Consider the following 56,057-nt stretch of genomic DNA (forward strand, 5'->3'; position numbering starts at 1 on the left):
CGGGATCATATCGGGGTGAGCAACGTCAACGAACGGATCGAGCTCGCCTTCGGCTCCGACTACGGCGTCTCCATCGAGAGCGAGCCGGGCGAAGGCACGACCGTCGCGATCAAGATTCCGCAAGTGCGCTGAGGAGGAGGCAATCATGAGAACCAAACGGCTGTGGCTGCCGCTTCTGCTGCTCGGATTCGTCGTCCTGGTCGTCTGGACGGGGCTGGGCCGGGGCGAGGCGTCTCCGCAGGACAACCGGATTGCAATCATTATGAAGACGACCGACGCCAACTCCCATTATTGGCAGACGGTGCGCTCGGGAGCTTTGGCCGCAGCCAAGGAGCTGGAGGTTGCGCTGGAGCTGTCCGGACCGCTGCGCAGCATCGACTCCGACGAGCAGGCGCGGCTGCTGGAAAAAGCGATTGAGCAGCGGCCGCGGGCCATTGTGCTCGCTCCGATCGACGAGGATGCGCTGGCGCCTCAGCTGGAGGAGATCTCCCGTCTGGGCATCAGGCTCATCATCATGGATACGCCTCTCCTGCATCACCGGGCGGACAGCTATGTATCCAGCGACCATGTCGAGGAGGGCAGGGAAGCGGCGGGCATCCTCGCTCCCGGACGCAAAACAAGGCCGGTCTACGCCTTTTTGACCAGCGACGAGAAGTCTCCGGTAGCCATGCAGCGCAGGAACGGGGTTCTGGAAGCACTTCCGGCCGGCTCGGCCTACAACCTCGGCATGATCAATGTCGGCAAATCCGAGGAACAGGCGTACCGGACCGTGAAGTCGCTGACGGCCGCCTATCCGGGGATGAACGGCATTATCGCGCTTACCGACATCGGCGTGGCCGGCGCGGCCAAGGCATTGAAGGAAACCGGTCTCAGCGGCAGCGTCAAGCTTATCGGGTTCGACAGCTCCGTTCCCGAGATCCAGCTGCTCGAGCAGGGAGCCATGCATGCCCTGATCGTACAGAATCCATTCAACATGGGGTTTCTCGGCGTGCAGGCGGCGCTTGATTCTTCCGGCGGAAGCGCGACAGTCGACATTCCTTCCGCCACGATTACCCGAGCCAACATGTATGCGCCGGAAAACCAGAAGCTGTTGTTTCCTTTCGTCTATTAAGAATAGTCCGAAACGAGTTGAACCGAGATGAAGACGCCCCAATGGCGCCGCAGCTGCTTCCGGGCAGCCGCGGCCTGCGCGGCCTCCGCGCTGCTTCTCGCTTCCGGCTGCTCCGGAAAGCAGAATGCGTCCGAGGTGAAGGAGCCTGAAGAGAAGCGGGCTTTGATCAAATTCGTCACCTCCGAATACAGCACGTCGACCAAGCCGATTCTCGACGGCATCGTCAGCCGCTTCGAATCGGAGCATCCCGATATCGACGTCGAGCTCCAGGTCGTCAATTGGGACATCCTGGACGGGGTCTACACAAATATGCTGGCCCAGAACGAGCCTCCGGACCTGTTGAATACGAATTTCTACTCGCACTTCGCCAAGCGGGGCTTGCTCAATGACATGGCCGATATTCTGCCGGAATCCTTCCGGTCGAATCTGTATCCCTTCCTGCTGGAGAAGGACCGCTACAACGGCGTTCAATACGCGATTCCTTATGTCGCTTCCGTGAGAAGCCTATATTACAACAAGGCTTTGTTCTCGCAGGCCGGCATTTCGGGGCCGCCGCATACGTGGGAGCAGCTTGCGGATGACGCCCGGAAGATCCGCCAATATACTCCGGCCCGAGGATTCGGGATCGACATGACCGACAACGAGATCCATGCCAATCTGTCCTATTTTTTCATAGGCGCGGGAGGCGGCTGGCTGAAGGACGGCAAGTGGGCGATCAATCAGCCGGCCAACGTGGAGGGGCTGGAATTCCTCAAGAAGATCTATGACGAAGGCTTGACGGACGAGGAGCCGACGGTGACGACCCGCGACGAGAAGCAGCGCATTCTCGGGGACGACGGACTCGCCATGATGATATCGGGCAACTACTTCAGCTCCGTCGTGCCCAAGGAGTTCCCCGGACTGCAGTGGGGATCGGGTCCGATTCCGGTCAAGGAGGGACAGCCTCCGATGACCTTCGGCGTCCACGACGTGCTGATCTCCTTCAAGACCGCCCATACGGACAAGCAGGCGCTCTCTCAATTCATCCAATTCCTCTACGGCGACGAGCAGTACGTCAGCATGGTGGAGCAGGAGGGCTTCGTTCCGGTCACACGCTCGGCCGGCGATGCGATGTCGGCAGCCGATGCCGCCATGAGAGCGGATCTGCATGCTCTGGCCAGCGCGCAGTTCATCCCGATCGAAAAGCCGGCTTGGGCGAGGGTGATGGATACGGCGCGCAAGCTCGGCAGCGCCGTCCTGTCGGGCCGTTATACGCCCAAAGCCGCTCTCGACGAGCTGCAGAGAGTCGCGCTGGAAGCGGATCGGGAAACCGGATAGCGATTCGGTCGATAATTTCAATGTTAGCTGGATCAAGCTCCAACCATACCTGGAATCAAGCCCCTCAAAAGGGGCTTTTTTTCGTTTTCAGAATCAATATTCATTTTTCCATCAAAATTTTGAATAAAAAAATCATAAAATACTAATGGATTTACGGAAGATATTCAATGGAGAGGAAGCCCTGTTCCCGTTAGTATACAGATAAGCACCTGAAGCAAAGGAAGATGGCACCGAGATCCGGGTGCGGGGAACGTTCCAATTTGGGAGGGGTTATGCTAGATGACTTTCACGGTAAAGAAAACGGCGGCAACCGCAATGGCTGTCGCGATGTCCCTGGCCGTACTGGCCGGCTGCGGCAGCAACAACACTAACGGCAACACGGCGTCAAGCGCTTCTCCTGAGCCGACGGCAAGCGCGCCGGCCGACAATTCGGCCGCCAATGCAGCGGGCAACACAGGCGGCGACGCCCCCGCGACGACCGGTCTGAAGGGCACGTTCGAGATCCAGTACTTCGTCGGCGGTTACGGCGACAAGTGGTGGAAGCAAGTCATCGCCGATTTCCAGAAAGCGAACCCGGACCTGAAAATCGTCGAAGACGCAGGCCCGCAAATCAATACGCAGAACAAGCCGAAGTGGATCGCGGGCACGCCTCCGGACTTCGTCTACATCGACGGACCTGAGCTCAACGACCGCCAGCTGGCGGAAGACGGGCAGCTCGAGGATCTCACCGACTGGATCAAGGACGCCAAAAACGTCGACGGCGTCAAAATCCTCGACCTGCTCGCGCAGCAGCCTCCTTCCTACGACGGCAAGACGTACAACATTCCGCTCGTCCTGAACTCATGGGGCGTGTTCTACAACAAAGCCCTGTTCGAGAAGAACAGCTGGACGGAGCCTACGGACTGGGATTCCTTCATCGCCACTTCCGAGAAGATCAAGGCTGCCGGCACGACGCCGTTTATCCATACGGGCAAATACCCTTACTACATCAACGGCGCCATCCTGTACCCGGCCATCGTATCGGCGAACAACGACGACTACAAGCTGCTCCAGGATATGGGCGACAGCAAGGTCGAAGCGTTCAAGAGCCCGGCCGTCCTGGAAGCTCTGAACAAAATCGTCGAGCTGCGCGACAAGGGCTTCATCGACAAAACGTCCATCTCCATCAACCATACGGATTCGCAAATGCTGTTCCTGCAAAACAAGGACGCCTTCATTCCGAACGGCCTCTGGCTGCCTAACGAAATGTCCAAGGACGTTCCGGCCGACTTCAAATTCGGCTTCATTCCTTCCGTAACGCAAAAAGCCGGCGGAAAAGTCGTGGCCAACACGTCCACGTCCACCGTCGCCATCTCCAAAAACGGCAAAAACAAGGAAGCGGCGAAAGCGTTCCTGCAGTTCATCTTCTCGCAATCCCAAGCATCCAAGTTCGCCGAGCTGAGCGGCGCTCCTTCCAACATCAAGGGCGACATCAGCGCTTCCAACGCTCCTGACTTCGTCAAGCAAGCGGCGGCTTACCTGACGAGCGACAACACGGTCGTCGTGCCGACGGTCACGTTCAACGCCGACGTCGACAAGGCGATGCAGGATGCGACCGACGCCCTCACGATCGGCAAGATCGATCCTCAAGGCTGGGTCGGCCGCGTTGTGAAAGTCGTGGAAAAAGTAAAAAAATAACCGAGCAAAACAAGGACGGACTTGCCCAAGCTTGCGGAATAATCGTGAAGAAACGATAGTGTTCGCCTTTGAAGACGGGTTTCCTTCCGATGAGTCCAGTTCAGGGAAACCCGGCTTCAACAGCGATCGGAACGATTATCCGCCGGCAGAGGCGACATTCCACGTCCATCATTTGCGAGGTCAAGGCAAGTCAGATTGAGGACCATCCTCGGGACAGCTGTCTCGGGGATGCTCCGATTTAAGGGGCGGTGAGTTTGAGATGAATATCGGAAAAGCCAAGCTGCAGAGAAACCTCTTTATCGCGGCGTTCATCATCCCGACATTTCTGTTCTTCTGCGTGTTTACGATTTATCCGCTGATCCAGGCGCTCTACAATTCTTTCTTTGACTGGTCCGGAATGTCGCAGCACAAGGATTACGTCGGGCTGCAAAATTTCAAAGACATTTTCGACGATCCCATTATGCTTACGGCGATCGGCAACGACTATTTCCTCGTCATCGGCAAAATCATCGGCATCATGGCGATCGCAACCTTCTTCGCCGTGGCGCTGACCCGCCTGCGCCTGAAGGGAACCGCCTTTTTCCGCTCCATCTTCTTCATTCCGAACGTGTTGTCCGCCGTCGTCGTCGGCATTTTGTGGAACTTCATCTACAATCCTCAAATCGGCTTTTTGAACGGCTTCCTGTCCCTGTTCACCAGCAGCAAGGTGGAGATCAACTGGCTCGGCTTCGAAAGCCACACGATCTGGATGCTGCTGCCGCCTGCCGTATGGGCGGGCATCGGGTTCTACATGATCCTGCTGATTGCCGCGATCACGAGCATTCCGGCTTCTCTGTACGAGGCTGCTGATATAGAAGGTGCCGGGCAGTGGCATCAGTTCCGGCATATTACGCTTCCCCTCATCTGGGAGCAGATGAAAATCTCCGTCATCAACATCATGATGACGACGCTCAACGGCTCCTTCGTCATCGTGACGATCATGACGGCCGGCGGTCCCGACAACTCGACCCAGGTCATGGGCTCCTACCTGTATCAGCAGGCTTTCAAGCAGGCCCATTTCGGATACGGAGCCGCGATCGGCACGGTCATCCTCATCACATCGCTCATCACGACCCTTCTCCTGCAATGGCTTCTGCGCAAGGAACAGGTGGAAGTCAGCTAGCATCCGATCATATGGAAGGAGAGGGACTACATGCTGCAAAGAACCGTTCATCCGGTGTTCAAATCAATCTTTTATGCTTTCCTCGTCCTGTGGGGAATATCGGTCATCTATCCGCTGTTCTGGACCTTCACCGACTCCCTCAAGAACAACCAGCAGTTCTACTTCAACATGCCATGGTCGCTGCCGAAGTTCCCGCTGCTGTGGTCGAACTTCGAGTATGTATGGACCAATTACAACTTCGGCAAATACTTCATCAATTCCATTGCCGTCACCGCCGGGGCGACCGTGCTCGGACTCGTCCTTGCGGCCATGACCGCTTACACGCTTGCCCGCTACAAGTTTTTCGGCAGCAAGGTGCTGTATACCGTCTATATCTCCTCCATGATGGTGCCGTTTGCGCTTGCCTTGATTCCGCTGTTCTTCCTGGTGAACGATCTGGGCCTTGCCAACAACCGTTTCGGACTGATTCTCGTCTATGCGTCCAATACGCTCGCCTTCGGCATCTTCGTCCTGATCGGCTTCTTCCGGACGCTCCCCAAGGAGCTGGAGGAGGCGGGAGCCATCGACGGAGCCGGCTATTTCGGAACGTTCTTCCGCATCATGCTGCCGCTGTCGCGATCGGGCATCATCAGCGTCGGCATCATCAATGTGCTTGAAATCTGGAACGAGTATATCGTCGGCACGATTCTCGTCATCGATCCGACGAAGTACACGCTGCCGATCGGCCTCGCCGCCATGCAGGTCGAAATGCAGTACAAAACCGAATGGGGACCGTTGTTCGCGGGGCTGCTGTTCACGATCGTGCCCGTCCTGGTCGTATATATCATGGCGCAGCGCCATATCGTCTCGGGCCTTGTGGCTGGCGCGGTGAAATAAAGCTTCATTAAAGAAGGTGAAGGACGATAAGACTTTAAAGAACGGAAAGACCTTGAATCATGCCGCAGTCGGCGAAGCGCCGGGGCGGAGGGTTCAAGGTCGTTTTTTTGGCCGGTTTTCACAGCCGGTTTATATGATAGATTAATTGACATAAAAGAAAGGTGGGAGTATAATCAACTATATCGTGTAAGGTAAGTTTACATAATCAATGGGAGGGTTCCTTATGCTGGATCTGCTGATTCGCCGATTCAACCATCCCGATTTCCCTTCACCGATGGATATGGGACTGTTGAATGGAAAAATCGTTTATTTGCATCCTTCGGACGGAAGTCCGCCGGAAGCGGCCAAGACGATCATGAAGGACGCCGTCATCATCCCTCCGGCCCGGCTTCATCCCGGCATCCCAGCCACATCCTAGTTGCCCCCGACCGAAAGGTCTTCTTGCGGCCGCTTCCGCATTCCTGCGGAGCTGCCGCCTTTTTTTGCTGCCGACATCCCAGGAGACTTGAAGGGCTTGCCGACAAACTCGAAGCGAAGGGGTTCTCCTGCACTTAAAAAACCTTCCCGCCGAATGCGAAAACGCATTCGGCATGGAAGGTTCGTCAAGAGAACTCTCCGGCCTGACGAAGGTCAGATCGTAAGTTCCCCAAGCTTGATCAACTCGACAACCGCTTGCGAACGGCCTTTCACGTTCAGCTTCTGCATCACGTTCATGATATGCTTTCAATCACACATAAATAAAACCGTTGATTGATCATAGAATGTGAACGAGGAGCGAGGAGAAGATGGCTGAAATCAAAGATCGCATAATGGCCACATACCAAGTCGGCGTTCGATGGGAGCAAGAACGCATCCAGATCGAGGCCATGAACAGCACGGACGCGAAGCGCAAGTTTTGCCGGCTGAAGGGCCGCAGCTACAACGATCCATGGTCCGGAGGCACCGTTCTGACGGCTGAACTCATGAAATTCAGTGAACCCAACTTAATTCAAACACAACTCGGGTGAAACTCGCACCCAAACGGGACTCCATTTGCTTTCGGACATGGTATATTTGTATTGTGAGATATCGAGAGAGACACCGACGGAGCGTGAACGCTCTAACCCGACAGCCGGCCCAAGTGGTCGGCTTTTTATATTCCGGTGCAAAGCTCCTCTCGTGATCGCTGCTTCAACGCCGATGTAGGTCTAGCATCAGGCGCAATGCTTTCTCAGGCGCTCAGAATGGCCCCAAATTCGCGTTCCAGCCCGTTCTTCCTCTCCTTGGAAGGGGTCAAACTAAGAACGCCTGTTTGGAGCCATTCTCGGGCGTCTGCTTTTTATCGGTGACAAGCGCCGCGCTCCCGCCGAACATGTGCCGGGTTCCATTCCCGGACCTATAGCGATACGCGGTGCATCACATATACGGCATGCTGCTTCCGCAGCCTCTGCGGTCTGCCCCAGCGCTTTAACGGTCGAGTTCCACTCGGTTCAGTTGGGGTGGGCATATCAATGCGGTATGGCTTCGGCCATGCGACGTGCGAACGGCAGGAGGAAAGCATGTCCACAGACCGCTGCAACCCATAGCGCGGGAGGCACGGCCCCGCACCGCAAAGGCTTCGGCCGCTGAGCCCCCCATTCAGCGGCCACTTATATGCGGGATATTGGATGCTGCGCCTTGCAGCCCCGGATCATGCCCGGGCTCCCGCTCATTCGCTATCCCTATTCGCTATCACTCCGGACCTGCCTATGACCCCCACACAGCCGAGACTGCATCGGCAAAGGCTCGGATCGCAGGCGCTAGCGACGAGCGTCAGTAATCGTCGCACTCTTATCCAAGCTGCTGAGCGGATCAGCTGCTTGGCTGAGGGTGACCGTCAATATTTTCAACTGGAATAAGAACGGGTGTTCGTCATATAATACTCTCCATGAGGTGATACATATGGGGATGAAATGGCCGGACCCAGCGCCGACGGAAAAAGAGCTGGAAATGATCGAAGAGGTCGCGATCTTGGAGATGATGCCGGCGAGGTACGATGAGGCATACGAGCAGCTGGACGCACGAAGGAATATCCTTAACAGACTCTTTGGCTACTGCGTCGGTGGTATGTCGCTCTGGACGCGCAAGAGGCTGGTAGACACACGAAAGGAACTTGGGGTGCTCAGCATCCATGTCCAGCGTCCAAAGGCCGAGAGAGGGGTCATCATCGTGCCCTATAGGTGCAGATCAATTTCAAGCAGCCTGATGCTTGAGCAAGAGGACGCAGAGCGCAAAATCAGAGCGCTGATTGCCGAGTACGGTGATAGCCTCAAGGAGCTACTTGCCGACAAATAGGGGCCCGATTCCGGGCTTTTTTCTTTGCCTATATTTGCTTGCAGGCATCCCATCGGCCGAGTGGTAGAATCGGCATAACAGACCAATGAAGGGAGGTGCAGACGTGAAGGCGCCGCAGGCAATGCTGCTGAGTAAGCGAGAAGAACCATGGGACGATGATCATTATATATTTGAGCCAAAAATCGACGGACACCGCTTGCTCCTGACGCTCTCAAGCGGCGCTGTACGGCTGCACACCCGACATGGTAACGATGTGACAGACCGATACCCCGAGCTGCACAGCGTGCCCGTCAGCGTGGATGACATCGTCCTGGACGGCGAAGTTGCTTACCTCAACCCGGCGACCGGACAGATCGAGTTCGAAACGGTCATGGAGCGATTCAGGTTGACCCGGCCGGAACGGATCCAGGAGGGCATGGCGCGGCTGCCGGTTCACTTCTACGTGTTCGACATCCTGCAGCTCAACGGCCAGGACGTCCGGAGCCGGCCGCTGATGGAGCGCAAGCAACTGCTGGACCAGGTGCTGACCAATACGTCGTTCTTCAGTAAAGTGATGTCGGTCGACGGCAAAGGAACTAACCTCTTCCGGCATATCGAAGCGATGAAGCTCGAAGGGATCGTCGGCAAGCTCAAAAGCAGCCGGTACGTCGGCGAGCGCAGCAAAGACTGGATCAAGGTGATCAACTACGAATACGCCGAGGTCGCCATCACCGGATACCGCCGCGATGAGTTCGGCTGGCTGGTTGCTCATGAGGGCCGTCCGGTCGGAGTCGTGGAGCTGGCGGTGCCGCCTGACCATCGCAAGGCGTTTTATCGGATCGCTCAGCAACTGGTGACCGGGGAGCGTAAGGGGATCGTTTACTTGGAGCCGATGATTAAGGCGAGGGTGCGGTTCCGAAACTGGTACAAGTCCGGCATGCTACGGTCGCCGGAGTTTGTGAGCTTCGTCATATGAGCAAGAGCCCGGGGAGATGATCCCACGGGCTCTTATCGTATCCGGAATTCGCACACGCCGCGCATGTAGTACATGTCGTCGATCTTTACCCGGACCGGATCAACCATCTGGATAATGCCGCCGTAGTCCAGCAACTCGCCGTGCATCCAGACGGACACGGGCGTCTGCGACAACATCGCGACGAAGAAGTGCTTGTTTTGTCTGAGTATCTTGTTCTTTGGGGCGTTCAAGTTGATCCCTCCTGCAGACATCATTCTACAGAATAGATCGACATCCCTCTACCTTTTGACAACATTTGTAGCGGGGAAGGGTTTTTATGGGAGAAAGAGAATTATTATGACTTAATAAAGAAGGAGGGGTACTGTGGTCGGCACAATTAGCTTGGTAACTGCTTTGGAACAATGTGAAAAGATGGATTTACTTATCCAAGAAGTAACCAAGGCAACGGATACTGTTTATCAAGAACTAAAAAGAATTTACATCCAAGAATTAACCGGATCTGGCGAGTTCTATCATGATAAAGTTCAATTTTCAGATCAAGGAAATAATCTTCTATTTGTAGTTTCAGGAGTGGAATTCAACCTAATTAGACTAGATGGAGCAGCTCTCTGCAAAGATTTAACTGAAGGGGATACGGATAAGTTACTTAGTCATGGATCAGTCCGCGCATTAATACTTGATGACCCTCGAGTTAATACAAATTTCGCGGGGTGCATTGTGCTGACCGCTAAACATTCAGAAGGGTACCAAACTTTAATGCGAGTTTTTGTAAACAAAAGCGGACTAATCGCCTTTCAGCAGACTGTTGGATGGATAAATTCTCAAATCATATTTCGTGATGAAAAAATTGAAAGCCTTAAAGATCAATTGTTTCATGGTCCAATAGGTTCGAGATTAACAAATCAATTCGATTTTTGGCACCCAATAGAAAACAAAAAATTCATTGATCATTTATCCGAACTTGGAAGAAATCCTTCTAAAATCGGCTTTTTATAGTAGCTCGCCTTACAAAGCACCTCATTAGGGTGCTTTTTTTATGCCAAAAACGGAAGGAGATCGCCATGAAGAAGTTCTGTAACTGGTTCCTGCGGCATGCTGGCCATGCGCATAATCTGCCGCCGAGGAATCGCAAGGAGCGCAGGCAGGCTTTTTTTGACATACTGTAAGTAAGTCTGCTGGAAGGTTTCGGTGCAACGTTTTCACGGGTATTTTGACCTTTAGAATATCTAATCCCTCAATTGCATAAACTCCGGCATCTCGCATTAAAACCAAGCGGTACATATCTACCCTGGGGGTGATGTAAGTCATATGGCAACAAAGAAAACGGTCAACATGAAGCTTAACGACTGGAACACTCTAGATGTTGCCACTACGAACGATTTGTCTGGAAACTTTGTGGCTATCGATTCAGAGTTCGCTGTCCGAGGCATTAACGCAAACTGGCAGGGAGCGAAAGGCGACAATATGGCAGATGATACGAATGCCTTGATTGCGCTATTCAATACGGTAAAAACCGGGGACACACTGATATTCCCTCCTCGGAGTTACTACAAAACAAACCGGGCGGGCTTTCTCTACACCTTCACCGGCAAGCATGACCTTCAAATAGAGGGAAACGGTGCAACGATTGAAGTTGCGGATCAGGGTTTCAGTTTTACATTCACGAATGGAATTTCGGTATCTAACCTTAAATTGGTACGCGCTAATCAGGCAGTGTGGGGTAGCGGAAAGACGGGGATGTACTTTGGATCTTGCACAAAGGTCGATGTTTCTCGGGTTGAAATATCTAAATTTACAGACGGTATCGCGCTTAGCGAATGCCAGATGGCAAAGATTTATAAGAACACGCTGCATCATCTGGGGGAGGAGCCGATCGTCTCTCGAACGAGCCTACAGGTAACTGTTGAGGCTAATGAAGCCTATGCCTATCTCGGAGATGGCATACTTAATAAAGGCACGCAAGATATGACCATTGAAAGGAACTATTTGCATGACCCTGTGAACAAGGACATCGACTCGTCCCTCTGGTCTTCAATCTCTGGTAGTAGTGAAGCTCCCCTGCAAGGCGGAGGGATTACCTGTAACGCTGAATCCGGCACGTATCCAAATGACAATATGACCATCGTTGACAACCGCATCATCGGAACCATATACGGCGTCATTCTTTCAGGAATTAGCATTGCAAAAGTTACGAAAAACCGGATTACAAACACGACTACAACAGGCATCACGGTATCGGATTCAACTGGATTTAACCCCAACTCAATTCCGGCATATGACATTGATATCTCATACAATTATATCCGAAACGTCAATCCTAGTACCCCGCGAGCCGTCATTCAATTTAAGGCTGGCGCCATACCTGTCAACTATGCCGCGGTGTCCTATAACCGCGTGTACCCAAATGGCCCTCATAAAGCCATCAGTGTAGGCGGTGAAGTAGAAGTCATTGGCAATACGATAAAGGGAGCTGAACAGGGAATTGAACTATTGGATGGTGCTAGTGCCTCTAATAATATTATTCTTGAAGCCTTTCAGACCGACATTGGTCGTGCCATCTCGATGTATAACAACACCAGCGCCATCGATAATACGATTAAGAGCAGCGCGCCAGTCATTCTTTGGGGGAATAACGCGATTGTTTCGCAGAACACAATCATCAACAACTCCAGCATCAATGTGGCTGTTTTGGTCCAGACAAATGCCCGAGGTAACCAAATCATTAATAACACGATTTCCTCGACCGCTTTAAAAGAGATCAGTGCGATCAATTCTGACTGGAGGGACAAAAACACTTATTATGGCTGGATAAGCCGCGGCGGATCTTCTACATACATTCCGCCAGCTTTGTCACGTGTCTCCATAAGACCCACTTCAGTCGATTTAGGGAGGGTTCCAGGGGCTGTTTTCTTTGACACTAACCTAAACAATAGCATCGTATGGTCCGGTGCTAAATGGATTGAAAGCAATTCGGGCCGCGCCGTGCTTAGTGGAGACGGAGTTACCGTGACACTATCCCTCCCGCATGGATTATCAACCAGACCGACAGCTTTCTTTGCAATTCCAGCATCAACGGATGCCGGCATTGCTAAGATCAGAAATATTGACGTCAATGATAGCAGCATTTTAATTCGCTTTGAAACGGCTCCTGCAGCTGGGACGAATAATGTCGTCGTTACATGGTATGCAGAGTCCAAATAAAGAAAAAAGCACTCTCGAGGAGTGCTTTTTCTTATTCCTTTTGGGCTTTCCATTCTTTATAAGCGAAGACGATGAATGATGTTATGACTGCAGAGAATAGCAATTCCATGAAAAGGGAGTGATCCATTTGTTAGTTCCTCCTAAGCAAATTGGTGTTTAAGGCTAGGACAAACGAAAGCAAGAAAGCAATGCTGGTCCAGTAAGCACCCTCATAAAATACGATGTTTACCATAATGGCGACGAAAGCCGCTAGCGTGAATCGCAGCAGGGGCGAGTGATCAATTTGACGATTCATAAATGTCTTGCGAAGAATGGATACAATTCCGGCGAAGAGAACGATGATTCCGAGTATGCCAAACTCATAAAAGAATGTGAAGTATTGATTGTCGATGATGAAGAATTCTGAAAGGAAAATGGATGTGTTATTCTCTCTCATGTCCCAGGACAGCATGCCGTACCCGTGCCCGATTAAGAAATTCAGCAGATTGGAGTGGAGCATCATATCGAGGACATACTTAATGCCACCTGATCTTTGAGCAACTGAGGCTGTACCGCTAGCACCTGAAAATCGCTCAGCGATAGAAGCAATTAGTGATTTTCCATCCATCTGAACAAGGCTCATAACAAGGATTAATGCTACAGCGATAAAAATAAATGCGATGACTTTTGGCATTGAGATTCTTGGAACCCTGATGTTTCTTTTTTGGCCGAAGGAGAAGGCTAAGAATGCAATTGCACCTGCAGCAAGAGCGATGTAACTACTTCGAGAGAAGGTGACGAAAAGGGCTGCGGCGTTGAGGAGAGCAAATACAACATAGATATTTTTTTTCAGGTGGCTGAACAAGGCGAAATTCAGGAAGGTTCCGACCACAAGGAAGTTCCCCATCACAATGGGATGCTGCATCGGGCCGGATACGCGATACAACTCATAACCGCGATTGATACTGTAATACCTCTGGTAGTCGGCATTGAACATCCAGTTAAAGAGTGGATTGAATTTTAGTGCATATTCGATTAGGCAGTAAAAAGCAATGACGTTGAACATGACGGCAATAAACTTGAGAAGCCGATCCCTCACCAAGGTTGTGTTTTTCAATAAAAACGATTTGACGAGGATGTAATTCAGAACAAAGGTGCCAATGAACATCGCTACGGTAGCCATCCGCTTGAGCATATCTTTGTCAAGTGAAAGGGTGGAGCGAAGTCCGAAGTAAAGAAGAAAGCTTGAGAAAATCAACAGGGAAAGCAGCAAGCTGCGCGTGAAAAGGTTACGATGGCTTTGCGTAATGACGAAAAAGAACAACAGCATTCCAAAAGCATAATAGACATATTGGTTTAGAACCAATGGAGAAAAGAACATCATGAAGAAAAAGAAAAACGGGACCACGAGATTAATTAAGATATTGGAGTTGGTCAAGTCAACTTTTTTTCGTTTTCTTCTTGAGCTTGTTTAGCTCTGAAATTCGGTTACCTAATGCTACTGACATCGAGCACACTCCTTAAATGCTACATTATGTATCAAACAGCTAATGTGAATATAGCATCACTTCTAAGCCAGAGGCAACATAAATTTGGAAACTCAGCACCTCTACCCAGGAGGTGCTTTTCTATATATACATCATCTTTGAAGGAGGCGGTATTCATGCCATCTTACGTCTACGTCGGCCCAACCATTCAGGGGCTGAATCAAAATGCGGTATTCAGCAATGGTATTCCTGCATCAATTCAAAGCCTACAAACTCAGCGTCCTGAAATCACATGGCTGATGGTTCCGCTGGACCAGGCCTCTGCAGTCAAGGCAGCGTCCCAAACCGCTGGAACTCCAGAGTACGAGGCGTACAAGCTGCTGGGCGGAGTTGACGTAGCAGGGGCTAGCGATTCGGTAACTCAAAGCCCCACAAAATCGCTTAGCGGCCCTGTAGATGTTTTGTTCCAAGACCGAACTACTTCTCCACAAGCAGGGCAGAGCTATTCTCCAACAGCCGGAAATGCGACCTTGACCTTCGCAATACGAGGGAGTTCGTCGTCACGGACTATCATCTTTGAAATGGCTGATTTCAGTGGAGTGTTTCAAGAAGCCATCTGCTTCAATGCTCTGGATCCGACTAAGTCCCCTGCTTCTCAAACGGTCAACGGAAGCAATGTGGCTCCGGAGAGTTGGCAAGTAGACGTGCCAGCTGGATTTTCTTTCCGAGCAAGAATCGGGGCTGTAACAGGCGGGAATGTAACCATTACAGGCAAAGCGGTGGTTAAATCATGAACCAATATTACGAAACACCCATTCCGAGCAATCAATTTCGATCAGACGGTTCTGTAGCCAAACCGGCTGATGGAATCAACTCAGACGGAAGTCAACGCATTCAAATCGTTGGCACAATGGTTGTGGAAATTTTCTCGGGCAGCAACATTGCGGTTGGGCCAGCCGGTAACGTAACAATCGTGGACAATATCGACTTGAGCAAGTACCGGCACATTGTTGCGGCAGTCATCCTTGATGCTAACCAAGACAGCAGTACGTTCGATATCAAGTATGTACCTAAGGACTCGACATCCAAAGAATATGGTGGATCGCCTGGCGTCCTCTCTTCGGTTCCGACTGCATCCAAGTCCTTCTGGGGAAGTAGGATCGATGTCAGAAGCACTTTGGGACGCATATTCGCTCAAAATAACGGAGCCCAGTCTAGAACCATTCAATCCCTAGTCATTACTGGGTTTACCTCGTAGGAAGGTTGGTGAGCAAGAATGGACTATGGGAAAATTGCATTAGCCCTTGCTGCACCACAGGCAAGTGCTCGTAAAGCAAGAGAGCTGGGGAGTGTATACGTCGGCTGGTTCATAAAAGGAGATGGGACAAGCGACGATGCAAACAACCTGAGGGCAGCTTTTGCATTCGCTCTCTCGATTGGAGCCAGAAAATTAACCTTTCCAGACCTTCCGATGCGGCTTGCATCTACAGTCGAGTTCAACTTTGGGGGACTCTCCGGATTTACGATCGACGCAAGCAACTGCAGGATCATGTTGGATGTCGGCATTACCCAAGGAATTCGCTTGGTCAATGGCCGTAATATCAAAGCAGAGTTTCAGTTTGAAGGTGGCGGTCAATTCACTAAAACTAATCCGGACAATTTCTACAACTTCGCAGGAGAGAATGGGGTAACGGGTGTTGATGCTGCCGTTCATATTCGAGGCATCTCTTCAATGGAATTAGACGTTAGAGCAAACAACTTTGCGGGACGGGTAATTGAAATTAAGACGGCCAATGCTGGCGAACCTAAGACGGAGCTGATGAACTTCGGCAAGCTCTTTCTAAACAACGTTGGCCAATCCTTTTTTGTGAAGGCTGGCAGCGGTCTTGGAAATTTGGGTGAAATGTTTGTTATCGAACGGAATGGCTTTTACATCAGAGCTGACGATGTATCGCTGCCATACTATGAGAACTACATGTATGCAGACCTGAACGGTTGCCGAATTGATACCAGCACGAGTGTTCACCTCGGGACGATTCTGATTGGCGACCGAGGCGTAGACATGATCAGAATTCATAACTGCAAGCGGGTTACCTGGGATGAAATATTTGTGCGTGGCCGTGCGCTCAAGGACATTCCAAATCAAAAAGGAGTGGTTGTTACAAACTCCAGGTATGTATCGGGCCGCATTACATCCATGGATCTTTTGAGCTCAGTACTATACATTGTCGACTCCAAGGATGTGGTCATTACTGGCAGTGATGAGAACAGCAGCGCCGCCTTTAAAGTGGAGAACACTTCCGCAGACAACGACGATATTTCAATCGATTTTCACTGTGAAACCGGAGCAGGAACAATCAACTCTGTGGGGACGTTCAAGAACAACAATTTGAAAGTCGGAGGCAAGCTGCTCAGACTGCTTATACAGGGGAAAAACAATAGTGTCTTCATGAATAGACTGAAAACAATCCAAGATACGAATATGACCAGTGCGTCGGATAGCCAGAATAATGTCACTGCCTTTGTTTGCAACACGACCTTTTCTGATGGTCAGCCAAACAAAGTTATTTAAGAGCAAGCTGGAGATGGAGGAAACGACTATGATCAAAAGCATTGGAGTCAAAATACTGACGTGTCTCGTCGTGCTCTGTTTTGGATGATGACACCATGGAACGACGTCGAGCGTACAGCTTCATTCGCAAATACGGTTGAGCCACTCACTTGCGGGGTGGCTTTTTTCATGCCCAAAAAGAGGGAGGATGTGAGGACTTGACTCACGCAATCTTCTGGGGAGTATTCATTGTATTCATAACGATGTCTTTCCAAGTTGCTCATCGAATGGACAGAGCAAAGCAAGAAGAACTAAGACGAGCCCAGAGAGGCGAGCACCGGAAATAAAAGGCGTCCGCAAGTGTCTGGAAAGAGGAGGGTTAGAATGAACGGTTCAGCGAAAGGCGTATATCCTGGCTTTGTTTATAGTGATTACGACCTCAGGAATGTCAAAGACATCGGAATGACAGAAGAGGAAATCTACGCTGCGATACGCATCTTCAGCAATAGAGAGGAGGCAAAACATGAAGGCCGCAATCAACGGCGTCACGATCGAGGGCACACCGCAGGAGATTGCTGAGTACCAGATGCTGATGGAGAAGCAGAGCAAGCCGTTTACCGGAGTGGCGATCTGCAAGGGGTGCGCAAACACCGGGTTTGGAATCGGAGGAGCATATTGCAGATGCCCAGTTGGAAAGGAGCTGGAACGTGCTGCTGCAAGGCAGGCGGACACACCACGCACTGCTTACCTCCATCAGCAAGGGGAAATCGTTGCTCTAAACGGACCGAATTGATGTCGAAAAGGTGAACGAATGTGTCGAATCCGTGTCGAATCTTCCGTAAATTTTGTCGAATGATGACGAAAAAATAGCCGAGCGGGTCCTTCTGGGGACCTTTTCGACATGCGGGTGCGCGCGACCCCGAAATCCGGCTAGTCACAAATTCAAAAAATCACTTCCGCTTCCTCTTCAGTTGGACCTGAGAGGGGCGGTTTTTTATTATCGCTTCATCTAATGCGATAAAACCGATTTATCACGAAAACAGCCCAAAAGCGGAAGTGAGGTGCTTATTGATGGCGAAAGCAAAGGCGGAAGTTGAATCGTTGCCCAATCGAGAGATTTCCACCGCTGAACTGGCTGCCATCGTGGGCAAATCGACTCGATGGATTCGGCAGCTGACGGGTGAAGGGACCTTGAAACAGGTCGGCCGCGGCAAATATATCCTCACCGATGCTGTCCAGGCGTACATCGAGCATGCTTCCGGCGGCAAAGAAGAGGACAACAAGCCCCGGTATATTGACCACAGGACAGAGCATGAGCGGATCAAGACAGAAAAAGCATCCTTGGAGCTGGCAGAAATGCAGGGTAAATTGCATGCGGCAGAGGACGTGGAGGCGGTCATGAACGACATGCTCGGCTCTTTCCGGCAGCGAATGCGTGCGATTCCGATGCGAATGGCCCCGGAACTGGTGGCTCAGCCTGATCTGAACATCATCAAGGGGCGGCTGGCAGCGGCGATCGATGAAGCATTGGCGGAGCTGGCCGATTACGATCCGGAACGCTTTGCTGAGGAGCGGGCAAGGACTGATCCTGATGTCGGCGAGTAAGAAGCGGACTCAAGCACTCTTCCGACGCATTGCCCGGGTCGTGGCGCCGCCGCCAAAGCTGACCGTCTCCGAATGGGCAGACGAATACCGCAAGCTGTCCTCCGAGGCCTCTGCGGAGCCTGGACAATGGCGGACTGACCGGGCGCCGTATCAGCGCGAAATCATGGATGCCCTGAACGATGACGAGACGGAAACGATCGTTGTCATGTCTTCGGCTCAGGTCGGCAAGACGGAGATTATCCTGAATTCGGTCGGTTACTACATGCACCAGGACCCGTCACCGATCATGGCGGTGCAGCCGACGCTTGAGATGGCTCAGGCCTTTTCGAAGGATCGCCTCTCCCCGATGTGCCGGGATAGTCCGGAGCTCAAGAAGCGCATGGCCGGCTCTAAGGCTCGCGACAGCGGGAATACCGTGCTGCACAAGACGTTTCCAGGCGGACATATCACAATGGCAGGCGCGAACTCCCCGGCATCCCTCGCCAGTCGTCCTATACGCATCGTCGTTCTCGATGAGGTCGACAGGTATCCGGTATCTGCCGGAACCGAAGGCGACCCCGTCACGCTCGTCACGAAGCGCTCCACGACCTTTCACAACCGGAAACGGCTTATGGTCAGCACGCCGACAATTAAAGGCGCATCCCGTATCGAGAGCGCCTACGACAGCAGCAGTATGGAGCAGTGGTGCCTGCCCTGCCCGAGCTGCGGAGAGCATCAACCCTTGGCATGGTCTCAGATCGTCTTTGATGGGGCTCAGATGGCTTGCCGGGAGTGCGGTTGTATCCACGGTGAGCAGGAATGGAAGGCCGGTTCCGGCCGTTGGATTGCCCGCAAAGAGAATCGCAAGGTCCGCGGCTTCCATCTGAACGAGCTCGCGTCACCCTGGAAGCGCTGGGAGACGATCATCGAAGAGTTCAAAGAGGCGAATGCTGGCGGACCTGAGACACTCAAAGCGTGGGTCAATACCTCGATGGGCGAGAGTTGGGAGGAGAAGGGCGAGCAGCTCGATGAGAACTCCCTGTACAATCGCCGCGAGATGTACCACGCTGACGTGCCGGACGGCGTGAAAGTGCTGACGGCTGCCGTCGATACGCAGGACAACCGCTTTGAGGTAGAGGTCCAAGGCTGGGGCGCTGGCCATGAGTCCTGGCGCATCGAGTACCGGGTCATCTATGGGGATCTCAAGCAGCCGCAAGTCTGGAAAGACCTTGACGAGTATCTGCAGCGGACGTGGACGGATGCTGAGGGCCGGCGCTTTCGGATCGCTACGACTTGCATGGACTCCGGCGGTCACTTCACCAATGAGGTGTACAAGTTCTGCAAGGCAAGAGAAGGGCGGAGAATCTTCGCGATTCGAGGCGACAGCCCAGGGGACGGCACATACCTTCCCCTTATCGCCGGCACCTCAGACAACAACCGTTACCGAGCGACGGTTATCCGGCTTGGGGTCGACGAAGGAAAGTCGAAGGTCACTAGCGCGCTTACCTTACCTCTAGCGGACGAGGATGGGAACCGGGTGCCGGGCTGCTGTCACTTCCCGCTGACGACGCCGGAGCGGAACCGGGGCTATGAGAAACAATATTTCGAGGGACTCACCGCAGAGCGCAAAGAAAAGCGCGTTCGCAAGGGGGTCCCTTATTACGTTTGGGTGAAGGTCAAGGTCAGGAATGAGCCGTTTGACCTTGCGGTATACAACCGGGCGGCCATCGAAATTCTGCAGCCGAACCTAGACGCGCCGCTGCCGCCTATTATCCCGGTCGGTACAGCGCCGGCCCCGGCGATGCCACAGCAACGCCAACGCCGCAGAGGCACGACAAGCAGCATATGAGAGGGGAGGTGAAAGGGAAATGCCATTGTACACGCTGGAAACAGCACAAACGCACCTTAGCAGCTGGCTTGCCGCGGAGCTCGCCATCTCCACAGGCCAATCTTACACGATCGGCACGCGGTCGCTGACCCGGGCTAACCTTAAGGATGTGCGGGAAGCTGTTCGTTATTGGCAGGGTCAAGTGCTTGCTTGTCAGCGCGCGGCAGCAGGGCTGCGGCCGGCCAGTCGAGTGAGGCGGTATGTCCCGACTGATCTATGAGCAGGCTCGACAACCTGATAGGGGTTGTTAACCCGAAGTGGCAGCAGCGCCGAGAAGAAGCCCGCCTGAGAACCGCTGGAGCCCGCCTGGGACGGCAAATCCTGAACCAAGGGTACGGGGACCACGGGGCGAGTAGGCGAAAGAAGGCTTTGCAGGAATGGAATCCGGGCACCGGTGACGCCGACGCAGATATACACGAGCAGCTTGAGACGCTCCGGCCACGAACCCGTGATCTTTTCATGGGTGGGCCGATCGCCAATGGCGCCATCAAGGCAATGCGCACGAACGTAGTCGGTACCGGGCTCAAGCTTAAGCCAACACTGGATGCTGATCTCCTTAAGCTCACTCCTGAGCAGGCGGACGAGCTCAAAACCAAGATCGAGCGGGAATTTGCGCTGTGGGCCGATTCCAAGTATTGCGATGCACAAGGGCTCCACAACTTCTATGAGCTCCAGCAGCTTGCCTTCCTGTCCTGGATGATCTCCGGCGACGTCTTCGCTCTACTGCCTTTGCTCAAGGAGAAGCACAGCCTCTACGACCTCAGGATCAAGCTCATCGAGGCAGACCGCTGCAGCACCCCGACAACTGGCGAAGCACAGGGCAAGGACATCCGGTATGGTGTGGAGCTAACGCCAATGGTCGCGTCGTAGCCTACTGGTTCAGCTCGACTCATCCAGGGGGCATGAATCACCTGAATGTCACGCCGCTGAAATGGACCAGGGTGCAGGCCATCGGTGATCGTTCCGGCCGCCGTAACATCCTGCACCTAATGGAGTCCGAGCGACCGGAGCAGCGCCGCGGCGTGCCGGTCCTTGCACCAGTCATCGAGGCGCTGAAGCAGGTTGCCCGGTATACAGAAGCGGAGCTCATGGCTGCTGTCATCTCCGGTATGTTCACGGTCTTCATCGAGACGGAGAATACAGATCCGGAAGGGCAGGACGCCTATGGACTCGCCATACCGGCTCCTCCTGAGTTCTTGGCCGCAGAGATGCCGCCGGTGAGCGGTGAGCCGCTGCCGCCGGATCCAGGTTACTCGCAGGACCTTAAGCTCGGAAACGGAGCGGTCCAGTTCCTCGAGAAGGGCGAAAAGGCCAACATCGCCAACCCGGGCCGGCCGAACGCACAGTTTGATCCGTTCGTGATTGCCATCCTGCGGCAGGTCGGCGCTTCGCTGGAGATTCCATACGAGCTGCTCGTGAAGCACTTCGACTCCTCGTATTCAGCCAGCCGGGCAGCGCTACTGGAAGCCTGGAAGATGTTCCGCATGCGCCGGGCTTGGCTCTCGGCGGACTTTTGCCAGCCGGTCTACGAGGAATGGTTTGTCGACGCCGTCGTGAAGGGCCGGATCAACGCTCCTGGCCTCTTTGACGATCCGCTTATCTTCCGCGCCTACACCAAGGCAGAGTGGCACGGGCCGTCTCAAGGCCAACTCGACCCAGTGAAGGAGGTGAACGCTGCCGTCACGCGGGTAGAGCAGGGCTTCTCGACAGCCGAGCGCGAAGCTGCGGAGTTGACGGGTACAGACTACGCCCAAAACGTCCGGACTCGGGCGCGAGAAATCGAGCTTGCCCGGAAGCACGGACTTTATGAAGGAGGTGAACAACCAATTGACGCAAGCAAAAAAAATTCTGGTCGATGACCAAGAACGAGACGAAGAATAGCGGCGAGCTCATGCTGTACGGCACAATCAGCCAGTACTCCTGGTGGGATGACGAAGTCACGCCGCAGCAATTTGCCGACGACCTTGGAGCTCTTGGAGACATAGACGAGCTTACGGTGCGAGTTAACAGCGGCGGCGGCGACGTGTTCGCCGGCTTGGCAATCCACAACATGATCAAGCGTCATAAAGCGACGGTAACGGCTCACGTCGATGGTCTCGCGGCCTCTATCGCCTCCATCATTATCATGGCTGCAGACAAGATCGTCATGCCGCGGGGATCAATGATCATGATTCATAACCCATGGTCGTCTGTCTGGGGCGGTGAGGCCTCGGACTTCCGGCAGGCTGCTGATGTCCTGGATAAGATTCGGGATGCGCTCATCGAGGTCTATCAGGGACGAACGTCTTTGGATACCGAAGAGCTCAAGACGCTCATGGATGCCGAGACCTGGATGACGGCGACCGAAGCTGTCGAAAAGGGTTTTGCAGACGAGACAGACGCTGCGGTTCCGGTATCGGCATCCATGTCGGGCGGGAAGATGGCCGTATTTAACGGCCTCAAGATCGACTTCTCGCGCTTCCAGAATGCACCGAAGCTTCAGCAAGCCCCCGTCGTACCCGTGGCGGCCGCCGTTCCGACACCTGCACCGAAACCAATCAAAGGAGATGAGATCTTGAACCTCGCAGAGTTGAAAGAAAAGCATCCTGATCTGTTCGCCGCGGCTGTAGCCGAAGGCGTCCAAAACGAACGCTCCCGCATCACGGAACTGAACGCCCTGGCCGGCGCGCCAGGCGCCGCTGACATCGTCGCAAAAGCCATCACGGACGGCAAGACAGCCGCACAAGCAGCGGTGGAGATTGTGCAGGCCTCCATGCAGCGCCTGAGCACTGAGGCTGCAGCTCGCGCCGCCGACTCCCATTCAAGCAACGCCGCCGTCGTGCCGGCCGAAGGGCCTACGCCACAAGTCTCTGCCGAAGCAGCAGCACAAGCCGAAGCTGACGCCATCGTGGCTGAAATGAAGAAACTCAGAGGAGGTAAGTAATCATGCCAGCATATACGGTAGATGGCTTCGACAATCTGATTGCCGGAATGGTCCAGCCGATTGTGACGCAATCGGTCATCATCACCTCGGGAGCCCCCGCTGTACTCCAGCGCGGCGCTGTCCTGGCCCGCACAGGCTTCGCCGCTGACGGCACCTGGCAATGCGTCATCGTCAACTCCGGCGCTGCCGGCGCCCCGGATAAGGTTCCGGTGGCTGTCCTGGCTGACGCTGAGGTCGACGCCCGCACGGTTTCTGTTCGCGCTACAGCCTATGTCCAAGGCGAGTTCAACCGCGCTGCCCTGACCTTCGGCGGCACGGACACGATCGCCACGCATGAAGCGGCCCTCAACGCCGCCAAAATCTACACTAAACGAGTAGTAGGATAAGGGAGGAATATAACCAGTGGCATACAAAGATATCTACGCGACTCCGACGCTGCTCAAGGTCATCGAGATGGCCCCGGCTTCCAGCACGTACATCCTGGACACGTTCTTCCAAGCGGGCGAAAGCTTCGACACCGAATGGGTCGAGATTCAAACGCGCAAGGGCAAGCACCCGATTGCGCCGTACGTCTCCGAGCTGCAGCCCGGCAAGGTCGTCCTGCGGTCCGGCTACCAAGCGAAGCAGTACAAACCGGCTCTCATCAAACCGGCTCGCCCGATCACGGTAAACGACCTGAAGGTGCGCCAAGCGGGCGAGAGCCTGATCAATCCGGAGTCCCCGGATGCCCGTGCCCGCAAGCTCATTGCTAAGGACCTGATGGAGCTGCAGGACACGATTACTCGCCGGCTGGTCGAGCAGGCAGCGACGCTGATGTTCACGGGCAAGATCACCCAAACCGGCGAAGGCGTGAGTCAGATCATCGACTACGACTTCACGAACAAAGTCACGCTGTCCGGCACCGACCTCTGGAGCAACGCCGCGGCGGATCCGATCAAGTTCCTGTCCGGCCTGCGCCGATCCATCCTGGCCAACAACGGCTCCACTCCGGACATCCTGCTCTGTGACTACGACGCTGCCGTCGCGCTTGTGCGCCATCCGTCCATCCTCAACCTGCAGGATAAGGGCGTCGACATCGGCAACGTCGACACAACCCTGCTCGCTGACGGCGTAACGTACCACGGCCGCCTGCGGGATGTCGGCCTGGAGGTCTACTCCTACACTGGCACGTACACCGACGACACCGGAACGGAGCAGCCGTTCATCCCGGCCGGATATGTCGCGCTCCTCAGCTCGCGTGACAAGTTCTCGTTCCACTACGGTGCCAACATCATCATGGATCGCCAGTCGGAGCAGTTCGTTCTGGCTCGCGGTCAAGTCATACCGCAGTCCTGGGTGACTGTCGAGCCTGCCCAGCGCTGGCTACAGCTGTTGTCGCGTCCGCTGGCCGTTCCGGGGAACGTGTCTGGCTGGTACGTCGCCAAGGTCCTTTAAGGAGGGATAGATATGACTATCAAAAGCGAATGGCACATCCGGCATGACGGCAAAGAGTACCCGGCCGGGGAGGTTGTGAGCCTCCCTGCCGATGCGGAAAAACGGCTTGTAGACGGCGGCACCGCCGAGTATGTTGAGGAGCCGGCGGCTGAGGGCGGCAAGCACATCTTTCCACCGCCCGAGGAGTTCGCAAAGCTGAGCGCCGGAGAGCAGAAGGACCATCTCGTGCTGGCTGGCATTGATCCGGCCGGGAAAGCTCCCGAACGTCTGGAGCAGTACACTACTTTCTTCGAAGAGCAGGTGACTGCTCTTGGGCGGACAGACGTTTAAGGATTTCGCCGCGGCGGACGTCGTAGCAACCTTCCTGAATCCGAATGAATTCGCCACGCTGCACAACGTCGACGGCATAGACATGCTGGTTGTAGTCGATGAGGATGTCAGCAACGCCCGCACGCTGAATATGGGACTCGAAAATGCCCTTGCCTACGGTGAGGGCCTTTCTGTTTCCGTCATTAGGGTCTACATCGATCCTCTTGTCTATGGCGAGCGGCCGGTGCAGGGGCAACGCATGGTCTTTGACGGCGTTAAGCGCGAGGTGTTGAGGGTTTCGGACCAAGACGGACTCTATGCCGTCACGCTTGAGGCTCACATCCCATGATGCGGGTTGATACGACCGAGTTGAAGTTGGCCGGGAAAACGCTCAAGGCGATCACCAAAGAGGTGCCGCGGGCATTTTATTCCGCACTCAACAGGACGGCTCAGCGTGTCAAGACGGAGGCCCATAGGGAGGTCCGAAAGCGGTACTACATCAAGCAAAAGGACGTCGCTGCGATTGTCTCCGTGAGCAAGAGCGGCAAATACCAAGCGTATGCAGAGGTCCGGGCAAAGGGGCGGAACATCCCGCTTTCCAAGTTCAACGTCCGGCCGACTGCATCGCGGATCCCATATCCCCCGCCGAAGGTCCTTAAGGCTCGCGTGAAGAAGGGCGGCGGGCTCAAAGCAGTTCCCGGCGCCTTTATCACCCGGGTAGGACGTGGCGGTCATATGGGGGTGTTCGAGCGACTCAGTAAGCGGCGGCTGCCGATCCGTGAGCTATACGGACCAGGCGTCCCGCAGATGCTCGGCAATCGCGAGATTATTGATCATCTGGAGCGGACAGCAGAAACCGAAATGGAAAAGCGGCTTGCGCATGAATTGAAGCGCCGGCTCCCGAAAGGTGATTGACCATGACACCCAACCTACTGTTAATCGCAATCAAGACTTTCTTGGATGCGGAGCTTGCCGGAGACATCACTATACCGGCCATCCACCTCTACGATCTCCCAGCAAAGACCAAAGGCAATCAAGCAGCAGACGATCCGCCTTATATTGTCATGCGAGCGACATCCGGGACGGATGAAGGCGATTCCTCAATGGTTAAGGTCGTTCTGGTCTTCGGAGTCAAGGACAACGAGGACGGCAAGGGCATCATGACGCTCTCCAACCTCATGGAGAAGGTGAGGATATCCCTGCTTCGCACGCGGCTCCTAGAGAGCAGATTTGCACTGCAGGAGCCTTATCAGTGGGAGATATTCGACGAGCAGCCACAGCCCATCTATGAGGGCATAGCAACAACGACATGGATGCTCCCGACCATAAGACAGGAGGTTCCTTATCTATGACCCGCAAAAAACCCGTGGTCGAGCCGCCCAAGCCGCCAGAGCAGCAGATGATCTATCTCGGTCCGACGCTCAGCGGCGGAAGGTTGGCGCAAAACGCTGTCTACCGTGGCGGGGTGCCACCGCAGTACAGCTATCTCTTCGAGGTCGAGCCGGAGCTCGGCCTGTTGATCGTACCGGTGGAGTCGCTGGTTGAGACCCGGCGGAAGATCGAAGAGCTCGGCACACCAGAAAACGCCGTCTATGAGCGGCTCATGAAAGGGGTTTAGCCCGTGGAAAGACATGGCATTTACACGTCCGAGATCAAGACGACGGTTCTCGGAAACTCTTCCCAGACTATTCCGGTCATCTGGGGCACGGCGCCGGTGCATCTGGCGACGCGCACACCGGCCGCTGTTAACGTGCCGGTACTCTGCCGGACCTACGAGGAGGCCGTCGCCGCCTTCGGCTACAGCGAGGATTGGGCGGCTTATACGCTGTCCGAATACATCTACGCTCACTTCAAGCTCTACAAGCTGGCCGAAGTCATTATCATCAACGTGCTGGATCCGGCCGTGCATAAAGCCACGACTGCACCCGCAAACGTGACCTTTTCGAACGGATCGGCGACGTTGCCGGACGCTGGTGTACTCAAGGCAGGCTTGCTCGTAAAGTCCGTCGATGGCGCCACCACCTATGTTCTCGGCACCGACTACACGCTCGGCTACAACAGCGCGGGCAAGCTGGTCATTACGATTCGGTCCGGCGGTGCTATCGCACCGAACACGACGACGCTCAAAGTCGGTTTCGACAAGCTGGCGCCGGCGTCTGTAACAGCTGCAGAGATCATCGGGGGAGCGGACAGCACAACGGGCACCGCAACGGGCCTTGAGCTGGTCAACCAAATCTTCCCGCGCTTCGGCATCGTGCCGGGCATTCTCGGTGCGCCTGGGTTTTCGAAAGACCCGACGGTCGCGGCTCTCATTGCCGCCAAGGGAGAGAGCATCAACGGTCTGTTCAAGGCCATGGCGGCCGTGGATCTGCCTGTTCATTCTATTGCTCAATACCTCGACGCGCCTACCTGGGCAGCGACCAACAACTATACGTCAGCTCGGCAAATCGTTGGATTCCCGAACTTGACCAAGGAAGGCAAGACCTATCGCTTTTCGACGCATCTCATCTGCGTAGCGGCCAGGACGGATACAGCTTACAACGGTATCCCGTACAAGAGTCCCTCGAACGAGCAGCTCGAGGTCGATGGCGCCTCTGGCAAAGACGGGGTAGCTTTCTTTCTGGGGACTGATCAAGCCGAATACCTCAATGCCCAGGGCATCGTAACGGCGATCAACTTCATCGGCGGATGGCGTGCTTGGGGCAACCGGACCGCAGCCTTCCCAGGCAATACGGATCCCAAGGATGCCTTCATTCCGATTCGCCGGATGTTCGATTGGCTTCAAAACCAAGTCATCCTTCGGTACTGGTCCCGGATCGACAGCCCGCTCACGCTGCGCCTCATCGAAACGCTGACCGACGACATCAACATCTGGCTCAACGGCCTGCAGGGTATGGGCGCACTGCTTGGCGGTCGGGTGGAGTTCCTGGCCGCGGAGAACCCGTTGGAGAGCTTGCTGAACGGCAAATTCGCCTTCCACCTGTACGCCACTCCTCCGGGTCCGGCGCAGGAGATGAACGTCAAGATCGAATACGACACGCAATATCTCGCCGCGATTGCCGGCTAAGGAGGAATAAAGCATGCCCCAACCTCAAATCCCGCAGCGGCTTACGGATTACGCTGTCTGGCGGAACGGCATTCAGTTCCTCGGAACTGCCGATGTTACACTGCCTAACCTCACTGCATTGTCTGACACTTTCAGCGGCGCCGGTATTCAAGGTGAAATTGACAGCCCGTCGATCGGTCAATATGGCAGCCTTGTAGTTGCTATGACGTGGCGGACTCTGGAAGCAGCTGCCTTCGATGTTCATGCTCCGGTTGTACAGTCCCTTGATTTCCGTGGAAACATCCAGTCTCTGAATAGGATTAACGGTACCCAGGATCAACAAGGCATCCGGGTATCCGTTCGCGGTTTACCAAAGGGCTTGGATCTTGGCCGGCTGGCACAGAACTCCACAATGGATAGCTCTAATGAAATCGAGGTCCATTACATCAAAGTCGTCATTGATGGCTTTATCGTCCTGGAACACGACAAGCTCAACAATATCCATAAAATCAACGGCATTGATTACCGCGCTCAGGTGCGGAAGAATCTAGGCCTCTAAGGGAGCATTCATATGAGCGAGCAAAACGCGGTCGCAGAGAACAAGTACGTTCTCTTGCGGCCTATTGTGTTTGAGGAAAACGAGATCAAGGAACTGATCATTGACTTCGAATCTTTGGACGGAGATGACCTTATTGCCGCAGATCGTGTTGCGGCAGTTACATTCCAAGGCTCATATGTTCCTGGTGCTTTTCGCCAAGGCAATCCCATCTTCCAAGCTTGTGTTGTGGCCCGAGCGGCGAACGTTCATGTCGACGTCATCCGAAAGCTGAAGGTGCAAGATTTCACGGAGCTCACACTTAAGGCACAAAATTTTTTGCTCGGTTTGGGCTGAGTGGAGAAACGGGATTGCGGCCGCTGAAGGAGTTCTGCGCAAGGCTGGCGCAGGCCGGGTATGGCCCGATCCCGTATTGGCTCAGCATGCCGCTTGAGGAGCTCTACGACTGGATCAATCTCATCTATGACATGCAGCCGGAAGGAGGTGGTCAGTAGTGCCGCGTGAGTATGAAACGATATTCCGACTGGGAGCTGAGCTGGATTCAAAATTCGGATCGGTCCTGGGCCTTGCAAATACCAAGATTACCGATTTGGACCGAAAGCTAAAAAATGTCGATGGCCAAGGGAAGAACGGTGGCTTTGGCAAGGGAATAGCAGACGGATTCCTGAAAATCAGCAGAGCGGCTTCTCTAGCCGCCGCTGGGTTGGCCGCTGGCGGAATCGTTGCAGCCGGGGTTGTCCTCAAGAATTCCTTATCTAAAGCGATGGATTTCGAATCGGAGTTGTTTACAATCCAGGCACTCACTGGCGCCACTTCCAAGGAAATGAGCCAGATGTCTGCCCTTGCATTGAAGATGGGGGCGGATACCAAGTACAACGCCATGGAGGCGGCTCAAGGTATCGAGGAGTTGCTGAAGGCTGGATTGACTCCGGCAGCGGTGCAGGCTGGGGGGCTTGAATCAGCGCTTAACCTGGCGACAGCGGGCGGCCTTGACCTCGCCTCTGCTGCTGAGATCATGTCGACTGCACTCAACGCTTACAAGGATGATGGAATGTCGGCTGCCCATGCAGCTGACGTGCTTGCCGGGACAGCAAATGCGTCCGCAACGAGCGTCGAAGAACTCCGCTTATCTCTGGCTGCGGTCAGCGCCGTAGCGTCTGGGGTTGGTATGAACTTTGACGATACAAACGTTGCACTAGGCTTGTTTGCCAATAACGGCCTCAAAAGCTCTGACGCCGGTACATCTCTCAAGACGATGCTCATGCGCCTGCAGCCGACAACTGATGCTGCTTATAATGCATTTGATGATCTAGGCCTGATGACAACGGACGTGCAGAAGAGCATGGCTTTTCTTAGCAAAAAAGGAGTCAAGCCCGCGTCCGATTCGATTGTCGATGTCACTAAGGCTCTTAAAGGTTATGCGGCACAAGAAGCCAAAGTAAAACCTGGTACAGCTAGGGCGGAAAAAGCCTTTAAGAATTTGGCCAGTGCCAATAATCTTGTCCAGAGCGCTTTTTATGACAGCAAGGGAAATCTCAAGGACCTGGGCAAGATCGCGGATCTCCTGAAAACGAAGATGGCCAAGCTAACGAATGCACAGCGAGCGCAATACATGCAGACCATGTTCGGGACCGATGCAATACGGGCGTCGAACATCCTCTTTAAAGAGGGTGGAGAAGGCGTAAAGGAATTTTACAAGGAAATGTCCAAGGTCACAGCCTTAGACGTTGCTCGCAAGAAAATGGACAATGCTGCAGGTGCAATGGAGCAACTGAGCGGAGCATTCGAGACGATCCAAATCAGCGCGCTCCTCCCAACCATGCCGCTGATCAAGAGGGCTGCAAATGCTCTTGCCGACTATGTCACCAAGTACACGCCACAGATTACCGGAGCAATGGAATCTATGGTCAATAGTGCCGAGCGGTATCTTAATGACCATTTTCTTGCCAATGATAAATTTAAAAAGCTCGATCTGAATGGGAAAATATCATGGGTCATTGAGGATTTTGGCAAAGTAGCTCAAGCCTGGCTTAATAGCGAGCAAGCCTCAAAGATTGGTCAGGTTGGTGCAAGCATTGGCACTACAATCATTACTTCAGCGGCCAAAGCTGCGACGAACGCTATTATGTCTAGCCCAACCCTTTCACTGCTTCTCGGTGCAGCTATTGGGATGATGGCACCTACCCCGATAGGGGTGTCCGTTGCTCTTTCTGTCGTAGTAGCTCCATGGGTGTTGAAACTTGTTGATTGGCTCCAAGAGCATTCGTCCAGTTCAATCGCAATCGAAAAAGTCGGAGAAAGGAATGAATTCCGCCGATCGGTTGAGGAGCACGGGAAAAGTAACCCTGATACCCCGTATTATTCGAACAAGTCGGAAATTAAAGCAGCACCCAAAAAAGTGCCAACAACTGGCGCGGCATTGGCCGACCTCTTTTCCTCTGCTTGGAAGGGGCTCAAAAATTGGGCATATGCGGATGGAGGCTTCGCAAGCCAGGCTTCTATATTCGGGGAAGCCGGTCTCGAGGCAGCTATCCCGATCAATAACAAGCCACGGTCTCATGCACTGCTGGAGCGGACTAATCGGCTGATGGGGCACTCCTCAGGCAATACCACGTTTGTCTACAGTCCGACAATCAACGTTCCGCCTGGGGCAGATGAAGCGGCTGTTAAACGGGTGGTTAAGGCTGGGAATGATGACTTCCGAGTTCAAGCTGAGGCGTTTGTGGCACAACGAAGGAGGGTTAGTATGATATGACCTATCGCACAATCCAAGGCGACACATGGGACGGCATTGCCTACAAACTCTATGGCGACGAGACGGCCATGTCGAATCTGCTGGCTGCCAACTCCTCATATGTTGAGACGGTCGTCTTCGGTGCCGGCGTGCTGCTGAAAGTGCCTGTCGTTGTAGAAAAGGTCGTTTCTGATCTTCCTCCATGGAAGCGGGAGGCGTGACGATGGAAAACCAAATGGCCCGGCAGGCGGCCTTGCAGGTCGTTTATCAAGGCAAGGATATCTCTTCCGAGCTCGGCAAGTATCTCATCAGTCTATCCTACTCGGACAACCCGTCTGGCGAGTACGATGACTTGCAGCTTACCCTTGCAGACCGTGACCGGCTTTGGCAGCATTCATGGGCACCGGCAGAGGGGGACAAGATCAGTGCGACGATTAAAACGATCAACTGGACTGGCCCGAACGAATTTGTCAAGCTGCCGTGCGGATCGTTTGAGGTAGATAGCTGCGGCGTGACCGGACCGCCGGACCAAGTGCAGATCGGCGCGCTCTCCATACCGGCCGGTAGCACCTCTCGGAGGCAACGCAATACGAGGGCGTGGGAAAAGGCTACTCTTCGAACTATCGCAGCGGACATCTCCAAAAATGCGGGACTGAAGCTGCTGTTTGAGGTGCCGTACAACCCCACTTACGATCGGATAGAGCAGACCAATCAGACCGACATGGCTTTCCTGATGGAAACCTGTGCAAGGGAAGGTGTCGCCTTGAAGGTCTCGGGTGGCTCCGTAGTCTTGTTCGACGAGGCAGAGTACGAGCGCAAAGCCCCGGTCTGCACGATTACCCGTGGCAAGGATGCCGTCCTCTCGTACTCCTTTAGCTGGAGCGTTGCCGATGCGATTTACCGCGCATGCGTGCTGACCTACACCGACAATAAGGGCAAAACCCTGAGTGTCACGTACACGCCTCCAGGGGCACCTAAAACTGGCCCTGTCCTGAAGGTGAACGAGAGTGCGGCATCTCCTGCGGAGGCGCTCAGGACGGCACAGAAGCGGCTGCGGGAGCAGAATAAACAATACGGCCTGGCCACTCTGCTGCTTGCAGGCGATCCGCGGATGGCAGCGAGCCTTACGATCATGATTGCCGGCTGGGGTCGATATGACGGGAAGTATATCATCGAGCGCGCCACCCATACGGTAGACGGCGGCGGTGGGTACAAAACAAACATTGAAATCAGGAAGGTACTGGGGTGGTGAGCATGCAGCAGATCAGGATCGGTGTGGTGTCGACGGTAAACGCGGCGGCCGGGACGGTCAGGGTCGCCTTTCCGGATCTCGACAATATGGTATCAGGAGAGCTGCCCGTGCTGAGCATTGGGCGGCTTTTTGCTATGCCGGAGCCTAATGACAATGCTGTCTGTCTACTGCTCGGAGACGGGCTCGGGGCCGGCTTCTTCCTCGGTAGCTTTTACGCTGGAACTGCCCCGGACACTACCGCGGGAGCAGTACTTACTGGTAGCCTGACGGTGACCGGCACTCTTTACGGGGGTGGCCGCCAATGATCTTCGGGACGCTTGGCAAAAACAACGTCGTCTTCCAGGTAGATGAAAAGACCATACGGACCTTCACAGGATTTAGCCGCAAAGTAGCCGGCCGCTGGGGTTCTCACGATCGTTACCTCCAAAAGCCGCTGACTCAATGGCTTGGACCGGGTCTGGATGAAATCAGCTTTCAGATGCGCTTCGACGCCCAGTACGGCGTGAACCCACGCAAAGAGATCGACAACCTGACGATGATGGCGAGCGGTGGCAAGGCCTATCAACTAGTTCTGGGCGGCAAGCCGTTCGGAGCGTCCGGCATGTGGGTCATTACCTCGCTCGATGCAGGCCTATCTCAGATCGACAATAAAGGGGCAGTGCTGGTTGCAACGGCCAATATTTCGCTCCAAGAATACGTGGTGAAGCCATGACAACGACATTGAGGGTAGATGGTCAAATGCCGGTGGACTTCGGCGCGAGCGGAGAGGCGGAGATCCTTCAAAATATAGCGACCATCGTCTCTACTTTTCAAGGCACGGTGCCACTCGGCCGCGCTTTTGGTGTTGACGGCAGCGCAATCGATCAGCCTCCAGAGATCGCAAAGGCGCTTTTAGCTGCTTCAATCATCGGCGCCATCACCGACTACGAGCCGCGGGCACGTGTCCTGCAGGTAGACTTCGAACCACAAGAGGAGCCGCAGAAGCTGGTGCCGCTCATCCGGTTACAATTCATCCAAGAAGGCGAGGTGATGGAATAATGGCGCTTGTCGATTTGCCAGAGGTTACCTTTGTGGACGACTCGGTTACCGCGTATCTCAACCAATCAGTTACGGTCATGGAGGGCCTTCTAAACCGAAAGCTGTATCCGGGTGATCCGGTCCGCCTCTTCTTGCAGACGCAAGCGGTACTTGTGGTTCAACTGCTTGCTCTGATTAATAAGACAGCCCGCATGAATCTCCTCCGTTATGCCAGCGGACCGGTACTGGACAACATCGGCGCTTTTACGGAGACGCCACGCCTGCCGGCTGCTGCTGCCATAACGGCACTCCGGTTCACGCTCTCGGCTGTTCAGCCAACGGCAGTAGTTATCCCGGCAGGAACCCGAGTGAGCACGCAGAGCGACCCCAAGGTCTACTTTGCTACGACGGAGACGCAAAGCATTCCGGCTGGCACGCTCTACTTGGACATTCTCGCACGCTGTACGGAGACAGGGGCGGCCGGAAATGGATACCTTGCAGGACAGATCAATCAGGTTGTTGACCCGTTGCCTTTTGTAGCCAGTGCCAGCAATACCATGACCACTACAGGCGGAGCGGACTTGGAATCTGATGAGGCTTATCGAGAGCGGATCCACAACGCTCCGGAGTCGTTTTCGGTGGCTGGGCCGACCGGAGCCTATGAATTTTGGGCCAAGTCGGCTAACCCCTCCATCATTGACGTCGCCGTTACATCGCCATCGCCGAGCCAAGTCTTGATCGTTCCGCTGCTTGCCGGCGGAGCCATCCCGAATCAGGCTGTATTAGATGCTGTCGCGGCGGTATGCAATGACAGTCGTGTCCGGCCGCTGACCGACAAGGTGACCGTAGCGGCACCCACCACCGTGGCCTACAACATCAACTTGACCTATTACATCAGGCAAGCGGACAGCCCGTCAGCCTCGGAGATCCAGACGCGTGTAAATGCAGCCGTTGATGCCTTTGTTATTTGGCAAAAAGGCAAGCTCGGCCGGGATATTAACCCCTCTGAGCTTTACCGAGTGGTCATGCAGGCCGGGGCATATCGAGTCGATGTGGCAGCGCCAGCGTATGCAGCTGTCGACACAAACAAGGTGGCTGTAATTGGTACCCGGACAGTTACTTATGGAGGGTTGGTCAGTGATTAATTTGTCGCAAGTCTCCCTCCTCGATATGCTGCCGCCAAATCTCCGAGCTGACCCGACGTTTGCGGCGGCTGCCGTGGCTGCTGATGCACAGCGATCCGACATCTTGGCGGCGATCAACAAGCTACCGTATTTCAGCCGGCTTGACTCCTTGACAGACGAAGAGGCAGACGAGCTTGCTTATCAGTTCCACGTCGACTTTTACGATACGGACTTGCCCCTCCAGCAAAAGCGGGCACTCGTGGCAAATAGCTACGCCTGGCATCGGCGCAAGGGCACCAAGTCGGCTGTCGAGGAACTGATCCGCACGGTGTTCGGCGACGGCAGTGTACAGGAGTGGTTCGAATATGGCGGCGATCCTGGCACTTACCGAGTGATCACGACCAACGCCGACACGGCCAATGAAAAGGCTGATCAGTTCCTCGCAGCTTTGGCAACGGTAGATCGTGCGAGCGCGCATCTAGACAGAATCCAAGTTGATGTTTCGGACGAGTCGACCCTTTATTTAGGAACCGTCGTGCATATCGGCGACACAATAACAGTCAAGTAGGTGATGTGGTATGGGCCAATTCAATGGCATGAAGCTCACGAATAAGGGACAGACACTACAGGCCAAGGCGCAAGCGGGGACGATGCTGCAGTTTACACGCCTGGCGATAGGTGACGGTAATCTTGGCTCTACCGATCCCCTTACGCTCAATGCGCTGATTTCACAAAAGAAATCCCTTCAGGTTAAGAAGTTGGAATCGCTGACAGGTGGAAAGGCAGTGGTCGGCTCCTCCTTCACAAATGCGGATGTCACGACAGGCTTTGATATGCGGGAGCTCGGAGTGTTTGCTCAGGACCCGGACGTCGGAGAAATCTTGTATATGTATGGCAATGCCGGGAACACAGCCGACTTCATTCCACCCGGCTCCGGCGGGGGCTCCGACGTACTCGAGCGGGCGCTGAACGTCGTGACCATCGTCGGCACAGCGGCTAACGTAACGGCCGTCATTGATCAATCTCTTGTGTTCGCCACTGCTGCTCAGTTGGGTGATCTCTCTACCTCAAGACGACGGCAAAGGGCTCTACGGTGGCTGCGATCAATGAGCTTTTTCAATCTGCCAGTGACGGGAAGAGCGCGGTCGCTGCCGCAGTTACTGGCAAGGGTGTGGCGGCGTCCAGCAGCGACACTTTCGCGACGCTCTCAACCAAGATCGGTAACATCTCCAAGGATGCTACCGCAGCGCCAGGAGACGTCCTTGCGGGCAAGACGTACTACAAGGACCTCAAGCAGACAGGAACCATGCCAAACCGGGGTACCGCTTACGTGTCACCTTCATCGTCACAGCAAACCCTCCCGGCAGGATACTATTCGAGCATCGTTACGTATGCAGTAAGCTTTGATCCGACGCGCGTGCTTGCCGGGACAACGATTGCGGGAACAGCGGGGGCGATGCCAAGTCGAGGGACTGACATGGCATCTCTTGGTCATGGTCAGAACTACCGAGGCAATGTATTTGCCATACCTCCCGTTGGTTACTATCAAGCAACGCCAACTCGTCTGTTGAAATTCCTTGGGTATGGCGACCGTCTGTTACTTCTGCAACCAGTCAGGGCATTTATGGGAATAACCTGTATTTCCGATTCCCTCAAGGGGTTTATCAGCAAGAATCTGGAGCTTCTGGGATGTCTGAAGTGTACGCGACATCGAATGACTGGACAGAAGGCAACATAGTTTCAGGGGCGAACGTATTCGGGAAAATTGGAAATAGGCGGCCGTGGAATGGTGAGCACAGATACGGATCAGGAGTAGTAAATTCCAGCGGCGATAGTCAATCGTTCCCGATCAAACGTTATACGGGTGATAGCAATGGGAATTTCCCGTACGTTTCAATTTCGGGCCTAGGATTCTTGCCAAGCTTGGTTCTTATTAAGGCAGTGAGCACAGATGACAACGCTGGGTTCACCTTGTTTAGCGCTGATTATTTCAATCAGGTGAACTACACCGGTGGGAACATGGTGATGACGCTCAACAACTCTGGGTCCAGTGTAGAGATTTATGTCGGCCCGTCCTACGCATCACCGGGTAGTATGACGGATCAGTTGATTCGTATGCCGGTTAGATTTGCGAATAAGCAGTATAGATGGTTCGCGGTGGAATAAGAGAGAGAAGGTGAGCCGGGGTGGATGAAACCCAACTGGATGCCACAGAGAGGATTGCACAGATGGCTGAGAAATATGGCCTCTCGTTGATTCTCATGCTTATTTTGCTAGGTGTTGTCCTTACCTTCTTGTGGATGTTGACAAGCGGCCGCCTAGTTCCGCGCTCTTTGCTCGATAAAGCAGAGGAGGATCGGGACCGTCTGCAGGATATTTTGGACAACGAACGCGCCGGCATGATGGGCCCTCTCCTTGATGTGGTTAAATCATATAAAAAGGACGAGGGCAAAGGAGGATAACCGACATGCTCAAAAAGCTGCTGGAGCTCCTCCCCACATTCCGGGCGATGTCGAGCAATCTCGATGAAGCGTCTGAAAGAGTCAGCCTAAGTATTAAAAGTTACCGGAATGCTTCGAGGGAGCTGCAAGAAGAAATCGCGAAGAATGGATTTGCACGATATCTTATTCACGACAAGGGAGAGTGAGCCATGCTCCTCCATATCATTGATGTGGCTTTGTTGATCGTTTACACGGTCATAATCACCTTGGCAACCTACATCATCGCCGCACATCGAAAATATTTCCATGAGCGGTTCCGCACAGGCGTGGTCAGCGCATTTATGCTGGCGATGCTCTTTTTTTTTGGCCGCCTATGACATCAAGATGCTCGTCGCCATCTGGATCCGCGCCAGCCAAGTCTTCGGCTTTCGCACGCCAGGCGTTGAGCTGGCGCAACTGCTCTGCTGGCTGATTGCTACATCCGGAACGGCTGTCGGCTTGCTGCTGCTCGCCTATCAGACCAAGACCAAAAAATATGACCTGTACCTGTTCCTTCGGAGGATGGGGAGAAAGGATGATTCGAAATGAGTATTCAACCTGCAATCGATGCAGTCGTCCAGTCCATTATCGGCCTTCTGGCCGCCGCTGTGGTCGCATGGGTAGCAATGACGCGTAAGCGCGTGGAGGCGTGGCTGGATGCCCGCACGACCGAGCAGCAGCGCGCTGTGCTGCACAAAATGGCCGCCGAGGCCGTTGCTTATGTCGAGGCAACGGCTGACAGCCCTGGAGCACGAAACAAGTTGCTGGAAGCGCGACAATACCTACAGGATAACCTGCCGGCTCCAATCGTCGATGCGCTCAAGGACAAGGAGATTCAGGCGGCGATCGAAAAGGCATTGTACGAGCTCAAGGCGGGCATCATCACCCCGCAGGTTGGGGTGCAGCATGGACAGTAATAAATATCAGATCGAGCGGCGTTACATCAATAAGCGCCCCAACGTCAGGCCAGGCATCCGGCTAGTAACCGGCAGCCCGGCCTTTTTTGTTGCCCACGATACCGGGAACCCCGGAGCTTCCGCCGAAAACCATTTCTCCTATTTCAATACGCAGACGGACAGGACGGCTTCCGCACAGGTCTTCATCGACGACAAACACATCCTCGAGATTATCCCGGCCGGTACCGGTCCCGATTCGGCTGAGCAGGCTTACCATGTCATCCGAAACGTGACGACGGACAACGCCCTCTTTGGCTATGATGCTAACGCCGCGGCGCTCGGCATCGAGCTTTGTTACGGCGGCAGGATCGACTTCGCGGCGGCTTATGCCCGGCTCGTCTGGTACCTTGCGATGTGCTGCACTAAATGGGGTAAGACGCCATCGACTCACATCGTTAGTCATAAGCAATTGGACCCGGCCCGCAAGTCGGACATCGACCAAGCACTGGCGACCGGCGGGAAAACACTCGGCGACCTGATCCGGGATGTGACGGCCGAAATGGCAACTCAGGTCCGTCCGGTTCCGGCGGTGGCCAAACTACCGGCAGACGTATGCGATCACGTCATCATCTCTTATATCCAGCCGGCGCGGCACGGGGCGCTGCAGCAGGGGCTGCGCGAGGAAGCTGGACACTTCGAGCGTCTGGCGGCCAACGCCGTCCTGAGCAAGGACCCGCATGCGGTTCTCGTTCCGGTGCTGGATCTGTTCCAGCTGCATGGCTCCGGCTATTTGTCCTCCGACCATTTTCATCCCAATCACGAAGGCTATGAGAGAATCTCGGACCGCATCATCCAGTCGCTGAGCTGAATGAAGAGAATCGCCGGATGATTCGGAAACAGGGAACGGACCCAGATATAGAGGATCAGGACAGGAGGCGGCCATCGTGACGATAGAGTACAAAATCAGGAAGCTTGATCAGGAAAAGGAGGTCTTGCCGCAGAAGCTGGAGCTGGAGCCGGAACCGGACGGAAGGGACAAGCGCCTGTCCGAAGCGGCGACCGTGCTGTCCGTGCGCGGACTGAAGAAGAAAATCCGGGGAACATGGATTATCCATCAAGTGGATTTCGACGTGAAGGCCGGCGAGATTTTCGGATTTCTCGGGCCGAACGGCTCCGGCAAGACGACGACGATCCGCATGCTCGTCGATCTCATCAAGCCGACGGAAGGGGAAGTGCTGATCGGAGGGCACAGCGTGCAGCGGAATCCCGAGCGGGCGCTCGCCGAGGTCGGCTCCATCGTCGAAAATCCGGAGATGTATCCGTTCATGAGCGGATGGGAGAATTTGGAGCATTTTGCCCGCATGCAGAGAGGGATCGACAAAAACCGCATCCGCGAGGTGGCGGAGATCGTCCGGCTCGACGACCGCATCCATGACAAGGTCAAAACCTACTCGCTCGGCATGCGCCAAAGGCTCGGCATCGCGCAGGCGCTGCTGGGGCGTCCCAAGCTTCTCATTCTCGACGAGCCTACGAACGGCTTGGATCCGAAGGGAATCAAGGAGCTGCGCGAATTCATCCGGATGCTGGCGGACAGCGGCATCAGCCTGTTCATCTCCAGCCATCTGCTGAGCGAGATCCAGCTGATGTGCGACCGGGTCGCGATCATCGCCGGCGGGCGCGTGCTGTCGGTTGGACGAGTGGACGAGCTGGTGGCGCAAGCCGGCTCCTATGTGCTGTGGAAGACCGACCGGCCTGCGGAGGCGGAGAGCCTCCTGCTCCAGGAGCCGCAGCTGCGTATTCTGAGGGAAGGCGAATACCGGATGGACGAGAGCGCGCTCGCTCATCTGGAGGGAGCTGTCGTCACGACCGTCCCCGAGGCTGTGCTGCCCGGACTTGTCGCCCGCCTCGCGGGAGCGGGCATCGCCATCCATGCGGTGCAGCGCGTCGCGCCAACGCTCGAAGAGATGTTCCTGACGCTGACGGAGGAGAATGAATCGTGAGAGACCTGCTGCCGCTGATCCAGAATGAAACCTTGAAAATTTGGAAAAAGAAACGGTTCTATGTTATCCTTCTTATTCTACTGGTGCTGATTCCGATCTTTACTTATGCGCAGATGAGGGTGTCGCAGACCAACGCCGTCCACTTCAAGGATTGGCGCAACCAGATCCAGCAGCAGATTACGGATCTGCAGAATACGCTGGCCAGCGACAGGGTGCCCGAGGAGTGGAAGAAATACGACCGCATCGAGATTCTCCGCCTGCAGTATTATCTCGATCACGACGTGAATCCAAGCAGTCCGGACGCCGTTTCGTTCACCAGGCAGTTCATGGCGAGCTCCGTCTCGCTCTTCTTCCCTCTAATGATTTTGGCGATCGCCTCCGATCTAGTATCGGGAGAGCGCTCGAGCGGCACGATCAAGATGCTGCTGACGCGGCCGGTGAAGCGCTGGAAGATCCTCATGAGCAAGCTTGTCGCCCTGACGCTGTACGTATCGCTCGCGATCGTAGCGACAGGAGCGGTCTCCTACCTCATATCGGGCGCCGTATTCGGCTACGGAGGCTGGACGATGCCGGTGTTCACGGGCTTCGGCGTCCAGGGCGGCACGATCGACGCCAGCGGCGTGCATGCGGTGCCGCAGTGGCTGTACCTGTTCATGCAGAGCGGGCTGATCTGGGTGTCCTGCATGACCGTCGCCGTCTTGTCGCTCATGGTTTCCGTGCTGCTGAGAAGCACCGCTGCCAGCATCGTGACGATGATGGCAGCCGTCATTTCCGGCACGATCCTTTCCGGCATGACATCCTCCTGGGAGAGCGCGAAATATTTGTTTTCGGTGAACATCGACCTGACCGATTACCTCGAAGGGGTGCCGGCGCCGATCGACGGCATGAATCTCGTTTTTTCGCTAGGCGTGCTCGCGGCATGGTCCGCGGCGGCTTTGGCCGTATCTTTCGGCATCTTTACGAAACAGGACATCTTGAATTAAAATAGCTAAGATTCTCGGAAGCGCATCGATTCCCGCCCGGCGGGACGCTCCGGGCACAGGCTTCACAACGAAAAGGGGGACGCGTATGGCCGAACAACTGGACCTCTACGCAACCGAAGCGGCGAATACGGCGACAGGCAGCCCTTCCTATGGCGCGGACGACATTCAGATCCTGGAGGGGCTGACCGCGGTGCGCAAGCGCCCCGGCATGTACATCGGCAGCACGACCAATTCAGGTCTGCATCATCTCGTCTGGGAGATCGTGGACAACGCCGTCGACGAGCATTTGGCCAAATACTGCACGGATATCAACGTCACGCTGCACAAGAACGGCTCGGTGACGGTTCACGATAACGGCCGGGGAATTCCGACCGGCATGCACAAGACGGGCATTCCTACGCCTCAGGTCGTCTTTACGATCCTCCACGCCGGAGGCAAGTTCGGCGGCGGCGGCTACAAGAAGTCAGGCGGCCTTCACGGCGTCGGAGCCTCGGTTACGAACGCGCTTTCGGAATGGCTCGAGGTGGAGATCTTCCGCGACGGCAAGATACATAAACAGCGCTTCGAGTACTGGGTGGACAAGGACGGCAAGGAGCATGTCGGCGAGCCGGTCACGGGTCTCGAGGTGACGGGGACGACGCGCCAGACGGGCACGAAGGTCACGTTCAAGCCGGATTCCCGAGTGTTTCACGGCCATACGTCGCTGAGCTTCGACACCCTTTCGGACCGGCTGCAGGAGATCGCATTCCTCAACTCCGGCCTCAAGGTCGTGCTCAAGGACGAGCGCACGGGCAGCGAGAACGTCTTCCACTACGAAGGCGGCGCCAAGCAGTTCGTCGAGTTCCTGAACGAGGAGAAGTCGGTGCTTCACGAAACGGTGCATTTCAGCGCGGAGAAGGACGACATCGAGGTCGAAGTCGCGCTGCAGTACAACGACGGCTACACGGAGACGATCGTCAGCTTCGTGAACTCGATCCCTACCCGCGGCGGCGGCACGCACGAGACCGGCTTCAAGACCGCGTATACCCGCGTCTTGAACGATTATGCCCGGCGCACGGCGATGATCAAGGAGAAGGACAAGAATCTCGAGGGCGGCGACCTGCGCGAAGGCATGATGGCCGTCATCAACATCAAGATGTCCGAGGTCGAGTTCGTCGGCCAGACGAAGGACCAGCTCGGCAGCTCCTCCGCGAGAAGCGCCGTCGACGCGGTCGTCGCGGACAAGATGGCTGTCTTCCTGGAGGAGAACCCGCAGGTCGGCCAGATGCTCCTGAAAAAGGCGATCCAGGCTTCGAAGGCCCGCGAGGCGGCGCGCAAGGCGAGGGACGAGATCCGCAGCGGCAAGAAGCGCAGCGAAAGCTCCAACCTCGGCGGCAAGCTGACGCCGGCCCAGTCCAAGGATTCCACGCGCAACGAGCTGTTCATCGTCGAGGGCGATTCCGCCGGCGGCTCCGCCAAGCAAGGACGCGATTCCAAGATCCAGGCGATTCTGCCGCTCAAGGGCAAGCCGATGAATCCGGAGAAGGCCCGCCTGGCCGACATCCTCAAGAACGACGAGTACAAGGCGATCATCGCGGCGATCGGCGCAGGGGTCGGACCTGAGTTCGAAGCATCCGAATGCAATTACAGCAAAATCATCATCATGACGGATGCCGATACCGACGGCGCCCACATCCAGGTGCTGCTGCTGACGTTCTTCTACCGCTACATGAAGCCGCTCATCGACGCCGGCAAGATCTACATCGCGCAGCCGCCGCTCTACAAGATGAGCCGCAAATCCGGCAAGCTGGAGACGGTCCGGTACGCCTGGACCGACGAGCAGCTGCAGAATTACAGCAAGGAAATGGGCAAGAACTACGAGCTGCAGCGGTACAAGGGACTCGGCGAGATGAACCCCGACCAGCTGTGGGAAACGACGATGAACCCGGATTCGCGCACGCTGCTGCAGGTGCGGATCGAGGACGCGGCCAAGGCCGAAAGGCGCGTATCGACGCTTATGGGCGACAAGGTCGACCCGCGCAAGCGCTGGATCATCGACAATGTGGACTTCAGGGAATACGAGGAATAGGGGGATACACCCATGAGCACGAGCGAGCAGTTTTTGCCGGCTTTCCTCGAGGAAGTCGTCGGCGACCGATTCGGTCGCTATTCCAAATATATTATCCAGGACCGCGCCATTCCGGATGTCAGGGACGGCCTGAAGCCGGTCCAGAGGCGCATCCTGTATGCGATGTACGATTCCGGCAATACGCCGGACAAGCCTTACCGCAAATCCGCCAAAACCGTCGGCGACGTGATGGGCAACTATCATCCGCATGGCGACTCCTCGATCTACGAGGGCATGGTGCGGATGGCACAGCCTTGGAAGATGGGGCATACGCTCGTCGACGGCCACGGCAACTGGGGCTCGATCGACGACGATCCCGCGGCGGCGATGCGTTATACGGAAGCGCGCCTGTCGAACATCGCGATGGAGCTGCTGCGCGATATCGAGAAGCGCACCGTCCTCTTCAAGGACAACTTCGACAATACCGCCAAGGAGCCGGTCGTGCTTCCCGCCCGCTACCCGAATCTGCTGGTCAATGGAGTCAGCGGGATCAGCTCGGGCTTTGCGACGGAAATTCCGCCTCATAACCTCCGCGAGGTGATCGATGCCTGCATCGCGCTCATGCTGGACGGCAGCCTTGAGGTCTCCGACCTGATGGGCATCATGAAAGGGCCGGATTTCCCGACAGGCGGCATCATCATGGGCGAGGACGGCATCCGCGAGGCGTATACGAACGGCAAGGGCCGCATCCATCTGCGCTCCCGCACCGAAGTGGAGGAGCTGCGGGGCGGCAAGAAGCAGATCGTCGTCACGGAAATTCCTTACCAGGTCGTCAAGTCGCGTCTTGTGACAGCGATGGAGAACATCCGCCTGGAGAAGAAGGTCGACGGCATCGCCGAGGTGCGGGACGAGAGCGGCCGCGAAGGCATGCGCATCGTCATCGAGCTGAAGAAAGACGCCGACGCCGAAGGCATCCTGGCTTATCTGCTCAAAAAGACCGACCTGCAGGTGACCTACAACTTCAACATGGTCGCGATCGTCAACAAGGCTCCGCGCCAAATGGGGATCAAGGAGATTCTGTCGGCCTATATCAGCCACCAGAAGGAAGTCGTCACTTTCCGGACGCGCTTCGAGCTGGAGAAGGCAGAAGACCGCGCCCATGTGCTGGAAGGGCTCGTCAAGGCGCTCAACATCCTCGACGAAGTCATCGCCAGCATCAAAGCTTCCAAAAACCGTTCGGATGCCCAGAACAACCTGATGCTGCAGTTCGGCTTCAGCGAGCGCCAGGCGGACGCGATCCTGACGCTCCAGCTGTACCGGCTGACGAATCTGGAGATTACTTCGCTGGAGAAGGAGCTGCGCGAGCTGGCCAAAAAGATCCAGTATCTTCGCTCCATTCTGGACAGCGAGCGCAAGCTGATCAAGGTCATTCAGGACGAGCTGACGGAGATCAGGGAGAAATACGGCATCGACCGCCGCTCGGAGCTGCGCGGCGAGGTGGAGGAGCTCAAGGTCGGACTTGAAGTGCTCGTGAGCGCGGAGGACGTGCTCGTGGCGATCAGCCGCGAGGGTTATGTGAAGCGCACCGGCATGCTCAGCTTCACCCGCTCCGGTGGCGAGATCGATGCCTCCGGCGTCAAGGACGGGGATTCCATCCGTTATCTGCTGGAGGCGAGCACGATCGACAGCCTGCTCGTCTTCACCCGCAAGGGAAGCTACTACATGCTTCCTGTCCATGCGATTCCGGAATTCAAATGGAAGGATGCGGGCACCGCGATCGTCAACGTCATCCCGATTCCGAAGGATGACGGCATCGTCGCCGTCATTCCGGTGAAGGACATCCAGAAGCCGGGCGAATCGCTGTTCTTCTTCACCCGCAAAGGACAGGTGAAGCGTACGGAGCTCAAGGAGTACGCGACCAACCGTTCCACGGCAGTCGCAGCGTGCAAGGTCGCGGACGGAGATGAAATCGTGGCCGTCATGCAATCGCGCGGCGCCAGCCATCTGCTGCTCGTGAGCAAGCTGGGCTCGGCCATCCGCTTCCCGGCGGAAGAGGTCAGTCCGATGGGACGCGTCTCCGGAGGCGTGCGCGGCATGCAGTTCAAGGAAGGCGACGAGCTGGCCGCGGCGCTTGAGGTCAGCCGGGAAGACGAAGGCGAGATTCTCGTCATCAGCGACCTCGGCTACGGCAAGCGCAGCCTGCTTGCCGACTACCCGGTGCAAGGGCGCGGAGGCAAGGGCGTGCAGTCGTTTGAATTCAAGGAAGGCAAGCGGGTCAAGCCCAACGGCAGCCGGCTTGCAGGCGCCTGGTACTGCCGTCAGCCTCGCGAGCTGAACGTGCAGCTCTCCAGCGGAAGCGTACAGCGCTTCCTGACGGAGAAGACGCCGATCGAGGACCGCAGATCGATCGGGCGGCAGCTCGCTCAGGTCGAGAAGAACGACTCCGTGCAGCAGCTGTATGCCCGTCCAGAGCTTGGACAAGGCTGATTCAGCCGCAGAAAATCAAGCAACAAACGAAGCCCGACCGGCTTAAGCAAGCCGGTCGGGCTTTTCGTATTCGAAAGCAGGCATCGCTCTTTTTGGATGAAAGCGCCGTCCCAGCTCTGCCAGTTCTGTCAGCTCTGCCAGCTCTGTCTGCGCTCAGTCGAACGGCCGGTCCTCGGAAGGCTCAAGTCGGTCGATAACCTGTAAAAGCGCATCCAGCAAAACCCACATCGGAACCGGCTCATCCGGCTTCTCCAGCCAGACCGAGTCTTTGATGATTCCGTATGCGCGTATTTTGCGGATCACGGATTCCTTATGCTCTTCCACGGTTACCACCCTTTCGCCTTCGCTCGAAGTTCTTCTCTGCAGTCTATGTCAGAGTGTGTCTAATGGTTCGGAATGGTATCGATTAAGGTCTGCAATTATTAATCCGATTAACCTTTCTTTCGACATTTTCAGATGGTATAATTTAGGATAGGAATCAGCAATAGGACTTGCCCGGGCTTCCTGCGGACGAGCCTGGCCAACTGAACAGATTGGGGTTGAAGTCGTTGTCGGTTATGATTACGGAGGATTTCGCCAAATTGTGGATGAAGCTTTCAAGGGAGTGGAAAACCCATCTGGAAGACAGCCTGCTGCCGAACTTGACGGAAGGCCAGCTCAACGCGCTCGAGCTGCTGATCAAGCATCAGCCGATGAAGCCGTCCGAGCTGCTGCAGCATCTCCATACGACGCCGGCTGCCATCACGACGCTGCTCGACCGGATGGAGCGCGGCGGCCTGATCGAGCGTGGCCGGGATCTGGCCGACCGCCGGATCGTCTGGGTGACGGTTACCGAGCATGGGGAGAAGGAAGCCGCGCGCGGCATGGAAGTCAGGGAAGCCTTCATCCGCGGTGCTCTGGACCGGATCTCTTCCCACAACCAGCAGCTGCTGGTCTATCTGCTTGGCAAAGTAGCGAACGCCGGTTAAAGCCGGCGTTCGCTTTTCAATTCGGAAGCCTCGCTGCCTGCTTCAGGAAGATGATTTCGGCGGCAGCAGCTCGACCAGATACGGACGCGAGCCGTTCTCTGCTTTCATGGTGAAATAACCTTTGCCCGGCTCCAGCTTCACTTTCGTTCCATCCGGCTTGGTTCCATAAGCAGGCATGGCGAAGCGGACATCAAAGGATCCGAAAGCAAGCTTTCCCTTGAAGATCGTCAGATTGACGTTTGTAGATTTCACGGCGAGAGACGTCCAGCAGACGATCAAATCGCCGGAAGGTTCGTCGCCGCCGTTGTTTCCTTTCAAATGGACCGTCTGACCGATGACAATGGGATGGGGGGAAATGTCCATGAAAGGAAGCACCTTCAAAGCATTGAAGTCCTTGACGGCCGCAGAATCGTTCAGGACGAGGCTGTCCTTTCCTCCGGTCGCTCCGTATACGAGCTTGCTGCCGGAAGCGGCATACAGCGACGTGCCGTCCCCTTGGTTGAACGAGATGGTCATGCCGTGGAAAAACTGATCGTCGGGCACTTTGGCAACGGTCTCCCGGACTCCTTTTGCGGCGAATTTCTTCAGAATGCCGCAGACAGTGGCGATAGAGGCCTTATCGTTCGGGTTGGCTCCGTTGAGAGAGATGTAGACGGTATCGGCATCCTGCATGGAGACGGATTTGACCGTCTTGCTGGAGCAATCGGCCGCGAGCTCATCGACAGTACGCGGCTTCGGCAGGCTCTGCCGTTCCTTTTCGTAGGAAGGACGGAGGTAGGTAAGCCGTTCATAGTTGCCGTCCTTCCCGTCGAGAGAGCTGTCGTAAAAGAAGTCCAGCTGGCCGGCGCCCATATCGGCGGCCACCACCAGCCCGTCTCCCTTGGAAGGAATGCGGTAGGCATCTTCCAGGTCCTTGCCCGAAAGAAGCTTGTCGGCCAGCACCGTAACGGTATGATCCTTGAAATCGATCAAGGTCAGCAGTCCGGTCGACATTGGCCGAACAATCATATAATCCTGCCCGATGCCATGGAGGAAATAGCGGTCTTCTTTGCCGGCAAGCTCGGCCATGTCGTATGTCTTGGCGGGGAGAGCCTTTTCATCGTACAAGGCAGCGGTTCGTCCGTCCGTCAAGATGGTATAGGAGGTCAAGCCGTCCGGACCTTCAATCTGTGTGAAGCTTGCATTGTGGTCCATGAGTCCTTCATAGCCTGCTTTGGTCTGGACGGCGATCTTGCCGTCATGGAGAAGGAGGCTGTAGACGTCATAGCGGCTGCGGTCGGCTCCATAACGGTCCACAACGGTAATGACGCTGCCGTTCAGAAAAAATCCATTCCCCTCGAGGGAAACGGTGCCTTGGAAATCAGCCTCGACGCGGCCGGCGAGCGCGGCTGGGGAGCTTTCATCCTTGGACAGGTACAGATCCCCGCTGTCGCGGCTCAGCCACATCCGGTCATTGGGGATAGAGCGCTTGATATACTCATCGTTTCCCTTCAAGTGCAAGGACCGGCTGGGAGCATCCCACCAGATTTTGCTGCCGACGGCTTCCGACAGGAAGCGAAGCGGCACATAGATCTGGCTGTCGACCATCCGCAGCGGCCCGCTCAAAGGAACGGATTGTCCGTTCACCGTTGCAGCGGCCGCGCCGTAGGTCATTTTGACCGTTCTCTTCGGGTACTGCAGCGTGAAGGTTTTGGACGGAGAGTCCCAGGATACGAGGCAGCCCAGCAGCTCCCCGGATAACCGGAGAGGGAGATAAGCCGTCCCATTGTCCAGAAAGGGAGCGGTATTCGTTTTGACTATCTGTTCATTTACAATCAGCTTGATCGGCGCCGGGTCCGGGGCAGAGCCGGCAGCGTCAGCAGGGGACGGAAGCAAAGCAAAGCCCAGCAATGAAGCGGTCAGCAGCAGGCGGCTTCGGAAGCGGAACGGCATGTTATCGGATCAACTCGCTCTCGTTGGAACAGAATGGAAACAATCTTATCCTCTTCGACGCTGTCAGCTCTAAAAAGTTGCATGGCTGCTCATGCCGGCTGCGTACAAGTCCGGCTGCGGAAAAGGATAGAAGCGTTCCGGAAACGAACAACAGCGGCAGCCTTGGAGAGCTTGCTCTCCTCAGGCTGCCGCTGTTGTTGTACTATCGTCTCCGTATTTAGCGGGGTTCTGCGTTTCCTGCTTCCGCTCCGAATTCCGTTTCCAGATGCCGGGCGGCTCCGTCGAGCAGGCTGTCCTCCCAAAGGTTCCAGGGAAAGGAGCTTGGCGGACGGGAGGCGAAGGACATCCACTCCTTGCTGACGGGATGCGGAATGCCTGCTTCCGCCGACCAGAGCGCGATGTCCGCATGGCCGCTTCTGGACTTGTCTCCGCGAGGGACGGGGGCTCCGTATTTCAGGTCGGCATGGAGCGGACAGCCGATGGCAGCCATCTGCACTCGGATCTGATGAGGCCGGCCGGTATGAAGGCGGACGGCCGCCAACGCCAAGCCATCCGCCTCGCAGAGCACGGCATAGGAAAGCTTGGCTTCCTTGGCGTCTCCCCGGGGCTTGTCATAAGCCGTGACGACGTTGCGCTTCGAGTCCTTGGCCAGATAATGCTTCAGCTGTCCCTTGGACTGTGGAGGCCTTCCGTTCAGAACGGCCAAATACGTCTTGCTGAAGGTTCTCGTCCGCACGGAATCGGACAGCCGCCCGGCAGCCTTGGACGTCTTGGCGAACAGCATGACGCCTCCTACCGGCCGGTCCAAGCGGTGGACGAGCCCGAGAAACACGTTGCCGGGCTTGTCATGCCGTATTTTCAAGTCCTGCTTGAGAAGCGTGAGCATATCCTCGTCGCCGCTCTCATCCGCCTGTGACGGAATGCCAGGCGGCTTCACGACCGCGAGCAGATGGTTGTCCTCGTAAAGCACGGGAATGCCCGTAGAGGCCGCCATGCTCTCAGGCCTCCCAGCGGCCCAGGATGCCGCATGGCAGCACGAGACCGGACGCGCTGATCGGAAGGCCGATCTCGCCGCAGTTGATGCTGCCGCCGAAGCGCTTGCCTGCGGTCATATGGAGCAGGTTGTGGAGCACCTGCGGCGACAAGCCCGTCGTATAGGAGTTGATCAGCAGGAAGAGCGGGTTGTCGGTCAGTATTTCCATGCAGGATTCCAGGAAGGGGAACAAGCTGGACTCCAGCTTCCACATTTCTCCGCCCGGACCTCGTCCGTAGGACGGAGGATCCATGATGATGGCATCGTATTTGCTGCCGCGGCGCTGCTCGCGCTGCACGAATTTGAACACATCATCCGTAATGTAGCGGATGGGCCGGTCGGCCAGGCCGGACAGCTGAGCATTTTCCTTGGCCCATTGGACCATGCCCTTGGCCGCGTCGACATGGCAGACGTCGGCTCCGGCCGCTCCGGCTGCAACGGTGGCTCCGCCGGTATACGCGAACAGATTGAGCACGCGGACAGGGCGCCCTGCGCCGCGGATCTTGTCCATCATCCAGCTCCAGTTGACCGCCTGCTCCGGAAACAGTCCCGTATGCTTGAAGTTGGTCGGCTTGATGTTGAACTTCAGTTCACCGTAGGATACGGTCCATTTGTCCGGAAGCTGCTTGCGGAAATCCCATTGCCCGCCGCCGGCCGAGCTGCGGTGGTAATGGCCGTCTGCGCTCGACCAGCTGCGGCGGTCGCCCCGGTAAGGCCATATGATTTGCGGATCCGGCCGGCGCAGGGTGACATCCCCCCAGCGCTCCAGCTTGTCTCCGTCGCCAGTATCGATAAGTTCGTAGTCTTTCCATTGGTCTGCAATGTACATAGTGGTCTGCTTGGCCCCTTTGCTTCAACAATCGTCCACTTATTATATCGGGTGGCCGTTGGGGAAGCAATGAAAGCGGCAAGGAGAGGGGACATTCGCAGGAACTTGAAACGAACAGGGAGATTCCCGGAAAACGAAGGTAAAAAAAGGATTCCGGCAGCGTGGCCGATCAGGGAAGCTTAAGAGGAATAGAGAATGCTCGAACCTTTTAGAAAAGCGAAGAGCAGGAAATGGCAAGGAGATCATGAAAGGAGGCAGGAAGGAGGGCGGGCAGGAAGGCTGGAGACGGAAAAGCGGGCAGGAACGCTTGCGGCGGAAAAGCGGGTGGAGGAGAAAAAAAGCGGGTGGATTCGCTTTGAAAAGCTTAAAAGGCGTCTGAGGCGGACCCCGGCAGGGAAGCCGAAGCGCCTGCCCCTCCCGCGGCATGAAGGCAGGCGCCTATTCGGCTTGCTTGAGCACATCCATCATCCGGTCAATGGAACGCTGACGCTTCTCGGCATCCATTCCGTTCAGAATTTTCAGAATTTCGAACGTTTCCGGAGCGACCTGGGCTTCGCTTTGATTTTGCTCTCCGCCGATCATATAATCCAGGGAGACTTCAAAAAACGCGGCAAGCTTGATCAAGGTTTCATAGACAGGCTGGCGGTTATTGATTTCATAATGACTGTAGGCGGAGCGGGTAATGCCGATCTTTTTCGATACCTCCTCCTGGGACATGTTCTTGTTAAGCCGGAGTTCACGCAATCGATCTCCCATCGTCAGGGTCATGTCGGGCTGCTCCTTACTTCGTTCTAAGCGGCAGTGCCGGTTGAAGATTGCGGGCATGCGGCGGCACGGCCTCAATCAAACTTTATGATACAATATGTATCATTGTCAAGCGAACGCAAGGAGATCCTGTCGGATAACGCGAATCGCAAACACTAATTCAACGGCTGGAACCTTTGCGGGCCACATCGGAGGGAGAGGGAAGGAATGATTCAAACAACGAAGCTGTGGATTGGCGGAAAATGGGTAGAAGGAAGCCGAACCGAGCCGCTTCAAGCGCCTTATGGAGGAGAGTGCCTGGCGGAAATCGGCTATGCTTCGAAGGAGCAGGCCGTGCAAGCCGTCATCGCCGCAAGAGACGCTTTCCGCGAATTCCGTGCCGTGCCCGCCCATCGCAGAAGCTCGATCCTGTATCAGGCTGCCGATCTGCTGGAGCGCCGCAGCGCCGAAGCGGCCGAGATCGCCGCCTTGGAAGCGGGCAAGCCGATCAAGGCTGCCCGGGCCGAGATCGCGCGTACGGTGCAGACCTATCTGTTTGCCGCGGAGGCGGCGAGAAACCTGAGGGGAGAGACGATTCCGATGGACGCGGCTCCCCGCGGCGAAGGACGAAGGGCGATGCTCGGGCGAGAGCCTGTCGGCGTCGTAAGCGCGATTACGCCGTTCAACTTCCCGTTCAATCTCGTCGCCCACAAGGTCGGTCCGGCCATCGCGGCGGGCAACTCGATCGTGCTCAAGCCCGCCGAGCAGACGCCTCTATCGGCGCTGTTCCTCGCCGAGCTGTTCGAGGAAGCCGGCCTGCCGGACGGCGTACTGAACATCATCCCCGGCAGCGGCAAGGAGCTCGGGGAGACGCTTTCCTCGCATCCCGATATCGCCTTTGTCACCTTCACCGGAAGTCCGGAGGTGGGCCGGCAGATCCGGGCGCAGGCGGGTCTGCGCAAGGTGACGCTGGAGCTCGGCAGCAATTCCCCGCTGCTGATCGACCGCGGATTTTCACCGGAGGAGCTTGCGGCCATCGCCGACGAGGCGGCGGCGGGAGCTTTCGCCTACAACGGACAGGTGTGCATATCGGTGCAGCGGGTACTCGTGCATGAAGAGCATTGCGAAGCCTTCACGGAGCTGCTCGCGGAGCGCGCGCGGAAGCTGACCGCCGGAGATCCGCTGGACGAGCGGACGGACATCACTCCGCTCATCAACGCGCGGGCCGCGGAACGCCTGAAGTCTTGGCTTGAGCGGGCCAAGGAAGGCGGTGCGCGCGTGCGCTGCGGCGGGCAGTTCGACGGCTCTCTGATGATGCCGGCCGTGCTCACCGACGTGCCGGAGAACGCGGAGCTCAGCTGCGAGGAGGCTTTCGGTCCCGTTGCGGTCGTAGCGCCTTTCGGCAGCTGGGAGGAGGCGATCGCGGCGGCCAACCGATCGAGGTTCGGCCTGCAGGCAGGCGTATTCACGAAGAATATGGAGCATGCCCTGCAGGCGGCCGACCGTCTCCACTGCGGCGGCGTCATGATCAACGACGTCCCTACCTTCCGGCTCGACCATATGCCTTACGGAGGGGTCAAGGACAGCGGCAGCGGCCGGGAAGGAGTCCGGTACGCCATGGAGGAGATGACCGAGCCGAAGCTCGTCAGCTTCCGCAGCGGTTTCTTCAAGGGCTGACATGCAGTTCATGGAAGCCTTTACAGCATTTTCGGGGCGCCAGCGGCAGGGAAGAGCGGGCGGCGGCTGCACCGTTCGTCGCATTTTACGAAAGGTTGTCGACAAACATTGAATAAGCGCCGCGTTTTCTTTATAATAGAAGCACAAACGAAGCCGATCCTGTTCAATGACTCCAAGGAGCCGGGATCTTTCCCGGGCCTCCTTGACTTTCAACCTGCCATTGTCAGGCCGCCGGTTACCAAGCCGGCGGCTTTTTGCCGGGCTGATGCTTGCGAGGCGGCTTCATTGTTATCATCCGTACCAACCTTTTTCACTTAACGGAGGTAGTTGGCAAATGACCGACGAATCAAACACTAAACGGCAATGGAATGATTACTTCGGACCCAACCTGGGCTACGTCCAGGAACAGTACGAGCGCTACAGCAGCGATCCCGAATCGGTCGATCCCTCTTTCCGCGACCTGTTCGCGGAGCTGGGCGAACCGCCGGCGGACTTTGCTCCTGCAGCGGTTCACAGTGCTGCTCCGTCCGGCCAGGTTTCCGTCGACGTCTCGCTTCTGAAAAAGCTTGCCGCCGCGGAGAAGCTGGTAGGCAACATCCGCACCTACGGCCATCTGGCCGCAAACACCGATCCGCTCGGACTTCGCGCTTCCTCGGATACTCGCCTTGTCGAGCCCGCGACTTTCGATCTCACCGAGTCGGACCTCAGCCGGTTCCCGGCTTCCATCCTCTGGGATCATGCTCCAGCCAGCGTCACGAACGGCTGGCAGGCGATCCAGCAGCTTCGCAAGTCTTACACCCAATCCATCGGATTCGAATTCAGCCACGTCCATACCCAGACGGAACGGGACTGGCTCAGCGCCAAGGCTGAATCCGGCATTGCCAACTCCTCCCTGAACCCGGAAGAGCGGAAAGCTCTCCTTGACCTGCTTATTCATGTGGAACAGTTCGAAGCGTATCTGCACCGCACGTTCGTCGGCCAGAAAAGGTTCTCCGTCGAAGGCGTCGACATGCTTATTCCGGTCATCGACGAAATCGTCCGCCAATCCGTTCGGAACGGAGCCGAGCATGTCCTGATGGGCATGGCGCACCGCGGCCGCCTGAACGTGCTTGCCCATGTCCTGCGCAAGCCGTACGCGAAGATCTTCTCGGAATTCCATCATGCGCCGAACAAGGAGCTCGTTCCTTCCGAAGGCTCGATGGGCATCAACTCCGGCTGGGCCGGCGACGTGAAATACCATCTTGGCGCAGACCGCTCCATCGAAACCGGCGCCCGCATCCTGCTCGCCAACAATCCGAGCCATCTGGAGTATGTCAACTCGGTGGTCGAGGGCTTCTCCCGCGCCGCTCAGGAGGACCGCAGCAAGGCCGGCTATCCGGTGCAGGAGCTCGACAAGTCCATTGCGATCCAGGTCCATGGCGACGCCGCGTTCCCGGGAGAAGGCATTGTTGCGGAAACGCTTAACTTCACCGGTCTCGACGGCTACCGCAACGGCGGTTCCATCCATATCATCGCGAACAACCGCATCGGCTTCACGACCGACAGCAAGGATTCCCGCTCCACGCACTATGCGAGCGACCTCGCCAAAGGCTACGAAATTCCGATCGTGCATGTCAACGCGGACGATCCGGAAGCCTGCATCGCGGCCGTGCGCCTGGCTTGCGAGTACCGCAACAAGTTCAAGAAGGACTTCCTGATCGATCTTGTCGGCTACCGCCGCTACGGCCACAACGAAATGGACGATCCGGAAGGCACCCAGCCGCTCGTCTACGAGAAGGTGCGCAAGCACATGACGGTTGCGAGCCTGTACGCCGAGCGTCTCAAGGCGGAGGGAGCCCTCTCCGAGGACGAGATCAACAAGCTGATCCAGAATACGCTTCAGGAGCTTCAGGACGCCTACGACGTCATGAAGGAAAATGCGGCCAACGGCAAGCATGCCGACACGGGTCCGATTCCGGTTGCTCCGGAAAATACCGAGACGGCCGTTCCGCTCGACAAGCTGCGCGAGATCAACGCCGAGCTGCTTAAATATCCGGAGGGCTTCACCGTCTATCCGAAGCTGCAGCGCATCCTGCAGCGCCGCGGCTCCATGCTCGACCAAGGCGAAAAAGTCGACTGGGCGCTCGCCGAGACGCTGGCGTTCGCGACGATTCTTGCCGACGGCAAGCCGATCCGCATGAGCGGCCAGGATGTCGAGCGCGCGACGTTCTCGCACCGCCATATCGTCCTCAACGATCATAAGACGGGCGAGAAGTTCTCTCCGATGCACCGCTTCCCGCAGGCGAAGGCATCGTTCGCGATCCACAACAGCCCGCTGACCGAGGGCGCGGTGCTCGGGTTCGAGTACGGCTACAACGTCTTCTCGCCGGAGACGTTCACGATTTGGGAAGCCCAATACGGCGACTTCGCGAACTCCGCGCAAGTCATCTTCGACCAATTCATCTCGGCGGGGCGCACGAAATGGAAGCAGCGCTCCAGCCTCGTCATGCTGCTGCCCCACGGCTACGAAGGCCAAGGTCCGGAGCATTCCAGCGCCCGCCTCGAACGTTATCTGCAGCTGTGCGCAGAGAACAACTGGACGGTGGCGAACCTGTCCACGGCGGCCCAGTACTTCCATCTGCTCCGCCGCCAGGCTGCCTGGACCGAGCATGAGGGAGCTCGTCCGCTCGTCATGATGTCGCCGAAAAGCCTGATCCGCAATCCGCGCGTCCTATCGCCCGGCGAGGATCTTGCGAACGGCAGCTTCAAGCTCGTTCTGGAGCAGAATGGCCTTGGCGCGAAGCCGGCTGCGGTCCGGCGCCTGATTCTGTGCTCGGGCAAAGTCGCCGTCGATCTCGAGGAAGCTCTGGAATCGGCCGGCGATCAGGACTTGAGCTGGCTGCATATCGTGCGCGTGGAGCAGCTGTATCCGTTCCCGCAAAAGGAAATCGCCGAAATCATCGCCCGTTACGGCAAGCTGGAAGAAATCGTATGGGTACAGGAAGAGCCGAAAAACATGGGCGCCTGGACGTTCATGGAACCCCGCATCCGCGAAGTTGCGGGCGGCAAAGCGGTCCATTATATCGGACGCCCGGACCGTTCGAGCCCGGCAAGCGGCCACCAAGACGTTCACGCCGCCGAACAACAATCCATCATCTCGCTCTCGCTGCAGCAAAAAGCGTTGAACACGATTTTACTTGGGAGGTAGAAGCAAGTGTCTGATATCAAAGTGCCTGAATTAGGCGAATCCATCTCGGAAGCAACGATCACCAAATGGCTCAAGAAAGAAGGGGAAGCCGTAGCCCAAGGCGACCTTCTTCTGGAGCTTGAAACCGATAAGGTCAACCTGGAAATCAGCGCCGATTCCAGCGGCGTGCTGAGCAGCATCGTCAAAGGCGAGGGCGACACCGTCCTCGTCGGCGAGACGATCGGCGTCATCGGAGAGGGCGGCGCGGCCGCATCCGCACCGGCCGCCGCTCCTGCGCAGCCGGTCCAGACGGAAGCGC

60 protein-coding genes and 2 pseudogenes are annotated in these 56,057 nt (G+C 56.0%); 54 read left to right on the forward strand and 8 right to left on the reverse strand.

Features of this window, described 5'->3' with window-relative positions:
- Window positions 1-145 precede the first annotated feature (145 nt).
- From BN871_RS02175 to BN871_RS02200, 6 genes are all read left to right on the forward strand, one after another.
- Complete coding sequence (locus BN871_RS02175) at window positions 146-1,111, forward strand: substrate-binding domain-containing protein (RefSeq protein WP_048744182.1); 966 nt, start codon at window positions 146-148, stop codon at window positions 1,109-1,111.
- A 27-nt stretch (window positions 1,112-1,138) separates the two neighbouring features.
- The gene (locus BN871_RS02180; RefSeq protein ID WP_021877572.1) at window positions 1,139-2,428 is read left to right on the forward strand and encodes an extracellular solute-binding protein; all 1,290 of its coding nucleotides are present in this window, start codon (window positions 1,139-1,141) and stop codon (window positions 2,426-2,428) included.
- A 279-nt stretch (window positions 2,429-2,707) separates the two neighbouring features.
- A complete protein-coding gene (locus BN871_RS02185) occupies window positions 2,708-4,105 on the forward strand; it encodes an ABC transporter substrate-binding protein (protein WP_021877573.1) in 1,398 nt (465 codons plus the stop codon).
- 259 nt (window positions 4,106-4,364) lie between these two features.
- Window positions 4,365-5,267, forward strand: a complete 903-nt coding sequence (locus tag BN871_RS02190; protein WP_048744186.1) for a carbohydrate ABC transporter permease — start codon at window positions 4,365-4,367, stop codon at window positions 5,265-5,267.
- 30 nt (window positions 5,268-5,297) lie between these two features.
- Window positions 5,298-6,143, forward strand: coding sequence for a carbohydrate ABC transporter permease (locus BN871_RS02195; protein ID WP_048744188.1), 846 nt, complete (start codon window positions 5,298-5,300; stop codon window positions 6,141-6,143).
- A gap of 223 nt (window positions 6,144-6,366) precedes the next feature.
- Window positions 6,367-6,561 carry a hypothetical protein gene (locus tag BN871_RS02200; protein WP_021877576.1) on the forward strand — a complete coding sequence of 65 codons (195 nt, stop codon included), beginning with the start codon at window positions 6,367-6,369 and terminating at the stop codon, window positions 6,559-6,561.
- A gap of 212 nt (window positions 6,562-6,773) precedes the next feature.
- Here the strand turns inward: BN871_RS02200 and BN871_RS02205 are convergent.
- Window positions 6,774-6,863: pseudogene (locus tag BN871_RS02205) on the reverse strand (DNA-binding response regulator); the annotation flags it as partial.
- A 65-nt stretch (window positions 6,864-6,928) separates the two neighbouring features.
- On the opposite strand from BN871_RS02205, the gene BN871_RS02210 reads away from it, so the two are divergent.
- The 3 genes from BN871_RS02210 (at window position 6,929) to BN871_RS02220 (ending at window position 9,411) form a co-directional block, all read left to right on the forward strand.
- On the forward strand, window positions 6,929-7,150 hold the full coding sequence (locus tag BN871_RS02210) for a hypothetical protein (RefSeq protein WP_021877577.1): 222 nt from the start codon (window positions 6,929-6,931) through the stop codon (window positions 7,148-7,150).
- Between the two features lie 913 nt (window positions 7,151-8,063).
- Window positions 8,064-8,456 (forward strand): hypothetical protein, encoded by a 393-nt coding sequence (locus tag BN871_RS02215; RefSeq protein WP_021877578.1) that lies wholly within the window; start codon window positions 8,064-8,066, stop codon window positions 8,454-8,456.
- Between the two features lie 103 nt (window positions 8,457-8,559).
- Window positions 8,560-9,411: an RNA ligase family protein gene (locus BN871_RS02220; protein WP_232312765.1), complete on the forward strand. Its 852-nt coding sequence runs from the start codon at window positions 8,560-8,562 to the stop codon at window positions 9,409-9,411.
- A gap of 32 nt (window positions 9,412-9,443) precedes the next feature.
- Here the strand turns inward: BN871_RS02220 and BN871_RS02225 are convergent, their stop codons facing one another.
- Window positions 9,444-9,641 carry a hypothetical protein gene (locus tag BN871_RS02225; protein ID WP_048744192.1) on the reverse strand — a complete coding sequence of 66 codons (198 nt, stop codon included), beginning with the start codon at window positions 9,639-9,641 and terminating at the stop codon, window positions 9,444-9,446.
- Window positions 9,642-9,774: 133 nt separating this feature from the next.
- Here BN871_RS02225 and BN871_RS02230 point away from each other — a divergent pair, with 133 nt between their 5' ends.
- On the forward strand, window positions 9,775-10,407 hold the full coding sequence (locus tag BN871_RS02230) for a hypothetical protein (RefSeq protein WP_021877581.1): 633 nt from the start codon (window positions 9,775-9,777) through the stop codon (window positions 10,405-10,407).
- A 312-nt stretch (window positions 10,408-10,719) separates the two neighbouring features.
- Complete coding sequence (locus BN871_RS02235; RefSeq protein WP_048744194.1) at window positions 10,720-12,612, forward strand: right-handed parallel beta-helix repeat-containing protein; 1,893 nt, start codon at window positions 10,720-10,722, stop codon at window positions 12,610-12,612.
- A 130-nt stretch (window positions 12,613-12,742) separates the two neighbouring features.
- On the opposite strand, the gene BN871_RS02240 is transcribed toward BN871_RS02235, so the two are convergent.
- Window positions 12,743-14,029, reverse strand: a complete 1,287-nt coding sequence (locus BN871_RS02240; protein ID WP_048744196.1) for an O-antigen ligase — start codon at window positions 14,027-14,029, stop codon at window positions 12,743-12,745.
- A gap of 225 nt (window positions 14,030-14,254) precedes the next feature.
- Here BN871_RS02240 and BN871_RS02245 point away from each other — a divergent pair, with 225 nt between their 5' ends.
- The 39 genes and pseudogenes from BN871_RS02245 to gyrA all read left to right on the forward strand — a co-directional run bounded on the left by BN871_RS02245 (window position 14,255) and on the right by gyrA (window position 45,389).
- Entirely contained in the window at window positions 14,255-14,872 is a 618-nt protein-coding gene (locus BN871_RS02245) for a hypothetical protein (RefSeq protein ID WP_021877585.1), read from the forward strand.
- Window positions 14,869-15,336 (forward strand): hypothetical protein, encoded by a 468-nt coding sequence (locus BN871_RS02250; protein ID WP_021877586.1) that lies wholly within the window; start codon window positions 14,869-14,871, stop codon window positions 15,334-15,336. Before BN871_RS02245 ends, BN871_RS02250 begins: the two co-directional genes overlap by 4 nt.
- Before the next feature lie 18 nt (window positions 15,337-15,354).
- Window positions 15,355-16,650, forward strand: a complete 1,296-nt coding sequence (locus tag BN871_RS02255) for a hypothetical protein (protein ID WP_021877587.1) — start codon at window positions 15,355-15,357, stop codon at window positions 16,648-16,650.
- A gap of 502 nt (window positions 16,651-17,152) precedes the next feature.
- On the forward strand, window positions 17,153-17,422 hold the full coding sequence (locus tag BN871_RS02260; protein WP_021877588.1) for a hypothetical protein: 270 nt from the start codon (window positions 17,153-17,155) through the stop codon (window positions 17,420-17,422).
- A gap of 278 nt (window positions 17,423-17,700) precedes the next feature.
- On the forward strand, window positions 17,701-18,234 hold the full coding sequence (locus BN871_RS02265; RefSeq protein WP_048744199.1) for a hypothetical protein: 534 nt from the start codon (window positions 17,701-17,703) through the stop codon (window positions 18,232-18,234).
- On the forward strand, window positions 18,149-20,062 hold the full coding sequence (locus BN871_RS02270) for a phage terminase large subunit family protein (RefSeq protein WP_232312767.1): 1,914 nt from the start codon (window positions 18,149-18,151) through the stop codon (window positions 20,060-20,062). Before BN871_RS02265 ends, BN871_RS02270 begins: the two co-directional genes overlap by 86 nt.
- 19 nt (window positions 20,063-20,081) lie before the next feature.
- Window positions 20,082-20,321 (forward strand): DUF6148 family protein, encoded by a 240-nt coding sequence (locus BN871_RS30080; protein WP_021877591.1) that lies wholly within the window; start codon window positions 20,082-20,084, stop codon window positions 20,319-20,321.
- Window positions 20,318-21,960 (forward strand): annotated as a pseudogene (locus tag BN871_RS02280) (phage portal protein). The gene BN871_RS30080 and the pseudogene BN871_RS02280 overlap by 4 nt, the downstream one beginning before the upstream one ends.
- The gene (locus BN871_RS26075) at window positions 21,957-23,024 is read left to right on the forward strand and encodes a head maturation protease, ClpP-related (protein ID WP_053086925.1); all 1,068 of its coding nucleotides are present in this window, start codon (window positions 21,957-21,959) and stop codon (window positions 23,022-23,024) included. The pseudogene BN871_RS02280 and the gene BN871_RS26075 overlap by 4 nt, the downstream one beginning before the upstream one ends.
- 2 nt (window positions 23,025-23,026) lie before the next feature.
- Window positions 23,027-23,410, forward strand: coding sequence for a head decoration protein (locus BN871_RS02290; protein WP_021877593.1), 384 nt, complete (start codon window positions 23,027-23,029; stop codon window positions 23,408-23,410).
- Window positions 23,411-23,426: 16 nt separating this feature from the next.
- Window positions 23,427-24,458: a major capsid protein gene (locus BN871_RS02295; protein WP_021877594.1), complete on the forward strand. Its 1,032-nt coding sequence runs from the start codon at window positions 23,427-23,429 to the stop codon at window positions 24,456-24,458.
- Between the two features lie 12 nt (window positions 24,459-24,470).
- A complete protein-coding gene (locus tag BN871_RS02300) occupies window positions 24,471-24,788 on the forward strand; it encodes a hypothetical protein (protein WP_021877595.1) in 318 nt (105 codons plus the stop codon).
- On the forward strand, window positions 24,769-25,116 hold the full coding sequence (locus BN871_RS02305; protein WP_021877596.1) for a hypothetical protein: 348 nt from the start codon (window positions 24,769-24,771) through the stop codon (window positions 25,114-25,116). Before BN871_RS02300 ends, BN871_RS02305 begins: the two co-directional genes overlap by 20 nt.
- Entirely contained in the window at window positions 25,113-25,682 is a 570-nt protein-coding gene (locus tag BN871_RS02310) for a phage tail protein (protein ID WP_048744205.1), read from the forward strand. Before BN871_RS02305 ends, BN871_RS02310 begins: the two co-directional genes overlap by 4 nt.
- Window positions 25,683-25,684: 2 nt before the next feature.
- Window positions 25,685-26,119, forward strand: coding sequence for a hypothetical protein (locus tag BN871_RS02315; protein WP_048744207.1), 435 nt, complete (start codon window positions 25,685-25,687; stop codon window positions 26,117-26,119).
- Window positions 26,116-26,385 (forward strand): hypothetical protein, encoded by a 270-nt coding sequence (locus BN871_RS02320; RefSeq protein WP_048744210.1) that lies wholly within the window; start codon window positions 26,116-26,118, stop codon window positions 26,383-26,385. The genes BN871_RS02315 and BN871_RS02320 overlap by 4 nt, the downstream gene beginning before the upstream one ends.
- A 3-nt stretch (window positions 26,386-26,388) precedes the next feature.
- Entirely contained in the window at window positions 26,389-27,834 is a 1,446-nt protein-coding gene (locus BN871_RS02325) for a phage tail protein (RefSeq protein ID WP_048744212.1), read from the forward strand.
- 13 nt (window positions 27,835-27,847) lie between these two features.
- Window positions 27,848-28,372: a phage major tail tube protein gene (locus tag BN871_RS02330; protein ID WP_021877602.1), complete on the forward strand. Its 525-nt coding sequence runs from the start codon at window positions 27,848-27,850 to the stop codon at window positions 28,370-28,372.
- 12 nt (window positions 28,373-28,384) lie between these two features.
- Window positions 28,385-28,705: a hypothetical protein gene (locus BN871_RS02335; protein ID WP_021877603.1), complete on the forward strand. Its 321-nt coding sequence runs from the start codon at window positions 28,385-28,387 to the stop codon at window positions 28,703-28,705.
- A 14-nt stretch (window positions 28,706-28,719) separates the two neighbouring features.
- A complete protein-coding gene (locus BN871_RS27365; RefSeq protein WP_021877604.1) occupies window positions 28,720-28,863 on the forward strand; it encodes a hypothetical protein in 144 nt (47 codons plus the stop codon).
- Window positions 28,863-31,124, forward strand: coding sequence for a phage tail tape measure protein (locus tag BN871_RS02340; RefSeq protein WP_048744215.1), 2,262 nt, complete (start codon window positions 28,863-28,865; stop codon window positions 31,122-31,124). Before BN871_RS27365 ends, BN871_RS02340 begins: the two co-directional genes overlap by 1 nt.
- Window positions 31,121-31,324 carry a tail protein X gene (locus BN871_RS02345; protein WP_021877607.1) on the forward strand — a complete coding sequence of 68 codons (204 nt, stop codon included), beginning with the start codon at window positions 31,121-31,123 and terminating at the stop codon, window positions 31,322-31,324. The genes BN871_RS02340 and BN871_RS02345 overlap by 4 nt, the downstream gene beginning before the upstream one ends.
- A gap of 2 nt (window positions 31,325-31,326) precedes the next feature.
- Window positions 31,327-32,355: a phage late control D family protein gene (locus BN871_RS02350; RefSeq protein WP_048744217.1), complete on the forward strand. Its 1,029-nt coding sequence runs from the start codon at window positions 31,327-31,329 to the stop codon at window positions 32,353-32,355.
- A gap of 301 nt (window positions 32,356-32,656) precedes the next feature.
- Window positions 32,657-33,067, forward strand: a complete 411-nt coding sequence (locus BN871_RS02360) for a phage tail protein (protein WP_021877610.1) — start codon at window positions 32,657-32,659, stop codon at window positions 33,065-33,067.
- On the forward strand, window positions 33,064-33,393 hold the full coding sequence (locus BN871_RS02365) for a GPW/gp25 family protein (RefSeq protein WP_048744222.1): 330 nt from the start codon (window positions 33,064-33,066) through the stop codon (window positions 33,391-33,393). The genes BN871_RS02360 and BN871_RS02365 overlap by 4 nt, the downstream gene beginning before the upstream one ends.
- Entirely contained in the window at window positions 33,393-34,517 is a 1,125-nt protein-coding gene (locus BN871_RS02370; RefSeq protein WP_048744225.1) for a baseplate J/gp47 family protein, read from the forward strand. The genes BN871_RS02365 and BN871_RS02370 overlap by 1 nt, the downstream gene beginning before the upstream one ends.
- Entirely contained in the window at window positions 34,510-35,064 is a 555-nt protein-coding gene (locus BN871_RS02375) for a phage tail protein I (protein ID WP_048744226.1), read from the forward strand. The genes BN871_RS02370 and BN871_RS02375 overlap by 8 nt, the downstream gene beginning before the upstream one ends.
- 28 nt (window positions 35,065-35,092) lie before the next feature.
- Entirely contained in the window at window positions 35,093-35,896 is an 804-nt protein-coding gene (locus BN871_RS30085) for a phage tail protein (RefSeq protein ID WP_374725870.1), read from the forward strand.
- A gap of 289 nt (window positions 35,897-36,185) precedes the next feature.
- Window positions 36,186-36,662 carry a hypothetical protein gene (locus BN871_RS02385; protein WP_021877615.1) on the forward strand — a complete coding sequence of 159 codons (477 nt, stop codon included), beginning with the start codon at window positions 36,186-36,188 and terminating at the stop codon, window positions 36,660-36,662.
- Window positions 36,663-36,682: 20 nt separating this feature from the next.
- The gene (locus BN871_RS02390; RefSeq protein ID WP_021877616.1) at window positions 36,683-36,958 is read left to right on the forward strand and encodes a hypothetical protein; all 276 of its coding nucleotides are present in this window, start codon (window positions 36,683-36,685) and stop codon (window positions 36,956-36,958) included.
- Window positions 36,959-36,963: 5 nt separating this feature from the next.
- Window positions 36,964-37,143: a hypothetical protein gene (locus BN871_RS02395; protein ID WP_021877617.1), complete on the forward strand. Its 180-nt coding sequence runs from the start codon at window positions 36,964-36,966 to the stop codon at window positions 37,141-37,143.
- 3 nt (window positions 37,144-37,146) lie between these two features.
- Window positions 37,147-37,314: a hypothetical protein gene (locus BN871_RS27370; RefSeq protein ID WP_157060177.1), complete on the forward strand. Its 168-nt coding sequence runs from the start codon at window positions 37,147-37,149 to the stop codon at window positions 37,312-37,314.
- Window positions 37,301-37,525, forward strand: coding sequence for a hypothetical protein (locus tag BN871_RS02400; protein WP_048744230.1), 225 nt, complete (start codon window positions 37,301-37,303; stop codon window positions 37,523-37,525). Before BN871_RS27370 ends, BN871_RS02400 begins: the two co-directional genes overlap by 14 nt.
- Window positions 37,522-37,893 carry a phage holin gene (locus BN871_RS02405; RefSeq protein WP_048744232.1) on the forward strand — a complete coding sequence of 124 codons (372 nt, stop codon included), beginning with the start codon at window positions 37,522-37,524 and terminating at the stop codon, window positions 37,891-37,893. Before BN871_RS02400 ends, BN871_RS02405 begins: the two co-directional genes overlap by 4 nt.
- Window positions 37,883-38,740: an N-acetylmuramoyl-L-alanine amidase gene (locus BN871_RS26495; RefSeq protein ID WP_083436198.1), complete on the forward strand. Its 858-nt coding sequence runs from the start codon at window positions 37,883-37,885 to the stop codon at window positions 38,738-38,740. The genes BN871_RS02405 and BN871_RS26495 overlap by 11 nt, the downstream gene beginning before the upstream one ends.
- A gap of 136 nt (window positions 38,741-38,876) precedes the next feature.
- Window positions 38,877-39,872, forward strand: a complete 996-nt coding sequence (locus BN871_RS02415) for an ABC transporter ATP-binding protein (RefSeq protein ID WP_373864552.1) — start codon at window positions 38,877-38,879, stop codon at window positions 39,870-39,872.
- Window positions 39,869-40,855, forward strand: coding sequence for an ABC transporter permease (locus BN871_RS02420; RefSeq protein ID WP_048744234.1), 987 nt, complete (start codon window positions 39,869-39,871; stop codon window positions 40,853-40,855). Before BN871_RS02415 ends, BN871_RS02420 begins: the two co-directional genes overlap by 4 nt.
- A gap of 85 nt (window positions 40,856-40,940) precedes the next feature.
- Window positions 40,941-42,923, forward strand: a complete 1,983-nt coding sequence (gene parE / locus BN871_RS02425; protein WP_048744236.1) for a DNA topoisomerase IV subunit B — start codon at window positions 40,941-40,943, stop codon at window positions 42,921-42,923.
- A 12-nt stretch (window positions 42,924-42,935) separates the two neighbouring features.
- Complete coding sequence (gene gyrA, locus BN871_RS02430) at window positions 42,936-45,389, forward strand: DNA gyrase subunit A (RefSeq protein ID WP_021879809.1); 2,454 nt, start codon at window positions 42,936-42,938, stop codon at window positions 45,387-45,389.
- Between the two features lie 153 nt (window positions 45,390-45,542).
- Here the strand turns inward: gyrA and BN871_RS02435 are convergent, their stop codons facing one another.
- Complete coding sequence (locus tag BN871_RS02435; protein WP_048744240.1) at window positions 45,543-45,722, reverse strand: hypothetical protein; 180 nt, start codon at window positions 45,720-45,722, stop codon at window positions 45,543-45,545.
- 224 nt (window positions 45,723-45,946) lie between these two features.
- On the opposite strand from BN871_RS02435, the gene BN871_RS02440 reads away from it, so the two are divergent.
- A complete protein-coding gene (locus BN871_RS02440) occupies window positions 45,947-46,357 on the forward strand; it encodes a MarR family winged helix-turn-helix transcriptional regulator (RefSeq protein ID WP_048744242.1) in 411 nt (136 codons plus the stop codon).
- A gap of 42 nt (window positions 46,358-46,399) precedes the next feature.
- Here the strand turns inward: BN871_RS02440 and BN871_RS02445 are convergent, their stop codons facing one another.
- The 4 genes from BN871_RS02445 to BN871_RS02460 all read right to left on the reverse strand — a co-directional run bounded on the left by BN871_RS02445 (window position 46,400) and on the right by BN871_RS02460 (window position 50,919).
- Window positions 46,400-48,289, reverse strand: coding sequence for a copper amine oxidase N-terminal domain-containing protein (locus tag BN871_RS02445; protein ID WP_021879806.1), 1,890 nt, complete (start codon window positions 48,287-48,289; stop codon window positions 46,400-46,402).
- A 217-nt stretch (window positions 48,290-48,506) separates the two neighbouring features.
- Window positions 48,507-49,283, reverse strand: a complete 777-nt coding sequence (locus tag BN871_RS02450) for an RluA family pseudouridine synthase (RefSeq protein ID WP_021879805.1) — start codon at window positions 49,281-49,283, stop codon at window positions 48,507-48,509.
- Window positions 49,284-49,287: 4 nt separating this feature from the next.
- Entirely contained in the window at window positions 49,288-50,151 is an 864-nt protein-coding gene (locus BN871_RS02455) for a class I SAM-dependent methyltransferase (RefSeq protein ID WP_021879804.1), read from the reverse strand.
- Between the two features lie 438 nt (window positions 50,152-50,589).
- Window positions 50,590-50,919, reverse strand: a complete 330-nt coding sequence (locus BN871_RS02460) for a helix-turn-helix domain-containing protein (RefSeq protein WP_048744245.1) — start codon at window positions 50,917-50,919, stop codon at window positions 50,590-50,592.
- A 204-nt stretch (window positions 50,920-51,123) separates the two neighbouring features.
- On the opposite strand from BN871_RS02460, the gene BN871_RS02465 reads away from it, so the two are divergent.
- The 3 genes from BN871_RS02465 to BN871_RS02475 all read left to right on the forward strand — a co-directional run.
- On the forward strand, window positions 51,124-52,572 hold the full coding sequence (locus BN871_RS02465) for an aldehyde dehydrogenase family protein (protein ID WP_021879802.1): 1,449 nt from the start codon (window positions 51,124-51,126) through the stop codon (window positions 52,570-52,572).
- A gap of 334 nt (window positions 52,573-52,906) precedes the next feature.
- Window positions 52,907-55,759, forward strand: coding sequence for a 2-oxoglutarate dehydrogenase E1 component (locus BN871_RS02470; RefSeq protein ID WP_048744247.1), 2,853 nt, complete (start codon window positions 52,907-52,909; stop codon window positions 55,757-55,759).
- A 6-nt stretch (window positions 55,760-55,765) separates the two neighbouring features.
- Window positions 55,766-56,057: biotin/lipoyl-containing protein (locus tag BN871_RS02475; protein ID WP_048744249.1), on the forward strand; the 292-nt coding region annotated here is incomplete at its 3' end.

The organism is Paenibacillus sp. P22, from assembly GCF_000469945.2.
Lineage (GTDB): Bacteria > Bacillota > Bacilli > Paenibacillales > Paenibacillaceae > Paenibacillus_O > Paenibacillus_O humicus.

Excerpts from the sequence above, each read along its gene's own strand:
- BN871_RS02175 (WP_048744182.1), top strand. The coding sequence starts at position 146 with ATGAGAACCAAACGGCTGTGGCTGCCGCTTCTGCTGCTCGGATTCGTC.
- BN871_RS02250 (WP_021877586.1), top strand. The coding sequence starts at position 14,869 with ATGAACCAATATTACGAAACACCCATTCCGAGCAATCAATTTCGATCA.
- BN871_RS02265 (WP_048744199.1), top strand. The coding sequence starts at position 17,701 with ATGGCGAAAGCAAAGGCGGAAGTTGAATCGTTGCCCAATCGAGAGATT.
- BN871_RS02365 (WP_048744222.1), top strand. The coding sequence starts at position 33,064 with ATGACAACGACATTGAGGGTAGATGGTCAAATGCCGGTGGACTTCGGC.
- BN871_RS02200 (WP_021877576.1), top strand. The coding sequence starts at position 6,367 with ATGCTGGATCTGCTGATTCGCCGATTCAACCATCCCGATTTCCCTTCA.
- BN871_RS02255 (WP_021877587.1), top strand. The coding sequence starts at position 15,355 with ATGGACTATGGGAAAATTGCATTAGCCCTTGCTGCACCACAGGCAAGT.
- BN871_RS02185 (WP_021877573.1), top strand. The coding sequence starts at position 2,708 with ATGACTTTCACGGTAAAGAAAACGGCGGCAACCGCAATGGCTGTCGCG.
- BN871_RS02440 (WP_048744242.1), top strand. The coding sequence starts at position 45,947 with ATGATTACGGAGGATTTCGCCAAATTGTGGATGAAGCTTTCAAGGGAG.
- BN871_RS02455 (WP_021879804.1), bottom strand. The coding sequence starts at position 50,151 with ATGTACATTGCAGACCAATGGAAAGACTACGAACTTATCGATACTGGC.
- BN871_RS02190 (WP_048744186.1), top strand. The coding sequence starts at position 4,365 with ATGAATATCGGAAAAGCCAAGCTGCAGAGAAACCTCTTTATCGCGGCG.
- BN871_RS02360 (WP_021877610.1), top strand. The coding sequence starts at position 32,657 with ATGATCTTCGGGACGCTTGGCAAAAACAACGTCGTCTTCCAGGTAGAT.
- BN871_RS02395 (WP_021877617.1), top strand. The coding sequence starts at position 36,964 with ATGCTCAAAAAGCTGCTGGAGCTCCTCCCCACATTCCGGGCGATGTCG.
- BN871_RS02315 (WP_048744207.1), top strand. The coding sequence starts at position 25,685 with ATGACACCCAACCTACTGTTAATCGCAATCAAGACTTTCTTGGATGCG.
- BN871_RS02330 (WP_021877602.1), top strand. The coding sequence starts at position 27,848 with ATGCCCCAACCTCAAATCCCGCAGCGGCTTACGGATTACGCTGTCTGG.
- BN871_RS02245 (WP_021877585.1), top strand. The coding sequence starts at position 14,255 with ATGCCATCTTACGTCTACGTCGGCCCAACCATTCAGGGGCTGAATCAA.
- BN871_RS02385 (WP_021877615.1), top strand. The coding sequence starts at position 36,186 with ATGTCTGAAGTGTACGCGACATCGAATGACTGGACAGAAGGCAACATA.
- parE (WP_048744236.1), top strand. The coding sequence starts at position 40,941 with ATGGCCGAACAACTGGACCTCTACGCAACCGAAGCGGCGAATACGGCG.
- BN871_RS02465 (WP_021879802.1), top strand. The coding sequence starts at position 51,124 with ATGATTCAAACAACGAAGCTGTGGATTGGCGGAAAATGGGTAGAAGGA.
- BN871_RS30085 (WP_374725870.1), top strand. The coding sequence starts at position 35,093 with ATGAAGCTCACGAATAAGGGACAGACACTACAGGCCAAGGCGCAAGCG.
- BN871_RS26075 (WP_053086925.1), top strand. The coding sequence starts at position 21,957 with ATGACCAAGAACGAGACGAAGAATAGCGGCGAGCTCATGCTGTACGGC.
- BN871_RS02180 (WP_021877572.1), top strand. The coding sequence starts at position 1,139 with ATGAAGACGCCCCAATGGCGCCGCAGCTGCTTCCGGGCAGCCGCGGCC.
- BN871_RS02235 (WP_048744194.1), top strand. The coding sequence starts at position 10,720 with ATGGCAACAAAGAAAACGGTCAACATGAAGCTTAACGACTGGAACACT.
- BN871_RS02370 (WP_048744225.1), top strand. The coding sequence starts at position 33,393 with ATGGCGCTTGTCGATTTGCCAGAGGTTACCTTTGTGGACGACTCGGTT.
- BN871_RS02350 (WP_048744217.1), top strand. The coding sequence starts at position 31,327 with ATGGAAAACCAAATGGCCCGGCAGGCGGCCTTGCAGGTCGTTTATCAA.
- BN871_RS27370 (WP_157060177.1), top strand. The coding sequence starts at position 37,147 with ATGCTCCTCCATATCATTGATGTGGCTTTGTTGATCGTTTACACGGTC.
- BN871_RS02290 (WP_021877593.1), top strand. The coding sequence starts at position 23,027 with ATGCCAGCATATACGGTAGATGGCTTCGACAATCTGATTGCCGGAATG.
- BN871_RS02195 (WP_048744188.1), top strand. The coding sequence starts at position 5,298 with ATGCTGCAAAGAACCGTTCATCCGGTGTTCAAATCAATCTTTTATGCT.
- BN871_RS02210 (WP_021877577.1), top strand. The coding sequence starts at position 6,929 with ATGGCTGAAATCAAAGATCGCATAATGGCCACATACCAAGTCGGCGTT.
- BN871_RS02335 (WP_021877603.1), top strand. The coding sequence starts at position 28,385 with ATGAGCGAGCAAAACGCGGTCGCAGAGAACAAGTACGTTCTCTTGCGG.
- BN871_RS02405 (WP_048744232.1), top strand. The coding sequence starts at position 37,522 with ATGAGTATTCAACCTGCAATCGATGCAGTCGTCCAGTCCATTATCGGC.
- BN871_RS02260 (WP_021877588.1), top strand. The coding sequence starts at position 17,153 with ATGAAGGCCGCAATCAACGGCGTCACGATCGAGGGCACACCGCAGGAG.
- BN871_RS02460 (WP_048744245.1), bottom strand. The coding sequence starts at position 50,919 with ATGACCCTGACGATGGGAGATCGATTGCGTGAACTCCGGCTTAACAAG.
- gyrA (WP_021879809.1), top strand. The coding sequence starts at position 42,936 with ATGAGCACGAGCGAGCAGTTTTTGCCGGCTTTCCTCGAGGAAGTCGTC.
- BN871_RS02470 (WP_048744247.1), top strand. The coding sequence starts at position 52,907 with ATGACCGACGAATCAAACACTAAACGGCAATGGAATGATTACTTCGGA.
- BN871_RS02300 (WP_021877595.1), top strand. The coding sequence starts at position 24,471 with ATGACTATCAAAAGCGAATGGCACATCCGGCATGACGGCAAAGAGTAC.
- BN871_RS02445 (WP_021879806.1), bottom strand. The coding sequence starts at position 48,289 with ATGCCGTTCCGCTTCCGAAGCCGCCTGCTGCTGACCGCTTCATTGCTG.
- BN871_RS02450 (WP_021879805.1), bottom strand. The coding sequence starts at position 49,283 with ATGGCGGCCTCTACGGGCATTCCCGTGCTTTACGAGGACAACCATCTG.
- BN871_RS02270 (WP_232312767.1), top strand. The coding sequence starts at position 18,149 with ATGAAGCATTGGCGGAGCTGGCCGATTACGATCCGGAACGCTTTGCTG.
- BN871_RS26495 (WP_083436198.1), top strand. The coding sequence starts at position 37,883 with ATGGACAGTAATAAATATCAGATCGAGCGGCGTTACATCAATAAGCGC.
- BN871_RS30080 (WP_021877591.1), top strand. The coding sequence starts at position 20,082 with ATGCCATTGTACACGCTGGAAACAGCACAAACGCACCTTAGCAGCTGG.
- BN871_RS02320 (WP_048744210.1), top strand. The coding sequence starts at position 26,116 with ATGACCCGCAAAAAACCCGTGGTCGAGCCGCCCAAGCCGCCAGAGCAG.
- BN871_RS02310 (WP_048744205.1), top strand. The coding sequence starts at position 25,113 with ATGATGCGGGTTGATACGACCGAGTTGAAGTTGGCCGGGAAAACGCTC.
- BN871_RS02215 (WP_021877578.1), top strand. The coding sequence starts at position 8,064 with ATGGGGATGAAATGGCCGGACCCAGCGCCGACGGAAAAAGAGCTGGAA.
- BN871_RS02345 (WP_021877607.1), top strand. The coding sequence starts at position 31,121 with ATGACCTATCGCACAATCCAAGGCGACACATGGGACGGCATTGCCTAC.